Origin of the sequence: Faecalibacterium sp. Marseille-Q0746, assembly GCF_017377595.1 — a bacterium.
Taxonomy (GTDB): domain Bacteria; phylum Bacillota; class Clostridia; order Oscillospirales; family Ruminococcaceae; genus Faecalibacterium; species Faecalibacterium duncaniae.
Genome location: NZ_JAFREI010000014.1, coordinates 1 through 53705, shown reverse-complemented (window position 1 = coordinate 53705; position 53705 = coordinate 1). Strand labels below are relative to the sequence as shown.

The window sequence follows — 53705 nt, the reverse complement described above, 5'->3', positions numbered from 1 at the left end:
CAGCTCCGGGCGGCGGCAGACATTGGTCCGGACAAAATCCTGACAGATCGTTTCATCGGAAGCCCCCAGTGCCAGCAGGATGAGCATGGCCGCCACGCCGGTGCGGTCTTTCCCGCCGGAGCAGTGGAACAGGATCGGCGTTTCGCCCGCCTCCAGCGCCCGGAACAGCTCCTTGTAGGCCTTATTGCGGAAGAGCATCTGCTCATACATGGCATCGGCGAGGTTATGTTCCTCGTCCTTCTTGCCCTTGAGCAGCTTTTCAATGTCCCCGGGAGAGAAGGAGATCTCGCTTCCGTCCGGGTGGCAAAGCCCGCAGATGCGCACCAGCCGCGCGCCATCGGGCACATAGTCAGGCTGCTCCGCTGCCTCGGACTCGCTGCGCAGGTCAAGGATGAGCCGCAGGCCCAGGCTGTCCAGCAGCTTACGGTCAGCCGCCCCGGTCAGCAGTCCGGTGGGAATGCCGCGGTAGATCTGCCCCCACTTGACATGCTTGCCCTCGTCGGCCTCGTAGCCGCCCAGCTCCCGGAAGTTGTTTCCGCCTGCAAAGGGCAGCTGGGTGCCCGGAACCGGGTGCTGCGGTGCCGCCTTGGGGGCGGCGCTGGACAGCACCGGGAAGTTGTAGAAGGGCTTTGCCGGGCGGCCCCGCCGGGGCGGCAGGGATGCCGCTCCCCCGATGACCTCCATCAGGTAGCCCCGCAGCAGGTCAAGATAGGCCGAGTTGTGGTCGCGCCGCTGCACCATCGAGACGCAGAGGGGCGGCAGATCTTCCAGCAGCACGTCCCGCACCCGGTCCAGCTCCCGCCGTGCCCCCGGCTCGTAGCGGGTCAGGCAGGTGCAGAGCTGCTCCTGAACCAGATAATACGCCTGATAGAAGCTGGGGCCGATCTCCGCGTTGGGTGCAAAGCCCTCCCGGGCGCAGGCATCCCACAGGGGGCTGAACAGATCCTGCCGCAGGCTGGGCAACAGCACCCGCTGGCCCCGCAGGGCCGAAAGCGGCACCCGCTCCTTCTCCCAGAAGGGATGGCCGCGCGGCACCAGCAGGCAGGCCGGGTCGGCCCGCAGGGTGGTGCGGGCCAGCACCGGAGCCGCCGTGCCCAGATCCATCACAAGGCCCGCGTCCAGCTCGCCCTGCTCCACACCATCGGCCACGGCATCGTTTTCCAGCAGGCGGAACCGCATCTCAATGTGGGGGTACTGCTGGCGGAACTTGTCCAGCTGGGTCTCCAGCCCGGGCAGGTAGTCCGGCACCAGCGAGACACTGATGCCGATGCGCACCGGCTGGGCCGACTGGATCTCCGCATGGAGGGCCGCCTGCATCTGCTGGAACTGCTCCACCACCGGAGCCGCATGGCGCTGCAAACTCAGCCCCCGCTCGGTGAGCGAGAGCTTGTGGTGGGCGCTGACGAACAGCGGGCCGCAGAGCTCGGCTTCCAGCGCCGTGATGCTCTGCCGCAGGGCCTGCCGCGACAGAAACAGCCGCTGTGACGCGCGGGTGTAGTTCATTTCTTCGCACAAAACCAGAAAATAGTGCAGCTGGCGGATATCCATGGGTTCCTCCTGAAGGGTTGTGTATCAGTAGATTAAGGATACCGCCTTTTTGCCCGCTTGTAAAGGCCGCGCGGGCAAAAAGTCCCTCCCGGATTGACACATCCCGCCGCATGGTGTAGACTTCAAACAGCAGATTTTTTCTCCCCGAAGAGAAAAGTTCCATCAAACACACAGAAAGAAGGTATTTTCCATGAAAGTCATCGCTACTGAAAAGGCTCCCGGCGCGATCGGCCCCTACTCCCAGGGCTTCATCGCCGGAGGTTTTGTCTACACCTCCGGCCAGATCCCTGTGAACCCTGCGGACGGCACTGTGCCCGAAGGCATCGCCGCCCAGACCGAGCAGAGCTGCAAGAACGTGGGTGCGATCCTGGAAGCCGCCGGTTCCGGCTACGACAAGGTCATCAAGACCACCTGCTTCCTGGCCGATATCGCCGACTTTGCCGCCTTCAACGAGGTCTACGCAAAGTACTTCACCTCCAAGCCCGCCCGCAGCTGCGTTGCTGTCAAGGATCTGCCCAAGGGTGTCCTGTGCGAGATCGAGGCTGTGGCAGAGGCGTAAGCTCCCGAATTGCACCAGCTTTGCGTTCTCCCCTTTACAACGCTCTGGAATTGTGCCATAATTTACTGTATTAAAGGGAAAGCCGTTCCGGTGCCGCAATTCGGCGGCGGAGAACGGAAAGAGAGGGGTAAACTGTTATGAGCAAAACGATGATCCCGCAGAACTACACACCCGCGCTGAACCTGTACGACACCCAGCGTGCCATCGGCACCGTGAAGCGGCTGTTCGCCGACACCCTGTGTGCCACGCTGAACCTCTACCGCGTGTCGGCTCCGCTGTTTCTGGAGGCTTCCACCGGCCTGAACGACGACCTGAACGGCGTGGAACGCAAGGTCACCTTTGACATCCGGGACAGCGGCATTGAGGCACAGGTGGTGCAGTCGCTGGCAAAGTGGAAGCGTAAGGCCCTGAAGGACTACGGCTTCCGCGTGGGCAAGGGCCTGTACTGCGACATGAACGCCATCCGCCGGGACGAGGAGCTGGACAACCTCCACTCCGTTTATGTGGACCAGTGGGACTGGGAGAAGGTCATCCGTGAGGAGGACCGCAGCGAGGCCTACCTGAAGAATGTGGTGCGCTCCATCGTGTCGGCTGTCTGCGCCACCGAGATGAACCTGCACGCCATGTTCCCCCAGCTGCAGGATCTGCCCCTTCACACCCCCAACGTGACCTTTATCACCACCCAGGAGCTGGAGGACAAGTACCCTGACCTGACCCCGAAGGAGCGCGAGAACGCCTTTGTAAAGGAAAACGGCACCACCTTCCTGATGAAGATCGGTGCTCCCCTGAAGAGCGGCAAGCCCCACGACGGCCGCGCCCCCGACTACGACGACTGGGACCTGAACGGCGACCTGCTGTTCTGGAACGAGCCCCTGCAGTGCAGCTACGAGTTGAGCAGCATGGGTATCCGCGTCAGCCCCGAGAGCATGGACCGGCAGCTGACCATGGCAGGCTGTGACGACCGCCGCACCCTGCCCTTCCACAAGGCAGTGCTGAACGGTGAGCTGCCCTACACCATCGGCGGCGGCATCGGCCAGAGCCGTCTGTGCATGCTGCTGCTGGGCAGCGCCCACATCGGCGAGGTACAGGCAAGCGTCTGGGACGAAGCCACCCGCGCGGCCTGCGCAAAGGCCGGGATCCCCCTGCTGTAAGCAAAACACGAGAAAAGGCTCTCTGCCAAAACCGGCAGAGAGCCTTTTTTGCAGCTCAGCTTCTGAAAAGCAAGCCCACATTTCTCTTTTTGCGGCGGTTCCCGCCCAGCCGCCAGACAAGCCAGGCATAGAGCAGGTTCATGGCCAGGATGGCCGCGCACCACAGCACCGTCTGCCGGGTGGTCTGCTGATAGACCAGCAGGAACGGGTAAGGCCCGGTGATGAGCCGCTGGTAATTGGCCCAGAGGGCCACAGAGCCATAGAGCATCGTGGGAACCAGCGCCAGCGGAACGCACCGCGCGGGCAGCTTTGGCTCCCGTTCCAGCAGGACAAAGGAGATAAAGGCACACAGCGGGTTGAGCAGGTGGTGGTAGAGCATGGAGCTCTCGGTCAGCAGAAACACCACGCCGCCCTGGTCGGCACAGTAGGGCCCCAGCACGAACACCACGGTCAGGAAGGTCATGGTCAGGCAGCAGGTGGCAATGTACTTGAGCGTCTTGACCCAGCGGGGCAGCTGCCGCCCCGTGAACAGGCAGATCACCTGACACACCGCCACCAGCAGGCAGACGAAGAACGCAAAGACATTGGAGTTCTCGGTGTAAAAGGTGAAGGTCTGGCTGCCCACCGCTTCCCAGGTCATCCGGATGGCCACCGGCTCCCACCGCACGATGCAGAGGTTCAGGAAAATGGAACAGAGAATGGCGATCTTCTTGATCATTTTGCGGTATTGATGAAGCTGCGGTTGTCCCACAGGTACTTGATGCCGGAGATGGCGGTGGCAATGGCCACCAGCCAGCACAGCCAGTAAGAGAGGAACACGCAGTCAGCGCCTATCATAATGAAATTGCCCCAGGTCAATGCGGTGCCGAAATAGTAGAAGATGATGGTCAGCATCTGCAGCACAGTCTTTACCTTGCCCCACATATTGGCGGCGATGACCTTGCCGTCCTTGGCACCGGCGGCCACCATCCGCAGACCGGACACCGCAAACTCACGGGCCAGGATGATGCAGAGCACCACCGGGCTGCACACGCCGTCCCGCAGCATGTAAATGAAGGCCACGGTGGTCAGCAGTTTGTCGGCCAGCGGGTCGGCAAACTTGCCAAAGTCGGTGACCATGTTCCACTTGCGGGCCAGATGGCCGTCCAGAAAATCGGTAAAGCTGGCCGCGGCAAAGATGATGCCCGCCACCAGATACCAGGTGGGGTTGAAATCTTCCGTGCCGATCTGGGTCAGGGAAACGAAGACCATGAACACCGGCACCAGAATGATGCGGGTCAGGGTAAGCTTATTGGGCAGATTCATACAGATTCCTCCAATTTGTTATTTTGCAACCGTGCCGTACAGATCGTAAAGGTCGCTGTCCTCCACCAGCACATCATAGAACTGGCCGGGATAGAGCGGCTCCTCGCTGGAAACGCAGACATTGCCGTCCACCTCGGGGGCATCGCCGGTGGTGCGGCAGAGGTACAGGCCGCTCTCCTCGTCGATGCCGTCACAGAGCACACGGACGGTCTGGCCCACCTTTTCGGCCTGTTTCTGGGCCATGATGCCGGTCTGGATCTGCATCACCAGCTCTGCGCGCCGGTCCTTGGTCTCCTGATCGATCTGGCCGTCCATCTTTGCGGCCACGGTGTTCTCCTCGGCAGAATAGGCAAAGCAGCCCAGACGGTCAAATCTGACCTCCTTGACGAAGTTGCACAGGTCCTCGAACTGCTCCTCGGTCTCGCCGGGGAAGCCTGCGATCAGGGTGGTGCGCAGGGTGATGCCGGGAATCTCCCGGCGCAGTTTGCCGATGACCTCCAGCAGCTCCGCACGGGTGGAGCGGCGGTTCATGTTTTTGAGGATGGTATCATTGCAGTGCTGGATGGGCAGGTCGAGGTAAGGCACCACCTTCTCGTTCCGCTTCATGGCGGCAATAAAGTCATCGGTGATGCGCTCCGGGTAGGCGTACATGATGCGGATCCACTCAAGGCCCGGCACCTTGTTCAGCTTGTCCAGCAGCTCACAGATGCTGCCGGGCTTGCCCCAGTCCTCGCCATAGGCGGTGGGGTCCTGGGCCACCACGATCAGCTCCTTCACGCCCTCACCGGCCAGCCAGCGGGCCTCGGCCACGCAGTCGGCCAGATCGCGGCTGTGCAGCGGGCCACGGATGCCCGGGATGGCGCAGTAGTGGCAGCGGTTGTTGCAGCCCTCTGCGATCTTTAAGTACGCATAGTGGGCAGGCGTGCCGATGACGCGCTTGCCGCCCAGCGGGAAGTCCTTTTTGGCACCGTAGCTTTCCAGATGGTTCTCACCGTGGAACAGGCGGGCCACGATGGTGTCAATGGCCTTGTTGGAGGCACAGCCCACCACAGCATCCACCTCGGGGATCTCCTCCTCGATCTGGCTGCGGTAACGCTCGGCCAGGCAGCCGGTGACGATGACCTTCAGCTCCGGGTTCTGCTGCTTGTAGGCGCAGGCCTCCAGAATGTTCTCAATGGCCTCTGTCTTGGCGCTCTCGATAAAGCCGCAGGTGTTGACCAGAATGACATCGGCTTCACCCAGGTCGGCCACCGTCTCGTGACCAGCCGAAAGCAGGATGTGCACCATCACGTCCAGATCGACCTGGTTCTTGGGGCAGCCAAGGGAAATACATGCAATTTTCATAAAAAGGGATACTCTCTTTCCTGTTTGTCAAATCTCCGTTGTATAACCTCTCCGTCATTGCTTCGCAATGCCACCTCTCCTAGTAGGAGAGGCCTTGGCAGTAAGGGAGAAGTTTCCCGTTTTGCCAAGGGCTCCCCTACTAGGGGAGCTGTCGAGCGGATGCGAGACTGAGAGGTTGTACCAAGGATCACTTATTCCTCTTCGATTCGCCGAATGGCTTCCTTAATGACGGAATACGAAAATCCCCGCCGCTGCAGGGCCGCAATGACCAGATCCCTGCGGCCCGCTTCCAGCTTTTTGCGGTAATGCCCTTCCACCAGAGCGGCGGCGGCTTCCAGCTCCGGGTCTTCGCCGGAAACATCGGGGGTGTAAACAGCATCCAGCGCCTGCTGGATCTCGCCTGCGGCCAGCCCCTTCTGCCGTAGATTCTGGGCAGCGGCGCGACGGCTCTTTTTTGCCGCCAGCAGGGCGTGGGCACGGGTCTCGGCATAGCGGGCATCGTTGATATACTCCCGCTGCACCATCTCTGCCACCACGGCGGCACTGGTCTGCTGGGTATAGCGGCGGTTCAGCCGCTCATACAGCTGGCCCGAAGAAAGCTCCTGCCCGGCCAACAGCTCCATGGCCCGGGTGCGGGCCTTGGCGGCATCGGTAGATTTTTCCTCTTCGGCCAGCGGGCGGCGGCCACGGCTGTAAAAGGCCATTTACTCTTCCACCATGATATCCAGCTCACTCTCGCTGCTGCGGGCGGGAGCCTTGACCACCGGCTCCTTTGCTGTGGCAGGAGCTGCCGGTTCCCCCTCTGCAGGGGCAGCGGCAGCCTTGCCCCCCGGGCGACGGGTGGCATAGAGCTTGTCGGCATTGGCGCGCACCTGACCCTCGATATCGTTGGCGATCTCGGGGTTATCGCGCAGGAACTGCTTGGCATTGTCGCGGCCCTGACCCAGGCGGATATCACCGTAGTTGAACCATGCACCGCTCTTCTGAACGATGCCCAGCTTGACACCCAGATCGATGAGCTCACTCATCTTGGAGATGCCCTCGCCGAACATGATGTCGAACTCCGCCTCACGGAACGGAGGAGCCACCTTGTTCTTGACGATCTTGGCGCGGGTGTGGTTGCCGATGAACTGACCGGAAGAATCCTTCAGGCCCTCCACGCGGCGGATATCGATGCGGACAGAGGAATAATACTTCAGGGCGCGGCCGCCGGTGGTGACCTCGGGGTTGCCGTAGACCACGCCGACCTTTTCACGCAGCTGGTTGATGAAGATGCAGACGGTGTTGGTCTTGCCGATGACGCTGGTCAGCTTGCGCATGGCCTGGCTCATCAGGCGGGCCTGCAGGCCCACATGGCTGTCGCCCATCTCGCCCTCGATCTCAGCGCGGGGCACCATGGCGGCAACAGAGTCCACAACGATGGCATCAATGGCACCGGAGCGCACCAGCGCCTCGCAGATCTCCATGGCCTGCTCACCGGTATCGGGCTGGCTGACCAGCAGGTTGTTGATGTCCACACCCAGCGCCTCGGCATACACAGGGTCCAGCGCGTGCTCCACGTCGATGAAGGCAACATCGCCGCCCTTCTTCTGGGCTTCGGCCAGAACATGCAGGGCCAGCGTGGTCTTACCACTGGATTCAGGGCCGTACACCTCAATGATGCGGCCCCGGGGCACGCCGCCCACGCCCAGTGCCAGATCCAGGCCGATGCTGCCGGTTGAGATGGCATCCACCTGCATGGCGGCGTTGTCGCCCAGCTTCATCACAGCGCCCTTGCCGAATTGCTTCTCGATCTGGGCCAGTGCCGTGGCCAGCGCATCCTTCTTGGCACCGGGATCGGTCTTCTGGGTCGCCGGGGCAACGTTGTTGTTCTGATTTTTTGCCATAGTGTCATGCTCCTTTGTCATCTGTTCCCGGCGCGGTGCGGCCAAACGCAGGCGCGGGCATTCCAATTCTTTCGGTACTAGTATAACACATTTTACAGATATTACAACAGGAAGTTGTAGATATTTTTATTGTTTTCTCGCCATCACACAGCGGTCATTGCCGCCAAAGTCTTTTCTGCACACGATCTCCGTCCACCCGTTGGCGGCAAGCATGGCCGTTACAGCTTCCCGCTGCTGCCAGCCGATCTCCAGGGCAAGGGCACCGCCGGGGCGCAGAGCTTTCTGGTAGTGTTCCGCAATGGCGCGGTAAAATACCAGCCCATCCTCCCCCGCTTCCAGCGCCATGGCAGGCTCCTGCGCCACCTCGGGCTGCAGTGCGTCCATCTCGGCGGAGGTCAGGTAAGGCGGGTTCGACACAATGAGGTCGAGCTGCCCCTCCGGCAGGGTCTTCCAGTAGGTGAACAGATCTCCCTGCACCGGGGTGATGGTCAGTACCGGGGAGAGATGGGCGTTCTGCTCCAGATAGCGGTATGCCGCAGGGCTCTTCTCCAGACTGGTGACCTGTGCCGCCGGGCAGAAGCGCTTCACGCCCAGCCCCAAACAGCCTGTGCCGGCGCAGAGGTCGAGCACCCGGGGTGCCTCCACCCCAGCCAGCATTCCGGCGGCGGCTTCGGCCACCACCTCAGTATCGGCCCGGGGGCAGAGCACGCCGGGGCCGACAGCCAGCTCAAAATCAAGGAAGGGCCAGCTGCCGCAGAGGTACTGCAAAGGCTCCCGGGCCGCGCGGCGGGCCGTCAGGGATTCCAGCCGCTCTGCCTGCTCTGCACCCAGCGGAGCATCGGCAAGGCGGGCATCCCCGCCCGCTGCCAGCCGGAAGAGCTCGGCCGCGTCAAAATCTGAGTCAGGGCAGCCTGCGGCGCGCAGGCGTGCCTCCACCTCCCGGACTGCTGCCCGGGGCAGCATCCCTGCGGTTACCATCTGCCGTCCTCCGGGTCCTCGGGCAGGACCGGTGTGACGGCGGCAATGGCCACCTCAATCATGCTGTCGTCCGGCTCAAACACGGTCAGATGCTGCACCCAGATGCCGGGCTGCCGGATGATGCGGGTGGCAATATTGTCCGACCGGCCGCACCACTTGAGCAGCTCGTAGCTGATGCCCATGACCAGCGGCAGGAGCAGCAGTTTGAACACCACCCGCAGGCTGGTGCTGGACCAGGGCAGCACGCTGTACAGGAACACGCTGACGATGACCACCAAAATCAAAAAGCTGGTGCCGCACCGGGGGTGGAAGCGGGTATATTTGCGGACATTCTCCACCGTGAGGGGGTCTCCAGCCTCGTAGCAGGCAATGGTCTTGTGCTCTGCTCCGTGGTACTCGAACACCCGGTGGATCTCCTTCATCCGGGAGATGGCGGCCATGTAGGTCAGGAAGATGGCGACCTTGAGCACCGCCTCCAGCACCACCTTGGCCCAGCGGCCCAGCGGCACCAGATGGTTCAGGCCGCCCACCAGCACCGTGGGCAGAACGGTGAAGAGCAGGATGGCAAACAGCCCGCCGATCACGGCAGCTGCCGCCAGCATAATATCTTCGGCCTTTTTCCCCAGATGGTCGCCCACCCATTTTTCAAAGGCAGTCTCCTCTTCGGCGGGGTCGTAGTCGTCCCCCATGCTCACCTGTGCCGAGTACATCATGTACTTGTATCCCATGATCAGGCTTTCGATCATCGAGATGGCTCCCCGCACCAGCGGGATCTTTGTCCACACGCCGTGGGTGGGGGTGGGCTCGACCTTGGTCTCAATGGTTCCATCAGGCTTGCGGACAGCACAGCAGATGTTTTTTGGGCCCCGCATCATAATGCCCTCCATCAGGGCCTGCCCGCCCACACTCGTCTTGAAGCGTTCCTTGTTCGGTTGATTCATTGGCTCTCCTATGGGGCGCTGCGGCCCCTCTCTATCGTAAAAACTGCCTCTCTATCTTACCAGATAAATATGGACAATCTCTTATCGTTTGTAGATCGGCAGGCCCAGGGTGACCACCGTGCCCCGGCCCAGCGTGCTCTTGAGGTCCATGGTGCCGTCCAGTGCGGTCATAATGGAATCCACCAGCGCAAGGCCGATGCCGCTGCCCCGCACCGAGTTGCTGCCCTTGTAAAACTTGGTCTTGACGTTTTCCAGGTCCTCCGGCGGGATGCCGCGGCCCTGATCGATGATCTCGATGAAGGCTTTGTACTCGCCCTGCCAGATCTTGACCGTGATGCGTCCGCCGGGGGCCGAATACTTGATGGCATTGTCCAGAATGTTGATGAACACCTGCCGCAGGCGGTCGGGGTCAGCGTAGACCGGGATCATCTCCTCCGGCTCCGCATAGGCCAGCAGAAGCCCCTCCCGCTGGATGCGCGCTTCACAGAAAAGGACAGCGTCCGTCAGCTCGGCCACAAGGTCCAGGGGGCGGCACTCCATTTTCAGGCGGCCATTCTGCAGGCGGCTGAAATCCAGCAGCTCCTCCACCATGTTGTACAGGCGGGCGGTCTCGTTGTTGATGATCTCCAGCCCCTTGCGGTAGTTCTCATCGGTGGGGTCATCCAGGGTGCGCAGGGTCTCCACCCAGCCCCGGATGGAGGTGAGCGGCGTGCGCAGTTCATGGGAGACCGAGCTGATGAATTCGTTCTTCATCTTTTCCGTCTCTTCCAGCCCCTCGGCCATCTGATTGATGGTTCCGCGCAGGCGGTCCACCTCGTCCCGCTCGTCACCGGTCACAGGCAGGCGGACATCCAGTTCTCCCCGGGCGATGCTGGCGGCGATCCGCTCCACCTGCCCCAGCGGCACCACGATGCCCCGCACGAAGTACAGGCCGGAGGCCACTGTGAAGCCCAGAATGGCAGCCACCACGATCAGGCTGACGATGAAAACGCTCTTCAGCTGCGCCTGCACCAGCGTCAGACTGGTGACAAGGCGCATGGCAGCCACGTCCTCGGCCGCATAGGGCACCAGACTGCACACAGCCATGACCGTTTCCCCGCTGGCGGTGCGGTAGATGGCCACACCCACGCCGTCCGGTGCATCCTGCGCCTTGTTAAAATCGTCCTGCACCACGATGCCGTCCGCACCTGTGCCGCTGGAGGAGGCAATCACGCCGCCGTAGCCGTCCAGCAACATGAACTCATATTTGTCTTTATCCGCAAACTGTTCCACCATCCGGCGCAGGGCCACACTGCGGTTGGCCGCGGTCTTCTGGGCCGTGTCGCCGGTGTACATTTTCAGCTGACCGTTGATGGAGGAAAAACGCCGCATCATGGTCTGCTGGACGCTGTTGTAGTAGCTGCGGCCGAAGTTGTACACGAACATGCTCTCCACCAGCAGCACCAGCAGCACCGTCAGGAACAGGCTTCCCCGCAGCCAGCGGTTGGTAATACCACTGCGCATTGCTTTTCCTCCTTTCTGTCAGTAATCCTGGCTCTCCTATTGGGAGAGCTATCGAGCACAGCGCAACTGAGAGGTTTTTCTTTACTCCTCCCACCGGTAGCCGTAGCCCCACACTGTCATAATGTGGGTGGGGTGGCTGGGCTCATCTTCCACCTTCATCCGCAGGCGGCGGATGTTCACATCCACGATCTTCACATCGCCGAAGTAGTTCTCACCCCACACGCCCTTCAGGATCTTTTCCCGCACCAGCGCGATGCCGGGGTTGTGGAAGAACAGCTCCATGATCTGGAACTCCACCTGGGTCAGCTCGATCTGCCGCCCGGCCTTGAGGAGAACACGGCGGTTCTCATCCAGCACAAATTCCCCGCTGACCAGTGTGGTGGGGGCGCTTTCGTCTGCAGCGGAGCCGCCGCCCGAGCGGCCCACCCGGCGGCAGAGGGCCTCCACACGGGCCAGCAGTTCACTGACGCTGAAGGGCTTGGTCATATAGTCATCCGCGCCGATGGACAGGCCGCGGATCTTGTCCTGCTCCTGCCCCTTGGCACTCAGGATGATGATGCCGATCTTCTGGTCGGTGCGGCGGATGGTCTCGCAGAGCGAGAACCCATTCATGCCGGGCAGCATCACATCCAGAATGGCAGCATCACAGCCGGGCTTCTGCTCCAGCAGAGGCAGGGCGGCTTCGGCGCTGTCGGCCTCCACCGCCTCCATCCCCGCCAGCCGCAGGTTCAGCGCGATCATCTCGCGGATGCTGGCTTCATCCTCTACCACAAGTACCTTGACCATCTAAGACCTCCATATTTTTCTGCCTTCTCCCTCTGCCCAAGAGCACACGAAGAAGCATTTCACCTCAGAACACCCAGCCTGCATCCGGTAAACTTCTGCAAAACTGAGCGGCATCATCAATTCAACCGGTACAACGACCGGGACAGTCGATAGCTCTGATCCTTCAGCACCACGTCCGGCCCGAACCTGGCCTGCATCTGGCGGGATGCCACCACGCCCAGGCGGGTCCAGCCCGCCGCGCTCTCGCTGGAAGGAACCAGGCGCATGGTCAGCACCAGCTTGCCCTCGTCCACGGTGCGCAGCTCCACGGCCTCCTCTCCCTCAGCGCTGTCGGTGAGCATCAGGTTGCCCTCCCACTCGGCAGGCAGCTCAATATAGCAGCTGCTCTCCTCGTCCAGCAGACCGAAACTCTTTTCCGGCTCCGGGCTGGTGTAGTCCATCCAGACGATAAAATCCATTCGTCGGCTCTGGCTCAGGTTCAGCAGGCCCGCTTCGTCAGGCTGGGTGGGAATCTCCACGATGCCGTCGCCATCCAGATCCCGGCTGACCAGCGTGGAGACATTGCGCAGGGACGCATTGTACAGCTCACTGGTGCTGATCTGCTCCGCGGGCAGCATCTGCTGGCTTTCCTCATCGAAGTAGAGCAGCACCGTGGCCAGATTGTTGCCCGAGAGGCCGGTCCAGCCGTCCAGCACCAGATAGCGCTTTCCGTCCGCTCCCAAGCCCGCCGCCACAGCGGCGCAGCCCGAGAACTTATCTGCCGAAAGGCCCATGACAGCCACCTGCTGGAACATCCCGTCCCGGTCAACGGTCAGCAGCTCGATCTGCACCCCGCCGTCCTCCAGCGTGGACATCAGGATCAGATCCTCGTTGCCGCCGCCGGTGATATCCTCCACCAGATACTGCTCATAGGACTGTTCCAGAATGGCATTGACCGTGCCGTTCTCGTAGGAGTACACCGCCAGATAGCTGTCGCCCTGCGCGGCGAGGTACCCCACCACCAGCTGGGTTGCGGCACCATCCTGCAGCTGTGCCAGCCGGACATTGTCCACTGTATCCGCCAGACCCTCGATGCTCTGGCGGACCTGCCACAGGCCTGCGGCATCCTTCTGCAAAAATGCAATGCAGACGTTGGAGCTCTGGGCCGTGGTGTAGAGAACAGCGGCATCCTGCTGGCCGTCGCCATCCAGATCCTGCAAAAGGAACGGCGAGAGCAGCTCCCCCTGCATCGGGTATTTCAGCTGGGCGCTCTCCCCCAGCCATTCGTTCAGGGCATTTTGCAGTGCACCGTAATCGCCCGGAAGGCGCGGGGCACGCAGCAGCTCCTCCACCTGCACATTTTCCGATATCGAGAGGCCGCACGCCGAGAGCAGGCCCATCATGCAGCCTGCACTCAGCACCAGAAACCGTCGTCTTTTCAACCGCCGCCCCTCCCTTCTGTGGAAAATTCGCAAAGTCGTGCAGAAATACAGTATAATTATAGCATTCTTGCCCCGCCATCACAAGCCCCAGCTGCTAACGCCCAACCGGGCAGCGGGGTGTTCCCAAAGCAAGTGTCCGCTGGGGTGGGACCCTGCTGCCGCAGGCAGTAGGGCGGGCGATGGAATGGCCCGTTTCACTTGCGTGGGAATGCCGCGCTGCCCGGCCCACACGATGCAAAAAAGGCCCTTTCCCCGAAGGGAAAGAGCCTTTGTTACACTGTTTGAACAGTCAGAGTCGATCAGACGAGCTCCAGAACTGCCATCTCAGCAGCGTCGCCGCGGCGAGCGCCGATCTTGATGATGCGGGTGTAGCCGCCGTTGCGGTCAGCGTACTTGGGGCTGATCTCATCAAACAGCTTCTTTGCAACATCTTCCTTGGTGATGTAGGCGTAGACCTGACGCTTGGTGTGCAGGTCGCTGGCCTTACCCAGGGTGATCATCTTCTCGGCCATGGAACGAACGTCCTTAGCGCGAGTGACAGTGGTCTCAATCTTGCCATTCTCTAACAGGTAGGTGACCATAGCGCGCATCATAGCGTTGCGGCTGTCGCTGGTTCTACCGAGCTTTCTGGTACCGGGCATCCCGTTTCACTCCTTATTATTTTAGTTACTCATCGTCTGTGTTCAGCTTGAAGCCCAGGGAGTCCAGCTTTGCCATGACTTCTTCCAGGCTCTTGCGGCCGAGGTTACGGACTTTCATCATCTCGTCCTCGCTCTTGCTGACCAGATCCTCCACCGTGTTGATACCGGCGCGCTTCAGGCAGTTGAAGGAACGGACGCTCAGATCCAGCTCTTCGATGGTCATCTCCAGAGCCTTTTCCTTATCGTCGTTGGTCTTCTCCACCATGATCTCCGTACCGGCAGCCTCATCGGACAGGTTGACGAAAAGGTTCAGGTGCTCGGTCAGCACACGGGCAGCCAGAGAAACGGCTTCCTGTGCATTGATCGTGCCATCCGTCCAAACCTCGATGGTCAGCTTGTCGTAATCGATGGCCTGTCCAACGCGGGTGCTCTCAACGTTATAATTCACCTTGAGCACGGGGGTGTAAATGCTATCGACGGGAAGAGTGTTGATATCGTTCTTCTCGACGATGGCCTGCTTGTTGCGCTCTGCAGGCACATAACCGCGGCCCTTATCGAAGGTGAGCTCCATGACGAGCTTGCCGCCCTCGCCCAGGGTTGCAATGTGCCATTCAGGGTTCAGGATCTCAATATCGTCGCCCTGCTTGATGTTGTCCGCAGTAACCTCACAAGGGCCGACTGCCTCAACACGCACTGTCTTCGGCCCGTCGGTGTACAGCTTTGCAGCAATACCCTTCAGGTTCAGGACAATTTCGGTAACGTCTTCCTTGACGCCCTCAATGGTGGAGAACTCGTGAACCACGCCGTCGATCTTGACGCTGGTCACGGCGACACCGGGCAGAGAGGAAAGAAGCACACGACGCAGGCTGTTGCCCAGTGTGATGCCAAAGCCACGCTCCAGAGGCTCCGCCACGAATCTGCCGTAGCGGCCGTCCGGGGACAGGCTTGCCGTTTCGATTTTGGGACGTTCAATCTCCATCATATCTATGCCCTCCTTGTCAAACCGATGTTGCCATCGGCCCATTATTAAATTCTTTTAAAAAGAATGCGAAAGGTCGCCATCCAGAAGGAAGGCCTCCCCTTCTTAATGGATTACTTGGAGTACAGCTCGACGATGAGGTGCTCTGCAACTTCGTAGTCGATGTCGCTGCGCTCGGGGAGCTTGGTCACAACACCCTTCAGGGTGCCGGCCTCACGGTTCAGCCAGGAAGGCAGAGCCACAACGGGAGCCTCGGGGCCAACGAGCTTTGCGAACTTAGCAGAAGAACGGCTGGACTCACGGACCTCGATCACGTCACCGGCCTTGACCTGGTAGGAAGGAATGTTGACCTTCTTGCCATTGACGGTGAAGTGAGCGTGGCTCACCAGCTGACGAGCGTCGCGGCGGGTCTGAGCAAAGCCCAGGCGGAACACGACGTTGTCCAGACGGCACTCCATGATCTGGAGCAGGTTCTCACCGGTCTTGCCGGGGCGAGCCTCAGCACGCAGGTAAGCATTGTGGAACTGCTTCTCCAGAACGCCGTAGATAAACTTGACCTTCTGCTTCTCCTTCAGCTGAGATGCGTACTCAGACTGCTTCTTGCGGACATTGCCGTTGGAGTTGCGGGTGGTATTCTTCTTTGCATAGCCCATGACCGCAGGAGAAATGCCCAGGGCCTTGCAACGCTTTGCGATAGGCTGCGTATTCTTTGCCATAATTCAATTTCCTCCTTCGATCAGACACGACGGCGCTTCGGGGGACGGCAGCCGTTGTGGGGGATGGGAGTCACGTCCTTGATCAGGGTGACTTCCAGGCCGGTAGCCTGCAGCGCACGGATAGCGGACTCACGGCCAGCGCCGGGGCCCTTGACGTAGACTTCAACAGTCTTCATGCCATGCTCGATTGCAACCTTGGCTGCGGTCTCGGCAGCAGACTGGGCTGCGAACGGGGTGCTCTTACGGCTGCCACGGAAGTTCAGGGAGCCAGAGGAGCACCAGGACACTGCATTACCCTGCAGGTCGGTGATGGTAACGACAGTATTGTTGAAGGTAGACTGGATATGAGCCTGACCAGCAGCAATGTTCTTGCGCTCTTTCCGCTTCATGCGGACATTTGCGCCCTTCTTGGCGTTATTTGCACTTGCCATTTCTCAAATCCTCCTTACTTCTTCTTGTTAGCGACAGTGCGCTTGGGACCCTTGCAGGTACGTGCATTGGTCTTGGTGCGCTGGCCGCGGCAGGGCAGATTCTTGCGATGGCGGGTGCCACGGAAGGACTGGATCTCAACCAGGCGCTTGATGTCCAGAGCAACGTTGCGGCGCAGGTCGCCCTCAACGATGATGTTAGCCTGATCGATGTAGTCACGGATCTTAGCCTCTTCTTCCAGAGTCAGGTCCTTGACGCGGGTATCGGGGTTGATGCCAGTTGCTTCCAGGATCTTGTTAGCAGTGGTCTGACCGATACCGTAAACGTAGGTGAGACCCACCTGAACGCGCTTCTCGCGGGGCAGGTCAACGCCGGCAATACGTGCCATAGTAGTATCCTCCAAAATCATCCCATGTCAGTGTCGGGGTCTGCGCCGGGACTCTACGCACTTGACCCCCAGGCGCCCGAATTAGCCCTGGCGCTGCTTATGCTTGGGGTTCTGGCAGATGACCATCACGCGGCCTTTGCGGCGGATGACCTTGCACTTTTCGCAGATGGGTTTCACGGAAGGCTTGACCTTCATGATGTTGAACCTCCTTTTGGTTGATGCCCTGGCACTTATTTGGAGCGCCAGGTGATGCGGCCCTTTGACAAGTCATAGGGCGACATTTCTACGGTAACCTTGTCCCCGGGCAGGATACGGATGAAATTGGTCCGCAGCTTGCCGGAGATGTGCGCTAAGAGGATGTGCCCGCTGGGAGTGAGCTTCCCGGTGTTCTTATCCTCGCTCAACATTTCCACCTTAAAGATGGCGTTGGGCATGGCTTCACGCACGATGCCTTCGATCTCGATAACGTCTTCTTTAGACAAGCTATTTGCCTCCTCATTGGATCTGCTCAGTTTGCCATGAATTGACGGACAGGCGGCGATAACCGCCACATACTTCTTCTCCTGCGGCACAAAATCCGCAAAGTGGGCAGAAAATCCCTGTCCACCGAGAAAGCATCTGGCTGTCACGGCCATTTATAGATTATACACCTTTTGCAATGGATTTGCAAGTGTTTTTTCCGTATTTCCGATAAAAAATTCTCGCATTTTCAAACCGGCCGTTTCCCCGCCCGGTTTTGCGCTTCTCCACCGGGAAGATGAAAATTTTTCACCAAAACTTGTCAGAATTGCACAAAGGACGTGCTCCGGATGCAAAAAGACCTCCCGTTTCCGGGAGGTCTTGGGGGATGCTGTACCGGTTTGCTTACTTCAGGCAGAAGGTCTCGGGATCAAAATCGGGATCATCCCAGAAGCGGGTCATGATCTCGGTATGATCCTTCAGGATCGCGTTCGAGTGCTCGAAGTGCGCTGCCAGACCGCCGTCCTTGGTCTTGACCGTCCAGCCGTCCTTGGCCTGGGTGATCTTACAGTCGTACTGGCAGATCATAGGCTCAATGGCAATGGTCATGCCGGGCACAAGGCGGGGGCCGCGGCCCTGATGGCCGTAGTTGGGCACCTCGGGGTCCTCGTGCAGTTCACGGCCGGTGCCGTGGCCCACGAACTCCCGGACCACGGAGAAGCCTGCGTCCTCGCAGTAGCTCTGCACCGCATAGCCGATATCACCGATGCGGTTGCCGGCCTTTGCCTGCTCGATGCCCTTGTACAGAGCTGCCTTGGTCACATCCAGCAGGCGCTGTGCTTCCAGGTCGATCTTGCCCACCGCATAGGTGCAGGCGTTGTCGCCGTTGAAGCCATCGACCTTTGCACCGGTGTCGATGCTGACGATGTCGCCCGGGCGGATGACGATATCATGCGACGGGATGCCATGGATGATGGTATCATTCAGGCTGATGCAGGCCGTTCCCGGGAAACCGTACAGTCCCTTGAAGTTGGGGGTACCGCCGTGCTTCACGATGAAATCGTAGATCAGCTTATCCAGTTCCCAGGTGGTCATGCCAGCCTCAATGTGCTGGCCGCCGTACTTCAGGGCAGCTGCGCTCAGGGCATTGGCCCTGCGCATTCCGTCCAGTTCTTTCGCATTCTTAATCTGGATCACGATTATGCCTCCAGTGCCTTCATCACTTCAGCGGTCGTCTCCTCGATGGAGGGGCAGAAGGGGATCACGGCCAGCTTGCCGCGCTCACGGTAGAACGCCACCAGCGGCTCGGTCTGCTCGTGGTAAGCCTTCAGGCGATCCAGAACGGTAGCGGGCTGGTCGTCCTTGCGGATGACGGTCTTGCCGCCGCACAGGTCGCACACGCCCTCGACCTTGCTCTTCTTGTTGATGATGTGGTAGCTTGCGCCGCACTTCTCGCAGACGCGGCGGCCGCTCATCCGCTCCACGATGACATCGTCCGCCACAGACAGCTCCAGCACCTTGTCGATGCGGATGCCCATGGTCTCGATGGCCTCGGCCTGAGCGATGGTGCGGGGCACGCCGTCCAGGATGAAACCGTTGGCGCAGTCGTCCTGTGCCAGGCGTTCCTTCAGGATGCCGATGATGACCTCATCGGGCACCAGAGCGCCAGCGTCCATGAAGCTCTTTGCCTTCAGGCCCATCTCGGTGCCTTCCTTGACAGCAGCGCGCAGGATGTTGCCGGTGCTGATGGAGGGGATGTTCAGCTTTGCGCAGATGATCTCGGCCTGGGTGCCTTTGCCCGCGCCGGGTGCGCCTAACAGAATCAGATTCATAGGTATTCTTCCTTTCCTCTATCAAAGGAGCCTTTTTTGATGTTTGAAGGAACTAACGCCCCTTCAAAGCAAAAAAGCACTGAAAAGTACGAGCATGCTCCCCTTTCCAGTGCTTTCTCACATCAGTGCTTTTGTTTTAGATCAGCCAAGGAAACCCTTGTGGTTGCGCATCGTCATAAAGCTGTCAAGGCTGCGGGTGGTATCAAGTGCCACACCAACCACGATCAGCAGGCTGGTACCGCCCAGCTGGATGCTCATACCGGTCAGGTTGCCCAGAATGATCGGCAGTACAGCCACCGCAGCCAGGAAGATGGCACCCATGAGGGTGATCTTATTCAGGGTGCGGGTCAGGAAATCGCTGGTCGGCTTGCCGGGACGGAAGCCGGGGATCGAGCCGTTGTTGCGGCGCAGATTGTTGGCGATCTCAACGGGGTTGTACTGGATGGCCACATAGAAGTAGTTGAAGGCCAGGATCAGCAGCAGGTAGATCACGATATAGAGCAGCGACGTGTAGTTGAAGGTATGGAAGAAAGCATACCAGAACGGATGTGCTGCCTGATCGATCTGCAGGAAGCTGCCGATGGTGCCGGGGATCGAAACCATCGCGGAAGCGAAGATGATGGGCATCACGCCGCTCATGTTCAGCTTCAGGGGCAGGTAGCTGTTCTGCCCGCCCATCTGCTTGCGGCCCACCACACGCTTGGCATACTGGATGGTGATGCGGCGCTCAGCGTTGGTCATAACAACGATGAACACGATCACCACCAGTGCCAGCACCAGCAGCAGGGGCAGCAGGATATAGAACCGGGTCTCGCCTGCAGCGGCGCGGGTCAACAGACCCGTGACGGTGGTGTAGACACCGGACCAGTTGGAAACGATCGAGGAGAAGATCAACAGAGAGATACCGTTGCCGATACCCTTGTCGTCGATCTGCTCACCACACCAGGTGATCAGCTGCGCACCTGCGGTAAAGGTGGCAATGATGACAACGGCGGTAAAGATACCGGCCGCGCCGCTGGTGTACTTCAGTGCGCCCATATTGCGGATCACGAAGTAGTAGCCGAGGCTCATCACCAGAGCGATGACACCGCCGACATACCGGGTGATCTGCTGCATCTTCTGCTGGCCGTCGGCTTCCTTCGCCATGTTTTCCAGGGCGGGGATCGCAACGGTGAGCAGCTGCACAATGATGGAAGCGTTGATATAAGGCGTCACACCTAACGCGAAGAGTGTGCACCGGGACAGGGCACCACCGCTCATCATATCGAGATACGAGAGCATATTGCCGTTGGAGAACATCTGGTTCAGTGCAGAACCGGTGATGAACGGAACGGGGATGGCGCTGCCCAGACGATACACCACGAGGATCGCCAGCGTGAACAGGAGACGATTTTTAAGCTCGGGAATCTTCCATGCGTTACGGAATGTCTGGAACACCTTACATCACCTCAGCCTTTCCGCCTGCCTTCTCGATTTTCTCTTTGGCAGAAGCGGAATAGGCTGCGGCCTTGACGGTCAGAGCCTTGGTCAGCTCGCCGTTGCCCAGGACCTTAACACCGTCCAGAGTCTTCTTGACCAGACCCTTTGCCTTCAGAGCCTCGGTGTCAACGACATCGCCAGCGTTGAAAGCTGCTTCCAGGTCAGCCACGTTAACAATGGCGTACTGGGTAGCAAAGATGTTGTTAAAGCCAACCTTCGGCAGGCGGCGTGCCAGAGGCATCTGGCCGCCCTCGAAACCAGCGTGCTTCACGCCGGAACGGGCCTTCTGGCCCTTGCTGCCGAAACCGGCAGTCTTGCCATTGCCGGAGCCAATGCCGCGGCCCTTGCGGGTCACAGCCTTGTTTGCACCGGGAATAGCGTGCAGTTCATGAAGTTTCATTATGCGTATACCCCCTGCTATTAGGCTTCGGTGACGCTGAGCATAAAGCCGATCTTTGCGATCTTGCCCTGCGTAGCGGCATTGTCAGGCTGAACGGTAACGTCGCCCGGCTTCTTCAGGCCCAGGGCCTCAGCGGTAGCGATCTGCTTAGCGCCGCGGCCGATCAGGCTCTTCTTCAGCTCGATCTTGAGCATCTTATCTGCCATGGTTTGTTACCTCCTTAACCCAGAATTTCACTCACGGTCTTGCCGCGCTTCTCAGCGACGGACTCCGCGCTGACCAGGCCGCACAGACCTGCGAAGGTAGCAGAAACAACGTTGATGGGGTTGTTGGAACGCATAGACTTCGCACGGACGTCCTTGATGCCAGCAGCCTCAATGACGGCACGCACAGGGCCGCCGGCGATCATACCGGTACCGGGTGCAGCCGGCTTGAGCAGAACGGCACCTGCGCCGTACTTGCCGACGATCTCGTGGGGGATGGTGGTGCCCTTCAGGGCAACCTTGTGCATGTTCTTCTTTGCAGCAGCCTCGCCCTTGCGGATTGCCTCAGGCACTTCGCCAGACTTGCCGATGCCATAACCGATGGTGCCCTTGCCGTCGCCCACGACAACCAGAGCGGCAAACTTCATGATGCGGCCGCCCTTGACAGTCTTGGAAACGCGGTTGATGGAGACAACCTTGGTGATCATGCCGTCGTCTTCACGGTTTCTCATAGCCATAATGTGTTTCCTCCTCTCATTACAGCTTCAGGCCGCCCTCACGGGCGCCATCAGCCAGGGCCTTAACACGGCCATGATAAACGTAGCCACCACGGTCGAACACGACCTCGGTGATGCCCTTTTCCAGAGCCTTTGCTGCGACCTTCTTACCGATCTCAGCTGCGGCCTCGACGTTGCCGCCGAAACCATTGAAGTCCTTGTCCATAGTGGATGCAGACACCAGGGTCACGCCCTGCTCATCATCGATGATCTGAGCGTAAATGTGCTTGGCGGAGCGGAAAACATCCAGACGGGGACGTGCTGCGGTGCCGCTGATCTTGTTACGAACGCGGCGATGACGACGAAGACGAGCTTCGTTCTTGTCGATCTGCTTAACCATTGTCTTTCACTCCTTACCTTATTTCTTGCCCTTGCCGGCCTTGCCTTCTTTGTGCTTGACAACCTCGCCTGCGTAGCGGATGCCCTTGCCCTTGTAGGGTTCGGGCGGCTTCTTGGCGCGGATCTCGGCGGCGTACTGGCCCACCTTCTGCTTGTCAATACCGGTAACAGAGAAGTGGTTGGGGTCCTGCCACACGATGGTGCAGTCCTCGGTATCGGGGACATTCACCTGGTGGGAGAAGCCCAGGTTCATAACAAGGTTGGAGCCCTGCTTCTGGCAGCGCAGGCCAACGCCCACGATCTCCAGCTTCTTCTCGTAGCCGTTCACAACACCGTTGACCATGTTAGCGATGTTGGTACGGGTCAGGCCGTGCAGGCTGCGGGCCTTGGGATCGTCATTGGGGCGGGTAACCAGAACTTCATTGCCCTCGACCTTAACGGTCATCAGGGGGTGGAAGTTGGAATTCAGGCTGCCCTTGGGGCCCTTGACAGCGACAGTGTGTGCTGCTTCATCAACAGTAACAGTGACGCCGGCAGGAATGACGATGGGTTTTCTTCCAATTCTCGACATTGTCTTTTACCCCTTTCTTACCACACAAAGGCCAGGACCTCGCCGCCAACGTGCGCAGCACGAGCAGCCTTATCGGTCATGATGCCCTTAGAGGTGGAAATGATTGCGGTGCCCAGGCCCTTCATGACCTTCGGCATATCCTCGCAGTTGGTGTAGATGCGCAGGCCGGGCTTGGACACGCGGCGCAGGCCAGAGATAACGGGCTCGCCGTTAGCCTGGTACTTCAGGGTGACAACGATGGTGCCCTGAACGGTGTCGTTCTTCACCTGCATGCCCTTGATGTAGCCCTCGTCAACCAGAATCTGGCAGATAGCCTTCTTCATGTTGGAAGCGGGGATCTCCACAGAAGGGTGTTTGGCAGTGCTAGCGTTGCGGATGCGAGTCAGCAGGTCCGCGATAGGATCAGTAATCTGCATGTGCCACTAACCTCCTTAGATTAGCTCTCATTTGTTTTATAATGATACCGCCCCGAAACATGCTTGCCCCGGGGCGGATATCCGACATTCTATCCAGCCCTCTGGCTTGATTACCAGGAAGCCTTCTTCACGCCCGGGATCTCGCCCTTGTAGGCCAGCTCACGGAAGCACACACGGCACACGCCGTACTTGCGCAGCACGGAGTGGGGGCGGCCGCAGATGCGGCAGCGGGTGTATGCACGGGTAGAGAACTTAGCAGGACGAGACTGCTTCAGCTTCATAGACAGTTTAGCCATTGTACCAATCTCCTCCTTAGTTATTCTCGGTAGCGAACGGAGCGCCCAGAGCCTTCAGCAGCTCCTTGCCCTCTTCGTCGGTCTTAGCGGTGGTAACAAAGCAGACATCCATGCCGCGGACTGCATCGACCTTATCAAAGTCAATCTCGGGGAAGATGATCTGCTCCTTGATGCCGCATGCAAAGTTGCCGCGGCCGTCAAAGCCGTTGCCGTTGATGCCGCGGAAGTCGCGGACACGGGGCAGAGCGACGTTGAAGAAACGATCGACAAACTCGTACATACGCTCACCACGCAGGGTGACCTTGCAGCCGATGGGAGTGCCCTGGCGCAGCTTGAAGTTAGCAACGCTCTTCTTGGCACGGCAGACGACTGCCTTCTGGCCAGTGATCTGGCCCAGATCCTTCATAACAGCTTCCAGGATCTTCTCGTTGTCCTTGGCTTCGCCGCAGGCAACATTGATGACGACCTTGTCCAGCTTGGGGATCTGCATAACGCTCTTGTAACCGAACTTAGAGTTCAGAGCAGGAGCAATTTCATTGACATACTGTTCTTTCAAACGAGCCATTGTTCCTTACTCCTTTCCTTACAGCTCAGCGCCGCACTTCTTGCAGACGCGGACCATCTTACCGTCCTTCTCGACGTGGCCCACGCGCACGGCCTTGCCGCACTTGGGGCAGATGGGCATGACCTTGGATGCGTACATAGCACCCTCAGCCTTCACGATGCCGCCCTGCTCGCCCTGACGACGAGGCTTGACGTGCTTGGTAACCATGTTCTGGCCCTCAACGATGACCTTGTTCTCAGAGGGGCTGACCTGCAGGACCTTACCAGTGTGGCCCTTGTCCTTGCCGCTGATGATCATAACGTTGTCGCCGGTTTTAACATGAAGATTATTCATTTTTAAAACCTCCTTACAGCGATTCCGGAGCCAGGCTCAGGATCTTGGTGTAGCCGGCATCACGCAGCTCGCGAGCAACAGGTCCAAAGATACGAGTACCCTTGGGGTTCTTGTCGGCCATAACGATAACGGCGGCGTTCTCATCAAAACGGATGTAGGAACCGTCGTCGCGGCGCACGCCATGCTTGCTGCGCACGATGACAGCCTTGACGACGTCGCCCTTCTTAACGGAGCCGCCGGGGGCTGCCTTCTTGACAGAGCAGACCACGACGTCACCAATGTTTGCGTATCTCTTGCGGGTGCCGCCCAGCACACGGAAGCACATCAGCTCCTTGGCACCGGTGTTGTCGGCAACTTTGAGATAAGTTTGCATCTGAACCATTTCAGATATCTCCTTTCAAACTGTTCAAAGCAGCGGGCAAAGATTACTTTGCCTTCTCAACGATACGGACCAGGCGCCAGCGCACATCCTTGCTCAGGGGGCGGCACTCCATGATCTCAACACGGTCACCGATACCGCACTCGTTCTGCTCGTCACGAGCCTTGAACTTCACGGTACGCTTCAGGATCTTCTTGTACAGGGGGTGCTGCACGCTATCCTTAACGGCAACCACGATGGTCTTATCCATCTTGTCGGACACGACAACGCCGACGCGGGTCTTTCTCAGATTACGTTCTTCCATCGTTTAACCTCCTTACTGCTTCTCAGCCAGAACGGTCATCACGCGGGCGATGTCCTTCTTGACTGCGTCGATGCGGCCGGGGTTCTCCAGCTGGTTGATGGCATGCTGGAAGCGCAGGTTAAACAGCTCAGCCTTCAGGTCGACCAGCTTGCTGGTCAGCTCTGCGGTCTGCATTTCGCGGAGTTCATTAGCCTTCATTGGTGCCATCCTCCTTCACGGAGTCCTCACGGACTGCAAATTTGCACTTGATGGGCAGCTTGTGCATAGCCAGGCGCAGAGCCTCGCGAGCAGTTGCCTCATCGACATCTGCCAGCTCGAACAGAACGCGGCCGGGCTTAACGACAGCAACCCAGTACTCGGGAGAGCCTTTACCGGAACCCATGCGGGTCTCAGCGGGCTTCTCAGTAACGGGCTTATCGGGGAAGATCTTGATCCACACCTTGCCGCCACGCTTGATGTAACGAGTCATGGCAACACGAGCAGCCTCGATCTGGGTGGAAGAGATCCATGCCGGCTCCAGAGCAACAAGGCCGTACTGGCCCTGGCACACCACGTTGCCGCGGGTAGCCTTGCCGGTCATGCGGCCGCGCTGAACGCGGCGGTACTTAACACGCTTAGGCAGTAACATTACTTGTTGCCTCCTTCCTTCTTCTGAGCGGTCTTAGCGCTCTTCAGGACCTCGCCCTTGTAGACCCACACCTTAACGCCGATGCGGCCGTAGGTGGTAGCAGCCTCAGCAAAGCCGTAGTCAATGTCGGCACGCAGGGTCTGCAGGGGGATGGTGCCCTCGTGATAGCTCTCAGTACGAGCGATATCAGCGCCGCCCAGACGGCCGGAGCACATAGCCTTGATGCCCTTAGCGGGAACGGTGGAACGATCGCGGGGGCTCATAGCATTGCGCATGCACTGCTTCATGGCACGGCGGAAGGTCACACGGTTCTCCAGCTGACGAGCGATGTCCTCAGCAACCAGCTGTGCGTTGGTGGAAGCGCTCTTGACCTCGATGACATTGACGATCACAGTCTTGCCATACTCCTTGGTCAGCTTGTTCTGCAGAGCAACGCGCTCCTCACCGCCCTTGCCGATGACCATGCCCGGCTTAGCGCAGTAGATGTTAACAGTCACGCGAGGAGCGGAAGTGGAAGGATCCACAGTACGCTCGATCTCGATCTTGGGGACACCAGCGTCCTTCAGCTGAGCCTTCAGCTCAGTGCGGATCTTGTGATCCTCGACGAGGTTATCGCTGAAATCCTTCTTGGAGGCAAACCAGCGGCTGTCCCAGTCTTTAATAACGCCGACACGAATGCCGTGCGGATTTACTTTCTGGCCCATTGTTTTCCCTCCTTACTCTTTCTCTTTCAGAACAACGGTCATGTGGCTGGTGCGCTTCAGGATGCGGTAGCCGCGGCCCTGTGCACGAGGCATCATGCGCTTCAGCGTGGGGCCGGGGCACACGTAGCACTCAGCAACGTACAGATTGTTCTTGTCCATATTAAAGTTGTTTTCCGCATTAGCGGCTGCAGACTTCACCAGCTTCAGAAGGGGCTCACAAGCGGCCTTCGGGGTGTACTGCAGGATTGCCAGCGCTTCGTCCAGGGGCTTGTTACGGATCAGGTCCATAACGATAGACACCTTACGGGGACTAATGCGGGCATAACGAAGAATTGCCCGAGCTTCCATGTTGTGTTCCTCCCTCTATTATTTAGAATTACCGGTGTGGCCCTTGAAGGTACGGGTGGGAACGAACTCACCCAGCTTGTGGCCAACCATGTCCTCAGTCACATACACAGGCACATGCTTGCGGCCGTCGTGAACGGCAAAGGTGTGACCAACGAATTCGGGGAAGATCGTGGAGGCGCGGCTCCAGGTCTTGATGACCTGCTTCTTGCCGGAAGCGTTCATTGCTTCAACGTGCTTCAGAAGAGCAGCCTGGACGAAAGGTCCTTTTTTAATGCTTCTACCCATTGTCTTAAACTCCTCTCTTACTTACCTGCACGCTTCACGATGAGCTTATCGGAGCGCTTATGATGCTTGCGAGTCTTGAGACCCAGAGCGGGCTTGCCCCAGGGAGTCATAGGACCGGAGTGACCAACAGGTGCGCGGCCCTCGCCACCGCCGTGGGGGTGGTCGCAGGGGTTCATAACGGTACCACGGCTGCCGGGACGAACGCCCATGTGGCGCTTACGGCCGGCCTTGCCCAGGTTGACGTTCTCGTGGTCGATGTTAGAAACCTGGCCCACAACTGCGGTGCAGTTCACGGCCACGTTGCGCATCTCACCGGAGGGCAGACGAACCAGAGCGTAGCCATTCTCCTTAGCCATCAGCTGAGCCATGTTGCCAGCGGAACGAACCAGCTGAGCGCCGCGGCCGGGATACAGCTCGATGTTGTGGATGATGGTACCAACGGGGATGTTCTCGAAGGGCAGGCAGTTGCCGGGCTTGATGTCGGCAGACTTGCTGCTGATGACCACATCGCCCACCTTCAGGCCATCGGGAGCAATGATGTAGCTCTTAACGCCATCGGTGTACTCGACCAGAGCGATGAATGCGCTGCGGTTCGGATCATACTCGAGAGTCTTGACGGTAGCGGGGATATCGGTCTTCTGACGCTTGAAGTCGATGACACGATACTTGGTGCGGTTGCCGCCGCCCTGGTGGCGGACGGTGATACGACCGGTGTTGTTGCGGCCGCTGTGCTTCTTCATGGGCTCCAGCAGGCTGCGCTCGGGAGCGACCTTGCTCAGGACGCTGTAATCCGTGACGGTCATGCCGCGGCGGCCCGGAGTAGTGGGGCCATACTTCTTGATAGCCATTGTGCTATTCTCCTTTGTTTATCTTATGAATTATTATCGGGGTCATATCCCCATAGAAGAACCCTCGGCGGGTTCGGTTTAGACCATGCTGTTGAAGAACTCGATTTCCTTGGAGTCCTTGGTCAGGGTCACGATTGCCTTCTTGGAAGCGGCAGTGTAACCAGCATGCATGCCCTGGCGGCGGAAGCGGCCACGCACGGAAATGGTGTTGACCTTAGCGACCTTAGCGCCGGGGAACAGGGTCTCGACAGCCTGAGCGATCTCGACCTTGGTGGCATCAGTAGCAACCTTGAAGGTGTACTTCTTATCAGCGATGCCAGCCATGGAGTTCTCGGTAATGACCGGCTTCAGGATGATATCATGTGCGGTTTTCATTAGCCAAGCACCTCCTCGAGCTTCTTAGCTGCGTCGACGCTGATGATCAGCTTGTCGGCGTTCAGCACATCGTAGGTGTTCACGCTGCCTGCAAAGGTGGTCTTGACACCGGCAATGTTGCCAGCGCTCTTGACGAACTTTGCATCGACGGTCTCGTTGACCAGCAGGTTCTTCTTGCCAGCGCCAACAGCGTTCAGCATTGCAACCACAGCCTTGGTCTTGTACTCGTCGCAGGTGAACTTATCAACAACGACCATGTTGCCATTGGCAGCCTTGTCAGACAGAACGCTCAGCAGAGCCAGGCGCTTGACCTTGTTGTTGATGTGGTAGTTGTAGCTGCGGGGCTTGGGGCCCAGAGCAACGCCGCCGTGAGTCCACTGGGGAGCACGGATGGAGCCCTGACGAGCGTGGCCGGTGCCCTTCTGACGCCAGGGCTTCTTGCCGCCGCCGGAAACTTCCATGCGGATCTTGGTGTTCTGGGTGCCCTGACGCTGGTTGGCCAGGAAGTTCACCACAGCAATGTGGACAGCCTTCTCGTTCGGGGTGATACCGAACACGGCGTCGGAAAGCTCGATCTCGCTAACGTGCTGACCGTTCATATCGACTACATTAAACTTTGCCATTGTAGCTTTCCTCCTTACGCCTTCACGCTGTTGGCCAGAGTGACGATGGTGCCCTTGGAGCCGGGAACCGCACCCTTGACAGCGATCAGATTGTTCTCGGTGTCAACCTTGACAACGGTCAGGTTCTGCACGGTGACCCGCACAAAGCCCATGTGACCGGGCAGGCGCTTGCCGGGGAACACACGAGAGGGGTTGGAAATAGCGCCCATAGAACCTGCATGACGAGCAACAGGGCCGGTGCCGTGGCTCTCACGCAGACGGTGCTGGCCAAAGCGCTTGATAACGCCCTGGTAGCCCTTGCCCTTGGAAACGCCTGCAACGTCAACCTTGTCGCCTGCTGCGAAGACATCAGCCTTCAGCACGTCGCCAACGTTCATTGCGGAAACATCTTCCAGACGGAACTCGCGCAGGGTCTTCTTGGGGGCAACGTTTGCCTTCTTGAAGTGACCTGCAGCTGCCTTGTTGACCTTCTTGGCGGAAACCTCGCCGAAGCCCAGCTGGACAGCCTGGTAACCATCGCTCTCGACGGTCTTCTTCTGCACCACGGTGCAGGGACCAGCCTCGATGACAGTTACGGGAATAACCTTGCCGCTCTCATCGAACAGCTGGGTCATACCGACTTTCTTGCCGATAATGCCTTTAACCATTTTCTTTTCCTCCTGTAAAGGTTATTGGTTGGCGGCGCACGTCACCGCCAACATGACCCCTCGGGAAACGAGGAGCATCGCTTGGATCAGCTGTTACAGCTTGATCTCGATGTCCACGCCAGCGGGGAGCTGGAGGCTCATCAGAGCCTCGACCGTCTTGTTGGACGGCTTCAGAATGTCGATCAGACGCTTATGAGTGCGGCTCTCGAACTGCTCGCGGCTATCCTTGTACTTGTGGGTAGCGCGCAGAACGGTAACGATCTCACGATCGGTGGGCAGGGGGATGGGGCCGGACACGCGGGCACCAGTGTGCTTTGCGGTCTCCACGATCTTCTCTGCTGCGGCATCGATCAGCTGAGCATCATAGCTCTGCAGACGGATTCTGATTTTCTCTTTGACTGCCATTGCTTACGCCTCCTGAAAAAATTGATTTTGCCCTAGGCGAGCCGATAAATTGCTCTACACAGTTCCGGGTGTTCCTCGATTTGGCACTAGAAAAACCGGTGAACCGCTTGGCAGTTCTCCCGGAAATATATTAGCAAATCAAATCCGAACATTGGTTCCGCCCGTTTCGCAGGTCACCCCGCCGAGGGAACGTATTCCATCGCTGTCAGTAATTTTTTCGCCCGGTTCTAAGATCGGACATACTCCGCGGAAATAACCCATCACGACTATTGCCGGATGACAACCTCCCGCATCTACGCATATCGCTGGCCTGCACGACTTGTATCGCACAAGCCCTTTGCAGCCGAGAGATATTTTATCACATCTGCGTGCATTTGGCAAGTGTTTTTTCAAAAAAATCGTATTTTTCTTTTTTATTTTCTCTGCACGGTCTTTTGGCGCATTTTTTGTGCATTTTGCATACCGCGTTCCACGTTTTTGCGTGGAAAACTCCCCTGCCTCTCAGGATGCACCGGAATGGGGCGCTTTATACAAAAAGACCCTCTCCGTCAGGGCCCGCAGGCTTTGACAAAGAGGGTCGATCTTTACTTTTTCTGTTTCAGCTGTTCTTCCAGCCCATCCCGGGGAGTGATGTAGACGGTGGTGTACACCTCATACAGAACCATGCCGGGCTTTGCGCCGTTGGCTTTCCAGATGTTCTTCACCTCGGTGGTGTCCACGGCCACCTTGGCACCGGTACCGGCCTTGTAGGCGCTGGAATAGATCACGGCCAGCTCGGCGGCCTCCTGCCGGGTGGTGTCCGGGATATCCTCGCCCCGGCTCATCACGACCACATGGCTGCCGGGAGCTTTTTGGACGTGGAACCAGAGATCCTTGCCCCGGGCGGTGTGGAGGGTCAGCTTGTCGTTCTGGGCGTTGTTGCGGCCCACAAGAATTTCAAAGCCATCGCTGGAGGTAAAGCGCAGGAAGTCGGCAGGCTTCTGGCGCTTGTCGCGCTGCTTGTAGTATTTCAGGTAGCCCTGACTCTTGAGCTCGGCCCGGATCTCGTTCAGTGCCGCCTCACCGGCGGCAGTCTCCACTTCGTAGAGCACCGTTTCCAGATAGGCGATCTCCTTTTCCCCCTCTGCCAGCAGGTCTACCAGCATCCGGGCGGCGGTCTGCTTCTTCTTGTAGTTCTTGAAGAAGTTCTGGGCGTTCTGGCTGGGGCTGAACCGCAGGTCCAGCGGGATGGTCACTTCCTTGCCCTCATCGTACCAGTTGGGCACGGTGATGCTCTTCATTCCCTTCTGGGCCATGTAGAGGTTGGCCGAGAGCAGCTCCCCGTAGAGCCGCAGCTTCTCGCTCTTGCCGCTGGCGGCCAGCTCCTCCTGCCGTGCGGCCTGCTTGCGGACCGCACGCTCGTACATATTGTGCACGGCCTTGTGCAGTTCCTTGCTCTTGGTGCGCAGGCGCTCGGCGCGGTCCTTCTCGGCATAGTAGCCCTCGAGCAGGGCGTTGAAGGACGGCCATTCCTTTATAATATAGGTATCGCCGTACTGCAGGGGCCGGAAGAAGGTGAACTCCACCGGCTTGCCGTCCGGGGCAGTCACGCTGCAGGGACAGCCGCCGTTGTGGTGGAGCTCCTTCAGCTCATCAATGGCGGCCATCAGCTTCCGCTTCTGCGCATCGTCCAGCTCGTTGGCCAGCAGGTGTTCCCCGTCGAAGGCGCGCCAGGCGGCTTCCCGGCAGACCACCGGGCCGACACCGGCCACGGTCTTGTTCAGGGCATCGGCCACAGGCAGATCCCGCTCACAGGCTGCCGCCACGATAGACGCGGCGCTCACCTGCAAAAAGTCGGGGCGGGCCGGTTTGGGCGGGATGGTGTAGGGCAGGCCCGGCAGCAGCTGCCGGACATCGCTGTCCTCAAAATCCACCCGCTTGAGGGCATCAATGATTTTGCCGTTCTGCACCAGCACCAGATTGGAGTAGCGGCCCATCAGCTCGGCGCAGAGGATGTTCTGCACCAGATCCCCCATCTCGTTGGTGCACTGGAAGGTAAAGTACACGATGCGGTCACCCGGCTCCATCCGCACATCCAGCAGCCTGCCGCCGGTCAGATGCTTGCGCATCAGCATACAGAAGGAGGGCGGTGTCTCGGGGTTCTCGAAGCTCTCTTCGGTCAGGCAGACCCGGGCCGAGCCGCTGCGTGCCGAGAGCAGCAACGCATAGGTCTCGGTGCGGGTGCGCAGAGTCAGCACCAGTTCATCGCGGGTAGGTTCAAATATTTTTGCGATCTTCGCATCGGTCAGGGTCTGTTTCAGCTCCCCAGCCGTCAGCGCCAGCGTCGCGGCATCAAGTGCCATCTTATAATCACCTGTTTCTCTGATAGAATCTCTTATTCGTTTACGCAAAACGCTCCGGTTTTGCCAAGGGCTCCCCTACTAGGCAACGACGACGACCGCCGCCAGTGGCGGATGAAGGGAGGAGTTGTTGGGGCCGCGGCCAGCAGGACACGAGTGCAATCCTTTGCACGAAGTGGATGCTGGGAGCCGCAACCCGTATGCTGGCGCAAAGCGCCTGAGAGGTTTAATCCGTCTCCTTTATATATAAGTAAACGGATCTCTGTTCTCTCCGCTCACCCGCACCTCCAGCTCCGGGAACGCAGTGCGCAGGCGGTCAGCGATGGCGGCACACACCGGGAACTCGGTGGCGTAGTGCCCCGCCGCCACCAGCGACAGCCCCAGACGCACGGCATCCATGGCCGCGTGGTGGTTGGCCTCGCCGGTCAGCAGACAGTCCGCCCCCACGGCAAGGGCATCCTCGAACATGCTTCCGCCCGCGCCGCTGATGACCGCCAGCCGCCTTACGGTCCTGCCGGTATCTGCAAACTTGACCTGCACCGCAGGGCCGCTCCGGGGCCGGTTGCACCGCCCGCCCAGCACAGCCTGCGCCTTGCGGGCCAGCTCCGGCACCGTGATGGGGTCAACCTCGCCCACCCGGCCGCAGCCATCGGCAAACACTTCCCAGTCCCGCATCCCGAAGATGCCCGCCAGTACCTCGTTCACGCCGCCCTCGGCGGCATCCAGATTGGTGTGCATACAGATGGCAGAGATACCCTTTTGCACCAGCTGGAACGATACATCCCGGGGGGTCAGCTTTTTCAGCGGGCTGAAGATGACCGGGTGGTGGGACACGATGAGCTCGCAGCCCCCGGCCGCAGCTTCCTCCACCACCTCGGGGGTGATGTCCAGCGTTACCAGCACCCGGGACACCTTACGGCCGCAGTCCACCAGCAGGCCGGGGTTATCCCAGCTCTCTGCCAGTTCCAGCGGCGCATAGCGCTGCATCTCAGCGTAAATATCATTGGTTGTAGCCATAAAGCTGTACCTCCAATTTCAGCAGCCTCACCCTCTCCGTCATTGCTGCGCAATGCCACCTCTCCCGAAGGGCGAGGTTTTGACAATCCCCACAAAGTTTCCGGTTTTGTCAAGGGCTCCCCCTTTGGGGGAGCTGGCGAGCGTCAGCGAGTCTGAGAGGGCGAGCCATCTAACAATTTATCGATCTCCTCTGCCAGCTCCGTCCCATCCGGCACGCCCAGCCGGAAACGGGGGAGCTTGGCCTTCTGCCAGGCGGCATATCCTGCCCCCTCGGGCCATTCGGCTGTTCTGCCGAACAGGCACTCGGTAAAGGTGGGGGTGCGCACCTCGCCGGTGTATTCAGCGGCCATCACGGCGTACCAGCGGCCCGCCGCCTGCACGGGGCGGTCTGCCGCCAGCGCAAAGCCGTGTTCCCACAGCCAGCGGCGCAGCTCGCTGTGGCGGGTGGCCGGCACCATCACCAGCCGGGGCCCGCCGACCTGCGACACCCACGGGGCCTGTTCGATGATTTCCCAGGTGGTCTGTGCCGAAACGCCCGCCAGCACAATGGTTCCCACCTCGCCTGCAGACAACACAGAAAGACCGTCGCCGAGCCGAAGCTCAACGCGGTCTTTGCATCCTGCATGTTCCAGCGTCTGTTCTGCCTTTGCCAGCGGGCCGGGGCGCAGATCGGCCCCGATGACCCGGGGGTATTTCCCCGAGGCCGCCAACACCGCTGTCAGCTTGCCGTGGTCACAGCCGATGTCGGCCACCGGCTTGCCCGGCAGCACCAGCTCGGCGGCGGCGGTCAGACGCGCATCCAGTGTGGGGAGCACTCAGGCCTTCTTGGAAGCCAGATGGGCGTTCAGCTTCTCCAGCAGCTCGTCGCAGTCCACACCGTGGACCTCACAGGCCTCGGCAATGGTCTCCCCGCGGGAAGCGGGGCAGCCCAGGCAGTGCATACCGATCTCCATGAAATAGGGAGCGGTGGTCTGATCCATATCCAGAATATCGCCGATGATGGTCTCGCGGGTCACCTGCATCGTCTTGTTCTCCTCGTTCTTCTTGAGCATATTAAAAATATCAAACATGATGGGATTCCTTTCTGTTGTGGGTGTTTTCGTGGTCAAACAGACCATTCATATATACTATACCCTATTACTAGGTATTTTTGCAAGACTTCTTACAAATTTTAAGCCTCATCTTTGTACAACCTCTCAGTCGAGCTTACGCTCGCCAGCTCCCCTGGCAGGGGAGCCTCTGGCGAAACCGGAAACTTTGCGTGGAATGCCAAGGCCTCCCCTCGTTAGGGGAGGTGGCATTGCGAAGCAATGACGGAGAGGTTTTGCGTCCTCCTTTTATACAAAAAGCCCCCGCCATCTTGCGACAGCGGGGGCCAAGCTTCAGATTTTAAAATCAGCGCTTAGTTCTGCTTCATACGAGCGAAGCAGTCGGAGCAGTAGACCGGACGGTCCTCACGGGGCTGGAAGGGAACCTTGCAAGCCTTGCCGCAAGCTGCGCAGACAGCATCGAACATCTGGCGCTCACCGCTGTTGCTGCGTGCGCCGCCGTTCTTGCGAGCGTCACGGCAGGGCTTGCAGCGCTGGGGCTGGTTCTCAAAGCCGCGAGATGCGTAGAACTCCTGCTCACCAGCAGTCCAAACAAACTCCTTGCCGCAGTCTTTGCAAACTAAAGTCTTGTCTTCGAACATAGTAGTATCTCCTCTTTGTTTAGTTCTTGCCCGCGGAAGGATTGTAACCATACCTTTGGTTTTTAGGGACCATCGCGCTGATCGTAAGCTACCAGGGGCTTGAATGATAGAACATCCTCTGGTTGAGGACTTCTCTATTGTACCGTTCTTTTTTTGATTTGTCAACCAAAAAACAAACCTTCGGCTTCATTTTTGTGCATTCGGCCCAATTAGACAGGGTTTGCGCCCCGGAAAACAGCAAAAGGGAACGCGCCCCATCCAGAAGCGCGTTCCCCTTTTTATTGCATTGTAAAAACCGCGTAAAATACGAACGGCTTACTTCTCGACAACTTCCTTGGTGTCGCGGGCGATCATCAGCTCCTCATCGGTAGCAATGACCAGCGTGCGGACCTTTGCGCCCCAGGCAGTGATCTCGCAGACATCGCCCTGGATATGCTTGTTCTTGTCGGTATCGATGCGGATTCCCAGCCAATCCATGTGGTGGCAGATCTTTGCACGGGCAGCAGCATCATGCTCGCCGATGCCGCCGGTAAAGACGATGGCATCCACGCCGCCCATGGCGGCAATGTAGCTGCCGATGGTCTTCTTGATCTGGTAGTTCAGCATGTCAGAAGCCAGCTGTGCGCGCTTGTTGCCTGCAGCAGCTGCCTCCTCCACATCGCGCTTGTCGCTGGAGACACCGGAGATGCCCAGCAGGCCGGACTTCTTGTTCAGGATCTCGTCCAGCTCGTGGCCGGTGATGTTCAGGGTGTACTTCAGGTAGTTGACTACAGAGGGGTCCAGGTCACCGCAGCGGGTGCCCATCATCAGGCCTGCCAGCGGGGTCATGCCCATGGAGGTATCCACGACCTTGCCCTGGTCCACAGCAGCAATGGAAGAACCGTTGCCAAGGTGGCAGGTGATCAGCTTCAGGCGCTCAATGGGCTCCTCCAGGTACTCAGCAGCCTTGTATGCAACATACTTGTGGCTGGTGCCGTGGAAGCCGTAACGGCGGACACCGTACTTCTCATAGTACTCGTAGGGGATGGCGTACATATAAGCCTTCGGGGGCATGGTGCTGTGGAAAGCGGTATCGAACACAGCGACCATGGGGATGTTGCCGAACACCTTGCGTGCAGCCTCAATGCCCAGAATGCCTGCGGGGTTGTGCAGGGGGGCCAGGGGGCTCAGCTCCCGGAGGGTATTGATGACTTCATCGGTGATCAGGCAGCTGGCCTTGAACTTCTCGCCGCCGTGGACAACGCGGTGGCCGATGGCGTTGATCTCGCTGACATCGTTGATGCACTTGCCCTCGCCGGTGGTCATCTTCTTCACGACCTCAGCAAAAGCCTCGGTGTGGGTGGGGAAGATCGCCGGGGTGGTGGCCTTGTGGCCGTTGGCCTCGTGGGTGATCATGCTGCTTTCCATGCCAATGCGCTCGCACAGGCCCTTGCACAGCACCTTCTCGCCGTCCATATCGATCAGCTGATACTTCAGGGAAGAAGAGCCGCAGTTAATAACCAGAACTTTCATCTTCTTGTGCCTCCATATTCTTTTCGGTTCGCAGATGCGGACAGAATTTTACAGATTCCTAGAAATATTATATAATAGGTTCCAAGGGTTTTCAAGCCGCAACCGGGCAAAGGGTTCCACAAAGTATCCATGCTTTTTTGTACACCCTGCCCACAAATGGAAAGAGACACAGGTTATTTCTGTATGAACGATATAAATTTCACAATGTATAAGCTTGCCGGGATCATTGCCGAATACGATCCCTTCCACAACGGCCACGCCTGGCAGCTGCAGCAGGCAAAGGCACTGGGTGCTCAGCGGGTGGCGGTGGCCATGAGCTGCGGGCTGACCCAGCGGGGCGCGCTGCCCCTGCTGCCCGAAAGCGTGCGGGTGCAGGCCGCGCTGACCTGCGGGGCCGACCTCGTGTTCGCCCTGCCCGCTCCTTATGCCTGTTCCGGGGCGGAATGCTTTGCCCGGGCCGGGGTGCAGCTGCTGGCCGCCGCCGGGTGCGACGCTCTGGTGTTCGGAGCCGAGACCCCGGATGCGGCGCTTCTGATGGAAGCCGCCCGGGTGCTCTCCGGCGCGGAATACCGCACCGCCCTCAAGGCCCGGCTTGCTGCCGGGGCCCGCAGCTTTGCGGCAGCCCGGCAGGCAGCAGTGGAAGCAGTCTGCCCGGGCACCGGCCTTGCCGCCCTGCTGGACAAGCCCAACAACAATCTGGCCGTGGAATACTGCAAGGCTATTCTGGAGCTGGGGGCTTCTCTGGTGCCGATCCCCCTGCCCCGGCAGGGTGCCGGTCACGGGCAGGCCCTGACCGAAACAGGGGGGCAGTTTGCCAGTGCCAGCGCCCTGCGCACGCTCTGGCAGAACGGCGGAGCTAATGCCGCTGCCCCCTATGTTCCGGCGGAAGTCCTGCCGCTCTACCGGGAAGCCTTTGCCGCCGGGCAGTACACCGATCTTGCGGCCGCCCAGCGCTGTCAGCTGGCGCTTCTGCGCAGCCGGTGCACAGGAACCGCGCCGTTTGCCCAGGTGCGGGGCATTTCGGAAGGTCTGGAGCACCGGCTGGAAGCCGCCGTGCGTTCCAGCACCACCCATGCGGAGCTGCTGGATAGCCTGACCACCGTGCGCTATCCACGGGCACGGATGCGCCGCCTGGCCATGGATGCCGCTCTGGACTATTCTGCCGATGCCTTCCCCGCCCTGCCGCCCTATCTCCACCTGCTGGGGGCGCAGAAGGATGCCCTTCCCTTCCTGAAGGCTGCCGCACTGCCGGTGTCCCACTCCCTTGCACGGCTGGCCGAGCAGAACACCCCCTGCCGGGCGGTGGTGGATGCTCAGCTGCGGGCCTGTGATTTTGGCGCGCTGTGTCGTAAAAAGCCGGAGCCGATGGGGGGCGCACTTCGTCAAAAAATTATCTTTTTGACGAAATAGCAAAATTTTCTCCTGAAATTTTTACATTTCCACACTTGTATCCCGGCAGCGGTTCGGTGTATCATAATGACAGTATTGGATACAACGAAGCGTCCCCAGCCTGTGGGACAAGAGGAGGAACTCCATGGCATTACACGTTCTGGACGAAGCCAACCGCTGCCTCGGCTGCAAAAAGCCGATGTGCCAGCAGGGCTGTCCCATCCACACCAACATCCCCGAGGTCATCCGTCTGCTCAAGGCAAACGAGCTGGATGCCGCAGGCCGGATGCTGTTTGAGAACAACCCCCTGACCACGGTCTGCTCTCTGGTCTGCAACCACGAGAACCAGTGTGAGGGCCACTGCATCCGCAACCGGATGCCCAGCCACGATCCTGTCCACTTTTCCATCATCGAGGACTATATCTCCACCACCTATGCCAACAAGATGACCAAGGGCCCCGCCCCCAAGAACGGCATGAAGGCCGCTGTGGTGGGTGCAGGCCCTGCCGGCCTGACCATTGCCGTGCTGCTGGCGCGCTGGGGCTATGATATCACCATTTTTGATGCCCGGGATAAGATCGGCGGCGTGATGCGGTACGGCATCCCCAACTACCGCCTGCCCGACAGCGTGCTGGACGATTTCCAGTACCGCCACCTTGAGCTCAAGGGCATCCATGTCCGGCCCAACACCACCATCGGCAAGACCATCACCATCGACGACCTGTTCCGCGACGGCTACAAGAGCGTGTTCATCGGTGCCGGTCTGTGGAAGGCCAACGCCATGCACATCAAGGGTGAGGCTCTGGGCAACGTGGCCTTCGGCATCGACTATCTGGCCAACTCCAAGGCCTTCCGGCTGGGGGATGACATCGCCGTGATCGGCGTGGGCAACTCGGCCATGGACTGCGCCCGCACCGCCATCCGCAACGGTGCCCGCCATGTCACCTGCTATGCCCGCCGGGACGAGAGCTGCATCAGCGCCTCTGCGTACGAGGTCAGCTATGCCAAGCTCGAGGGCGTGGGCTTCCGCTTCTGCAAGGCCCCGGTGGAGATCCGGGAAAACGGCCTGATCTGCCGCGACACGGTCAAGAACGAAGAGGGCAAGTTCGTGCAGGTGGAGGGCAGCGAGACCTTCTACCCCCACACCGGTGTCATCGTCTCGGTGAGCCAGGGCTCGGAGAGCAACCTCGTCAAGACCACCACCGGCATCGAGACCAACCAGAAGGGCCTGCTGACCGTCAGCGAGGACGGCAGCACCACCCGCGAGGGCGTGTTTGCCGGCGGCGATGCCGTCATGGGTGCCCGTACCGTGGTCGAGGCCGTGGCCATTGCCAAGCAGGTGGCCGAATCCATGGACAAGTACATGAAGAGCCTGCCTGCAGATACGACCCCCGATCCCTACGCCGACATCCCCACCTTCCAGACCCCCACCTCAGACGTTCTGGGCAAACAGGAAGTCAAATAATGCTTTTCCCGCCCGGCTGGTCTGTCCCGCCGGGCGTTTTATTTCTCATCGTTTTCCATTTGATTTCCAATTTGTAAATTTTGCGCCCATTTATCCATCTTTACCGTTTCTTAGTTGACCCCTTTTTCCGCTTTTCGGTATACTATTCATATATCCGCATGTGTTTTGTACACTGCGGAAATATTTTCTCGAAAGGTCGGTGGACATTATTCTCAAGGCATCCATCCCCAAACTGCGGGAAAAATTATTGGAAGCGCTTCAGGCGGTGCTGCCCATCGTGGCCATTGTGCTGGTGCTCTGCTTCTCCATTGCTCCCGTCTCCCCCAGCATCCTGCTCTGCTTCCTGCTGGGCGCGGCTATGATCATTGTGGGCATCATGTTCTTTACGCTGGGCGCGGAGATGAGCATGAGCCCCATGGGCGAGCGGGTGGGCGCAATGCTCACCAAAAGCCGGAGCGTGCCGCTCATCATCGGTGTCGGCTTTCTGCTGGGCTTCCTCATCACCATCTCGGAGCCCGACTTACAGGTATTGGCCAATCAGGTGCCCTCCATCCCCAACATGACCCTCATCCTCTCGGTGGCGGCAGGCGTGGGGCTGTTCCTCGTGGTCGCCTTCCTGCGTATGCTGCTGGGCATTGCCCTGCCCAAGCTGCTGGTGGTGTTCTACGGGCTCATCTTTGTGCTGGCCGCCTTTGTGCCAAAGGAATTTCTTTCCGTGGCCTTTGATTCCGGCGGCGTGACCACCGGCCCCATCACCGTTCCTTTCATCATGGCGCTGGGTGTCGGCGTGGCCGCCATCCGTTCCGACCGCCATGCCGCGGACGACAGCTTTGGTCTGGTGGCGCTCTGCTCCATCGGCCCCATTCTGGCGGTACTCATTCTGGGCATTGCGTTCCATGCCAGCGACAGCATCTACGTTCCACCCATCCCGCCCAACGTCAGCGATTCCGTGGAGCTGTGGCAGCTCTTCCACGAGGGCCTGCCCACCTACATCAAGGAGATCGCCACCTCCCTGCTGCCCATCATCGCCATGTTCGGCGTGTTCCAGCTGGCGGCCCTCAGGCTCGACCGGCGGACGCTGGGCCGCATCGGCGTGGGCCTTGCCTATACCTATATCGGTCTTGTGCTATTCCTCGCAGGCGCAAACATCGGCTTTATGCCTGCCGGTAATTATCTGGGTCAGGTGCTGGCAGGCCAGAGCTTCCGCTGGCTGCTGGTGCCCATCGGGATGCTCATCGGCTACTTCATCGTCAAGGCTGAGCCCGCCGTCTATGTGCTGAACAAGCAGGTCGAGGAAGTGACCGACGGTGCCATCTCTGCCAGCACCATGGGCGCAGCCCTCTCGGCAGGCGTTTCCCTCTCGGTGGGTCTTGCCATGTTGCGGGTGCTCACCGGCATCTCCATCCTGTGGTTCCTCATCCCGGGCTACGCCTTTGCCATTGGCATCTCCTTCGTGGTGCCCAAGCTCTACACCGCCATCGCCTTTGACGCGGGCGGCGTTGCTTCCGGCCCCATGACGGCCACCTTCCTGCTGCCGCTGGCGCAGGGTGCCTGTGTGGCCGTGGGCGGCAATATCGTCACCGATGCCTTCGGCGTGGTGGCCATGGTCGCCATGACCCCCCTCATCACGGTGCAGCTCATGGGTCTGATGGCCCAGCTCAAGCAGCGCCGGGCCCGGCAGGCACAGCCTGTGCCCGCCGCCGCGCTGGCCTTTGCCGACCTGCCGGATGATGCCATCATCGAGCTGTAAGGAGGTCCTGCTGTGAATACTTTATACTGGCTCGTCACCATCACCGACCGCCACTCCACCGATGCCTTTCTGGCCCTTTACGAGGAGCACGGCATCACGGTCAGCCTGCGCACGGTGGGTGCAGGCACGGCGGTGCGGGAGACCCTTTCCACCCTGGGGCTGGAGCAAACCGAAAAGGCCGTGCTCTTTGCCATGATCACCGCCGAGACCTGGCCCGGCCTGCAAAAAGACCTGCGCCGTAAAATGCGCATCGATGTGCCGGGCACCGGCATTGCGTTCATCATCCCGGTCAGCAGCATCGGCGGCAAGCGGGCGCTGCAATTCCTGACCGAACACCAGACCTTTGCACTGAAGGAGGAAAGCACCTTGAAGGATACCCGCTATGAGCTGCTGCTCGTCATTGCCAATCAGGGCCACACCGGCTCCATCATGGACGCGGCCCGCGCCGCCGGAGCTGGCGGCGGCACCGTCATCCACGCAAAGGGCACCGGCATGGAGGGTGCCGCCCACTTTATGGGGGTGGATCTGGTCAACGAGAAGGAGCTGGTGCTCATCGTGTCCCGCACCACCCTGAAAAACCAGATCATGCAGGCCATCATGCAGGGGGCAGGCCCCAAGGCGGGAGCCATCGTGTTCTCCCTGCCCGTGACCGATACGGCGGGTCTGCGGCTGCTGGACGAGGAGTAACGGTCTCGCCCTCTCAGGCGCTTCGCGCCAGCTCCCCCCAAAGGGGGAGCCCTTGGCAGCCACATCAATTCCGCTGTTCTGATGGGAAGCAACAGCATCGGGTGGATTTTCTTGAAGTTTTCCTGTATTATAAGATTGTATGGGAGGTACTGCTATGAAATCTACTCGTCGCTGGCAGCAGCTTTTGCTGAACAGTCTGGCTATCATCCTGGGCAACGCACTGTATTCGCTGGCGGTGGCCCTGTTTCTGGAGCCCGCCGGGCTCATCACGGGCGGTGCCACCGGCATCGCGCTGGCCTTCGGGCGGCTGACGGGGCTCTCCGTCTCCGGTTTCCTCTTCCTCTTCAACATGTCCATGCTGGTGTGGGGCTGGGCGGTGCTGGGCAAGAAGTTCGCACTGAACACCCTTGCCAGCAGCGTGCTGAGCCCCGCCTTTCTGGCACTGTTTGAGCGGCTGCTGGACGGCCGGGTGCTGACTGAGGACATCTTCCTCTGCACCATCTTCTCGGGTCTGGGCATCGGCGTTGCGCTGGGCATGGTCATCCGGGCGGGCGCTTCCACCGGCGGCATGGATATCCCTCCGCTGGTGCTGCAGAAATGGTTTCGCTGGCCGGTGTCCATCACCATGATGCTCTTTGATATCGCCATCCTGCTGGTGCAGGCGGCGTTCAGCCAGCCGGAGCAGGTGCTCTACGGCATCGTGCTGGTCATCACCCACACCATCGTCATGGACAAGATGCTGATGCTGGGCGACAGCCGCACCGAGGTCAAGATCATCAGCACCCGGTCGGATGAGATCCGCACCGCCATTCTGGCTGAGATCGACCGTGGTGTGACCGTGCTCCACGGCGAGGGCGGCTACACCGGCGAGCCCAGCGAGGTGCTGCTCAGCGTCATCTCCAACCGGGAGCTGCCCCGGCTGGAAAAGCTGGTCCATTCCATCGACCCCGCCTGTTTCCTCATCGTCAGCCGCGTGACCGAAGTCAGCGGCCGGGGCTTCTCGATGGAAAAGGAATACCAGTAAATCTTCTTGACAGTGTTTCTGCTATCTGCTATATTGATATCAGAATAACAAAGTCGATTTTGGGCTTTCGCACAGGGACCCCCCTGCCTTTTGGGGTTATCTGTACGAAGGCCCGTTTTATTACAGGAAAAAGGAGCCAACTATGAAAATCACTCAGATCCCCATGGGGACCCACAATGCCCAGCTGACCTGCTACCTGCAGGATCCCTGCACCGAAATGCCTGCTCTGGACCGCTGCCCTGCGATCCTGATCTTTCCGGGCGGAGCCTATGCTTTCTGCTCAGACCGGGAAGCCGATCCTGTAGCGCTGGCCTTCCTGAACGCAGGCTACAATGCCTTTGTGCTGCGGTACAGTGTCTCCCAGAACTGTCCGGTGGAGGAGGTCTATACCAATGCCTTTGCCGAGGCGCAGGAGGCCATGGACTACCTGCACCAGAACGCAGGCGACCTGCACATCGACCCGGAGCAGATCGCCGTGGTAGGCTTCTCTGCCGGCGGGCATCTTGCCGCCTCGGTGGGCACCATGGGCCGGGTCCGTCCCGCGGCCATGCTGCTGGGCTACGCTGTGTTCAGCATCCCGGGCAAGGCGTTGGGCATGGAGCTGCCGGACCTGCTGCAGCAGGTGGATGACCAGACTCCCCCTACCTTTCTTTTTGCCACTCAGGGCGACCATCTGGTGCCCGCAACACAGTCCCTGCAGTTTGCCACCCTGCTGGCAGAGCGGAAGATCCCCTATGAGATGCATATCTTTGCTTACGGCGACCACGGCTTCTCCACCGGCAGCCGCCACATTGCCAATCCCAACAACCCGGAAAACCCGGAATCCGCAGTGTGGCAGGGCATGGCACTCGGCTTCCTGAACCACATTTTCAACCACGACGTGCTGGTGCCCGCCCCGGAGGAAGTCAGGGAATTCTGTCTTGATATGAAGATCGGCACCCTGCTGGACACTCCTCAGTCCGCTGCCCTGATCCAGCAGCTGCTGCCGGAGCTGGCCCAATATGTGCAGCAGGAGCCCGGCTCCCGGGGCATTTCGGTGAACGATCTGCAATTCTACAGCAACAAAATGTTCGATGAAGAAAAGCTGGCCGCACTGAACGAAGCTCTGGTAAAGCTGAACTGAACCACACACAGAAGCAGCCCCCTCGGGTCATAATAGCCTGAGGGGGCTGTTGCTCTGTAATTCAGCTGTTACAGCAGCGGTGCAATGACCTTGAGCAGCATTCCGGTGGCACGGAGCAGATAATGCTTCTGCCAGATGCTGGCCGAGGTATTTTCCACCGTGCGGCACTGTTCCAGCGTGTGCTGGAAATCCTGCTCAATATCCCGGATACAGGGAGCATCCACCATCCAGACGGCATCCTCAAAGTGATGGTACAGGCTGCGGTAGTCCAGATTGATGGTGCCCACCACCGCTTCCCTGCCGTCCACCACGAACACCTTTGCATGGACAAAACCAGGGCTCCACTCGCTGATCTTCACGCCCGAATCCAGCAGGGCCGAATAGTGGCTCTTTGCCAGTGCATAGGGGAACTGCTTGTCCGGCTTTCCGGGCAGGATAAGGTGGACATCCACGCCCCGTTCAGCGGCAAATTTCAGGGCAGTCTCCAGCTCACCGTCCAGAATAAGGTAGGGGGTCATAATGTGGATGTAATCCCTGGCCCGGTTGAGCAGGTCGATATAGACCATCTCGCCCACCCGCTCGCCGTCCAGCGGACAGTCCCCGTAGGGAGCCGCCACGCCCTTTGCATTTTCCGGCACCGGAATGGGCCGGGTCAGGAACTGCTCATATTCCGGCTCCTTCAGGATGCCCCACATCTGCAGAAACTGAGCCGTCAGCGAACGGACTGCTTCGCCCTCCAGCATCACGGCGGCATCCTTCCAGCGGCCATGCTTCTGGATGTGGTTGATGTACTCATCGGCAAGATTCACGCCGCCGGTAAAACCGACCCGCCCGTCAATGACAAGAATTTTCCGGTGGTCGCGGTAATTGTAATGGGTAGAGACGAATGGCTGCACCGGGCTGAACACCTTGCACTGGATGTTCAGCTTCTCCAGCAGCCGGGGGTAGTTGCGGGGCAGGGTGGAGAACTCACAGGTACCGTCGTACATCACCCGGACATCCACGCCCTGCAGCGCCTTGCGGGCCAGCACTTCCAGGATCTTGCCCCACATCAGGCCCTCGTCGATGATGAAATACTCCACAAAGATATATTCTTCTGCCGTTTCCAGCTGGCGCAGCAGTTCCTCAAACTTTGCCTCGCCGCCGGGGAAGTAGGTCATGGCGGTGTTCTGGTACACCGGAAAGCCGCCGCCCCGCCCATACAGGTACTTTGCCAGCGAAGCCGCACCGGGTTCAAGCGCTTTCAGCTGCTCCACTGCCTTTTGGCTCTGCGGCAGCCAGCCGCGCAGCTGGTCCTCCAGCTCCAGCAGCCGCTTGCGCAGGATGTTGTGCCCGAAATTGCTCTTGACATAGAAGAACATCGGAATGCCCACCACCGGTGCGATGGCAACCACCACCATCCAGGTGATCTTGGCGCTGTTGTCCATCTTGCTGTTGAGCAGGTAGATGACCATGGCCGATGTAACGACCACGCTGCCGCCAAAGTAATGGGGCCACAGGTTGCCGAACCACCGGAAGATGCTGAACAGCAGTCCCACCTGCAGCAGCAGGAGGATCAGCACCAGGCCAAAGCGGCTGAAGATGGCGTGGATCACACCCTTCTGCCCCTTTCTCAGCAGCCGCAGGCCGCCGTCCTCAAACTGATGAACATAGCCCTTGACGTTCTGTTTCAGTTTCTCTGTTTTCATGTTCCGCCTTTCTTATTTCCGCCGCAGGGTCACCGCATAGGAGTCCTGTGCCGCGTGGCAGCGCTCCACCAGCTCCTTGGGCTGGGCGCAGACCCCGTGGTCATGCCACGGGTCATTGAACCAGTAGTTTTCCTCATCGTAGCCCACCAGCAGCAGGCAGTGCTCGTGGCACTTCCAGGCAAAGTCGGTGCCATCAGCCAGCAGCCAGTGGTCCCGCTCCTCGGGCACCGGGGTGAAATCCAGCGTTGCCCAGAACACCACCGGCATTCCCTCGTCAATGAACCGGCACAGCTGCGCTGCGGTCTCGCCGCTCACGTCCAGCACCTCGAACCGGTCCGCCGCGCCTTCATGCTTCAACGCGCTCTGCAAGGCCTGCACGATGCAGGGGGCATAGCAGCCGTACCCGGTGTGGTCGTGGGGGTCGCCGGGGTAGACGAACATCGGGTCAGGCCCGTAGAGCCTGCCCTCCTGTTCCCAGTAGGGGGCGTGGGGCAGGTCGCGCTCAATGAACACATCCGGGTCAATGGGGATGCCCACAGCCTGCAGCAGCATCACGCTGCTGATGCTCTCGCAGCCGTTCACCCAGCGGGCAGTCTGGTCGATATACGGGGCCGAAACAATCTTTTTCATCAATTTTCCTCTTACTCTGTCAAAAACAGTGGATTTGTGATATCATAAGCAGTGAGAAACAGGGGTGTTCCCCAACAATATACCTATTATAGCTTATTCTGACCGGTTTTTCCACCGGAATCGGCAGGCAGGAGGATTTTGGGACATGAACAATCTGATCATCGGCATCGCAGGCGGCTCGGGCAGCGGCAAGACTACGCTGGCTTACCGGCTCAAGGAGCGGTTCGGGGAGGACGAGGTGCGTCTGATCTCCCACGACAGTTACTACAAGCGCCACGATGAACTGCCTTTTGCAGAGCGCTGCAAGCTGAACTATGACCACCCGGACGCGTTCGACAACGACCTGCTCATCCAGCACCTGAAGGAGCTGAAGGCGGGCCGCGCCATCGACTGCCCCGTGTACGATTACGCCAACCACAACCGCAGCAGCGAGGTGCAGCACATCGAGCCTGCCCCCGTCCTCATCGTGGAGGGCATTCTGCCCCTGGCTGAGCCGGAGCTGTGCAGCCTGTTCGATTACAAAATCTATGTAGACACCGACGCTGACGAGCGGATCCTCCGCCGCATCCTGCGGGATGTCAAGGAGCGGGGCCGCTCTCTGGACAGCGTCATCGCCCAGTACCGCGCCACCGTCAAGCCCATGCACGAGGCTTTTGTGGAGCCCAGCAAGCGCAACGCCGATATCATCATCCCCAATGGCGGGGAAAACGGCCCTGCCATCGAGATGCTGGCCCACCATATCCGCAGCCTGATCCAGAAGGCGAATCTGCGCTGAACTTTCACCGCAGTTCCGTATGATATCAAAAAGGGGTGGTTCCCGACCGGGAACCACCCCTTTTTATGATTCTGCGGATCCTGCTCAGACCTTGCAGCTCTCACCGCTGCAATGGTCGCAATCCTCTTCGATCTTGCCCACGATGGGTTCCGGATCGATGCCCTGACGGCGGTAGTAATCGGACAGAGCGGCCTTCACGGCCTGCTCTGCCAGAACGGAGCAGTGTACTTTGATGGGGGGCAGACCCTCCAGAGCTTCCACAACGGCCTTGTTGGTCAGCTTCAGGGCCTCGTCAATGGTCTTGCCCTTGATGAGGTCGGTGGCCATGCTGCTGGTGGCAATGGCGGCACCGCAGCCAAAGGTCAGGAACTTGACATCAACGATCACGTTGTTCTCGATCTTCAGGTACATGCGCATGATATCGCCGCACTTGGGGTTGCCGACCTCACCCACGCCGTTTGCATCGGGGATCTCACCAACATTGTGCGGGTTTGCGAAATGCTCCATGACCTTTGCGCTATACATACTTGCCATCTTAGTTTTCTCCCTTCAGGCTGAACTGGCGGGCGGTGTTCTGGCCCTGCAGCCACATACAACTCATAGCACGGCGGCGGGGAATGACCTCCTCCAGCACGTCGCACAGATATTTTGCTTCCTCCATGGTATTCTGCGGGCCAAAGGTGAACCGCATGGAACCGTGGCCGATCTCCTCCGGCACGCCGATGCTCAGCAGCACATGGCTGGGGTCCAGGCTGTCGGAGTTGCAGGCCGAACCAGTGGATGCGCAGATGTGGTGCATATCCAGGTCCAGCAGAATGGTCTCGCCCTCCAGGCCGGGGAAGCTGATGTTCGCATTGCCGGGCAGGCGGTGCTCCAGGCCGCCGTTCAGGCGGGCCTCGGGGATGTTCTTCAGGATGCGATCGATGACGTAGTCACGCAGCTCTTTCTCGTGGGCCATCCGCTCGTCCAGATGGGAGACGGCCATTTCCAGGGCCTTGCCCATACCGGCGATACCGGCCACGTTCTCGGTGCCGGCGCGGTGGCGGGCCTCCTGGCTGCCGCCGTCGATCAGGTTCTGGGGCCAGATGCCCTTGCGGCAGTACAGTGCGCCCATGCCCTTGGGGCCATTGAACTTATGGGCGCTCATGGACAGCATATCCACGCCCAGCTCCTTGACATCCACGGGAATGGTGCCAACGGCCTGCACCGCATCGGTGTGCATCCACACGCCGTGCTTGTGGGCGATCTCCGCAATTTCCTTGATGGGCTGGATGGTGCCGATCTCGTTGTTGGCCATCATAATGCTGACCAGCGCGGTATCGGGACGGATGGCCGCCTCCACATCCTCCGGGCGGATATAACCTTCCGGGGTGGGCTTGATATAAGTGACCTCAAAGCCCATGCGCTCCAGAGCCGCCATGCTGTGCATGATGGCGTGGTGCTCAAAGGCGCTGGTGATGAGGTGCTTCTTGTTCTGGCGGGCCTTGGTGAAGGCAGTGCCCTTCACGGCCCAGTTGTCGGCCTCAGAGCCGCAGCCGGTGAAGAAGATCTCCGCCGGAGACGCGTTGATGGCCTTGGCCACCTGTGCGCGGCCGGTGTCCACAAACTCTTTGGCCTCATAGCCAACGCTGTAATGGCTGCTGGGGTTGCCGCAGGCACCGCTCAGGGCCTGGGTCATCACTGCCAGCACCTCCGGGGCACAGGCAGTCGTGGCAGCATTGTCGAGATAAACCACTTTCTCCATAGTTTCCATGGGATTGATCCTTTCTGGCAAACGACAAATCGTTTTTGCATTTCCGGACCGAACGTCCGGGCCTATGATACCTTTTAACGGGAATGTTATACCATATCATTCCCTAGCATGTCAATAGGAATACTGGAAATTCATCAATCCGTAACAATCCGGGCAAATTCAGCGGCCTTTTCCGGCCAGCTTTCCCAGAACCACCTTCCATTTGGGGTAGCCCCAGCGTTTGTCCTCGGCAAAATCGTCGGCCAGCTTCCAGGGGAAGGTGCCGCCATCGAAGTACAGATTGCCCACTTCGTCCACCCGGTCCAGCTTTTTGGGCAGGTATTCCTCATCATAATAGCTCTTGCGCTTATCCGGCAGGGCCCAGTGGAGGGTGCCGTCGGCATCCATGCCGGAAGCCCACACGCCGAACACAAAGGTCGCCGCCTCGCCGTAGCAGTGCTGCTCAAAGCGGATGGCACCATCATAATAGAATTTGATGACCTCCAGCGTACCGGATTCCTTTTTGCCGTCCCGGCCCAGCGTGGGGCGGTAGTCCTGCTGATACCGGCAGCCGCAATGGGCTCCGGCAAACTTTTTCGGGTCGAATGCCATAAGTGCACATCCTTTCTTTTGCACAAAACTCCCCCCGGCAGCGCACGGATAGGCCCCATCTCAGAGGGGGCTGTCTGCGAAGCAGACTGGGGGAGTTTCCTTTAAAAATGCCCCTCAAAATCGCCCTCGATCTCATACGGCCAGCTCAGGATGCCGCCGAGATCACGCAGGCCGGTGTAGCCCTGCGCTTCCAGCTTCTGTGCGGCATCGGCACTGCGGCGGCCGGTGCGGCAGTAGATCAGCCACTGGGCATTTTTGTCCGGCATGACCTCCTCCGCGCGGGTCAGCACGTCCCCTAGGGGCAGCAGCTTTGCGCCGGGGATATGCCCCACGGCAAATTCGTCCGGCTCCCGGACATCCACGGCCTGCGCCTTGCCTGCATCCAGCAGGCGGATGGCTTCGGCCGGAGTGATCTTCTCTACCATTGTCTCATCTCCAAGTTCCGATATTTTCTCTATTATATGATAACAGACGTTTTTTGTTTCGGCAAGAGAAACCGGCGTTTTCGCTTTGCAAAACCTGCACCGCGTGGTATACTAAGGGGAGAAACAAGGAGAGTAGACCATGAAATTTTCCACAAAGAGCCGCTACGCCCTGCGGCTGATGGCCGAGCTGGCCCGCTACGCACCGGGCACCACCGTCTCCCTGAAAGAGATCAGCGAGCGGCAGAACCTGAGCCTGAAATATCTGGAACAGATCGTCACCCCGCTGGCCCGGGTGGGGCTTGTGAAAAGTGAGCGCGGCAGCCAGGGCGGCTACCGGCTGACCAAGGCCCCCGCCGACTACACCGCCGGCGAGATCCTGCGCGCCATTGAGGGCAGCGTGGCCCCCATCCCCTGCCTTGGCAGCGAGACCAACGAGTGCCCCATGTCCGAGCAGTGCTTCACCCTGCCGTTCTGGGCCGGGCTGGACGAGGTCATCAACCAGTACATCGACAGCGTCACTCTGGAGCAGCTGGCCCAGAGCCTGCCCGCCGCCACGGACGGCTGCTGCGGCTGCAATACCAAGACCTGAAAATTTATGCTTGACATTTTGCGCCGAATCTTATATAATAAGCAGGCATTCAGCGAATGCAGCATAGATTTAGGGGTATAGCTCAGTTGGTAGAGCAGCGGTCTCCAAAACCGCGTGCCGTGAGTTCGAGACTTACTACCCCTGCCACAAACCTCCGGAGCAGCCGTTCCGGAGGTTTTGTTTTTGCGCAAACATACTCCCCCAGTCATCGCTGCGCGATGCCAGCCCCCTCTGGGATGGGGCCTTTGTGCCCCTGCAAAGAGGCTCCCTCATGGAAGGAGCTGGCTGCGAATGCAGTGAGCAGACTGAGGAAGTCCGCCTTTTTCATCTTTTTTGCGGCTTTTTTGTTTTTTTCGCTTGACAAGCCGCCCATCTTCCGGTATAATAAGGCACGTTCCGGCGGTAAACGCCGCACGAACTTGAGCGATCATGGCCCGGTAGCTCAGTTGGTTAGAGCACCAGCCTGTCACGCTGGGGGTCGTCGGTTCGAGCCCGATCCGGGTCGCCATTTGCTGCTATAGCTCAGTTGGTAGAGCGCATCCTTGGTAAGGATGAGGTCTCCAGTTCGAATCTGGATAGCAGCTCCATTGAAAAACCACTTGAAGTCTTAGAGCTTCAGGTGGTTTTTTGTTTGCCATTTTCCCGGTTTCTCCGGCCGGGAAGCCTTCCCTTTCCAGCGAAATGCCCAAAATTGGGTCTGATTTTTCCACATTCCGGCAATTGAACTTTTGGATGGTTTGCAGTACACTTTGTGTAAGAGAGTTGGTTATTTTTGTGTCAAACATCCACAGACCAGAGAGTTTTGATTGAATCGGAGGTATTTCCTATGGCTCGTTTTACTCTTCCCCGCGATCTGTACCACGGCAAGGGTGCTCTGGAAGCCCTGAAGTCCTTTACCGGCAAAAAGGCCATGATCTGTGTCGGCGGCGGCTCCATGAAGCGGTTCGGCTTCCTTGACCGCGCTGTTGGCTACCTGAAGGAAGCCGGCATGGAAGTGGAGCTGTTTGAGGGCATCGAGCCCGATCCCTCTGTTGAGACCGTCATGCGCGGCGCAGAGGCCATGCTGAAGTTTGAGCCCGACTGGATCATTGCCATGGGCGGCGGCTCCCCCATTGATGCCGCAAAGGCCATGTGGATCAAGTACGAGTACCCTGAGATCACCTTTGAGGAGATGTGCAAGGTGTTCGGCATTCCGCCGCTCCGCCGCAAGGCCCACTTCTGCGCCATCTCTTCCACCTCCGGCACCGCCACTGAGGTGACCGCTTTCTCCATCATCACCGATTATCAGAAGGGCATCAAGTACCCCATCGCTGACTTTGAGATCACCCCCGATGTCGCCATCGTCGATCCCGATCTGGCCGAGACCATGCCCAAGAAGCTGGTTGCCCACACCGGTATGGATGCAATGACCCACGCCATCGAGGCTTATGTTTCCACCGCCCACTGCGACTACACCGACCCGCTGGCCATCTTCGCCATCCGGATGATCCAGGGCGATCTGGTGGACAGCTACAACGGCGATATGTCCAAGCGTGATTCCATGCACAACGCACAGTGCCTGGCCGGTATGGCATTCTCCAATGCTCTGCTGGGCATCGTCCACTCCATGGCACACAAGACCGGCGCTGCCTTTGCCGACTACGGCGCACACATCATCCACGGTGCTGCCAACGCCATGTATCTGCCCAAGGTCATCGCTTTCAACGCCAAGGACCCCGAGGCCAAGAAGCGCTATGGTGTCATCGCTGACGAGATGAAGCTGGGCGGTTCCAACGACGACGAAAAGGTCAAGCTGCTCATCGAGTACCTGCGCGGCATGAACGATGCGCTGAACATCCCCCACTGCATCAAGAACTACGGCCCCGATTCCTACCCCACCGAGCAGGGCTTTGTTCCCGAGGAAGTGTTCCTGGAGCGCCTGCCCGAGATCGCAAAGAACGCCATCGGCGATGCCTGCACCGGCTCCAATCCCCGCCAGCCCAGCCAGGAGGAGATGGAGAAGCTGCTCAAGTGCTGCTACTACGACACTGAGGTCGACTTCTAATTAAAACCGACATTTTACAGACACTTTTACCTCTTTCCCATAACAGCAAAGCCGCAAGCCCTCAACAGGCCTGCGGCTTTGTTGTTTGATGGACCTCTCAGGCGCTCCGCGCCAGCTCCCCTGACTGGGGCTGCCAGGTTTGCGCTGCTGCAGACGGCAGAGCGACGGATGCAAAAAACCGCCCTGACGGTTTCCCATCAAGGCGGTTTGAGCTGGAGCTGCTATCCAGATTCGAACTGGAGACCTCATCCTTACCAAGGATGCGCTCTACCAACTGAGCTATAGCAGCACAATCACAGCTCAATTATTTTACCACAAGAATTCCTTCTTTGCAAGTGTTTTTTGCAAAAAATCTGATTTTTCTGTTCCAAAGCAAAAAAGCCCAGAGCGATACCGCTCCAGGCTCCTTTGTCTGTATGTACATATCATGTGTATAATGTCCGGGGCGGTCCGGAGCGGATATTGTCAAGGGAAGTGAACGGGTTTCATCTCTAGGTGCCCACCGATTCATCTTGTTTGGTGTTTTGCATCCACCGCACCAGCGCTTCGGCGTCCTGTTTGCCTTTGGCGTACATTTTTTCAAGGCCGGCGCGGTTCTTGGTCAGGGTGGACATCCCCTCTGTGCTGTCCGGGGCGATGATGCAGACAAGGCCCTGCCGCTCCAGCTCCCGTGCCCGCTGGACAGCCGTGTTGTACCGCCATGCCCGGCGGCGCAGCCCCTCGGCTGCAGCGGGGTAATGCGACTGCAGCAGGTGCGCCAGATGCTCGTCCAGGGCATCACTCCTCACCAGCCCGATGGGCTTGGTCAGGATGAGAGCCACCCGGTCGCAGCCGTGGGCAAAGGCCCATTCCAGCGGGACGGGGTCGGCCAGGCCGCCATCAAAATAAGGCACGCCGTCGATGACGCAGGGCTGGTCGATGACCGGGATGCAGCAGGATGCCATGAGGATGCGGTAGTCGTCCGGGTGGAGGTCTGCCTTGGTGAAATACTGCGCCTCGCCGTTCTGTGCATTGGCGGCCACCACGCAGAGCTCTGCCGGGCTGCGGGCAAGCGCCGCGTAATCCAGCGGATTCTCGCCGCCTGCATTGCTGAGGGTGCCGTAGACATAGCCCAGATCGAGATAGGAGTGCTTGTGGATGAGGTTGTGCACGCTCATGTACTCCCTGCGGAAGGAGTATTCATCGTAAAAGGGCTTGTTCCGCCCATGCTGGCCTGCCAGATAGGACGCCATATTGGCGCTGCCCGCCGAAACGCCGATGCAGAGATCGAAGCGGAGGTCCTCCTCCAGGCAGCGGTCCAGCACGCCAGCGCCGTAAATGCCCCGCAGGCCGCCACCCACATCGATGACACCGTATTTCATGGTCTGTTCCTCCATCGTTTCATTCCATTTCCCTCCCAGTATAACGGGACGGCGGGAAATACTCATTGAGCAAACGGCGGGATCTGATGCAATTTGCGGCAGAAAGCAGGATCTGCCGCAAAAGAAAAGCACGAGACCGAAATCTCGTGCTTTTTTGGTGGAGCATTGTCAGCAGCAGTCGAACCTTTAGGCAGGCATATCGTTGCTGCGGTCAGAGCGCTTCAAACCGAGAAACGGAGGCACTTCGGAACGCTTCAGCCCTTGCTCGTGTGCTTTTTTCAG

General features: G+C 59.2%; 66 protein-coding genes and 4 tRNA genes (1 of these 70 running past the window's edge). 14 read left to right on the top strand and 56 right to left on the bottom strand.

Features of this window, described 5'->3' with window-relative positions:
- Positions 1–1548 carry the 5' portion of a tyrosine-protein phosphatase gene (locus J3351_RS09250; protein WP_207697581.1) on the bottom strand. The gene continues 213 nt to the left of window position 1, outside the view, so only the first 1548 of its 1761 coding nucleotides appear in the window; its start codon is at positions 1546–1548; its stop codon lies off the left edge, out of view.
- Positions 1549–1738: 190 nt separating this feature from the next.
- Here J3351_RS09250 and J3351_RS09245 point away from each other — a divergent pair, with 190 nt between their 5' ends.
- Both J3351_RS09245 and asnA read left to right on the top strand, forming a co-directional pair.
- Positions 1739–2107 (top strand): RidA family protein, encoded by a 369-nt coding sequence (locus tag J3351_RS09245; protein ID WP_097773256.1) that lies wholly within the window; start codon positions 1739–1741, stop codon positions 2105–2107.
- 137 nt (positions 2108–2244) lie between these two features.
- The gene (asnA, locus tag J3351_RS09240; protein WP_156062204.1) at positions 2245–3258 is read left to right on the top strand and encodes an aspartate--ammonia ligase; all 1014 of its coding nucleotides are present in this window, start codon (positions 2245–2247) and stop codon (positions 3256–3258) included.
- A gap of 55 nt (positions 3259–3313) precedes the next feature.
- Here the strand turns inward: asnA and J3351_RS09235 are convergent, their stop codons facing one another.
- The 47 genes from J3351_RS09235 to J3351_RS09005 form a co-directional block, all read right to left on the bottom strand.
- The gene (locus J3351_RS09235) at positions 3314–3976 is read right to left on the bottom strand and encodes a hypothetical protein (RefSeq protein WP_207697580.1); all 663 of its coding nucleotides are present in this window, start codon (positions 3974–3976) and stop codon (positions 3314–3316) included.
- A complete protein-coding gene (gene pgsA, locus J3351_RS09230; protein ID WP_156067059.1) occupies positions 3973–4563 on the bottom strand; it encodes a CDP-diacylglycerol--glycerol-3-phosphate 3-phosphatidyltransferase in 591 nt (196 codons plus the stop codon). Before pgsA ends, J3351_RS09235 begins: the two co-directional genes overlap by 4 nt.
- An 18-nt stretch (positions 4564–4581) precedes the next feature.
- A complete protein-coding gene (gene rimO / locus J3351_RS09225) occupies positions 4582–5907 on the bottom strand; it encodes a 30S ribosomal protein S12 methylthiotransferase RimO (protein WP_005934883.1) in 1326 nt (441 codons plus the stop codon).
- A 191-nt stretch (positions 5908–6098) separates the two neighbouring features.
- A complete protein-coding gene (locus tag J3351_RS09220) occupies positions 6099–6611 on the bottom strand; it encodes a regulatory protein RecX (protein ID WP_207697579.1) in 513 nt (170 codons plus the stop codon).
- Positions 6612–7793 carry a recombinase RecA gene (gene recA, locus J3351_RS09215; RefSeq protein WP_082210798.1) on the bottom strand — a complete coding sequence of 394 codons (1182 nt, stop codon included), beginning with the start codon at positions 7791–7793 and terminating at the stop codon, positions 6612–6614.
- 126 nt (positions 7794–7919) lie between these two features.
- The gene (gene prmC / locus J3351_RS09210; RefSeq protein WP_207697578.1) at positions 7920–8771 is read right to left on the bottom strand and encodes a peptide chain release factor N(5)-glutamine methyltransferase; all 852 of its coding nucleotides are present in this window, start codon (positions 8769–8771) and stop codon (positions 7920–7922) included.
- Positions 8765–9712, bottom strand: a complete 948-nt coding sequence (locus J3351_RS09205) for a DUF1385 domain-containing protein (RefSeq protein ID WP_097771298.1) — start codon at positions 9710–9712, stop codon at positions 8765–8767. Before J3351_RS09205 ends, prmC begins: the two co-directional genes overlap by 7 nt.
- 81 nt (positions 9713–9793) lie before the next feature.
- Complete coding sequence (locus J3351_RS09200; RefSeq protein WP_098924248.1) at positions 9794–11215, bottom strand: HAMP domain-containing sensor histidine kinase; 1422 nt, start codon at positions 11213–11215, stop codon at positions 9794–9796.
- Positions 11216–11296: 81 nt separating this feature from the next.
- Positions 11297–12001, bottom strand: a complete 705-nt coding sequence (locus J3351_RS09195; RefSeq protein ID WP_117505831.1) for a response regulator transcription factor — start codon at positions 11999–12001, stop codon at positions 11297–11299.
- Between the two features lie 116 nt (positions 12002–12117).
- Complete coding sequence (locus tag J3351_RS09190; RefSeq protein WP_242699362.1) at positions 12118–13422, bottom strand: hypothetical protein; 1305 nt, start codon at positions 13420–13422, stop codon at positions 12118–12120.
- A 299-nt stretch (positions 13423–13721) separates the two neighbouring features.
- Complete coding sequence (gene rplQ, locus J3351_RS09185) at positions 13722–14063, bottom strand: 50S ribosomal protein L17 (protein ID WP_005934891.1); 342 nt, start codon at positions 14061–14063, stop codon at positions 13722–13724.
- Positions 14064–14088: 25 nt separating this feature from the next.
- Positions 14089–15045: a DNA-directed RNA polymerase subunit alpha gene (locus J3351_RS09180; protein ID WP_035394747.1), complete on the bottom strand. Its 957-nt coding sequence runs from the start codon at positions 15043–15045 to the stop codon at positions 14089–14091.
- 110 nt (positions 15046–15155) lie between these two features.
- Positions 15156–15758, bottom strand: a complete 603-nt coding sequence (gene rpsD / locus J3351_RS09175) for a 30S ribosomal protein S4 (protein WP_005934893.1) — start codon at positions 15756–15758, stop codon at positions 15156–15158.
- Between the two features lie 20 nt (positions 15759–15778).
- Positions 15779–16189 carry a 30S ribosomal protein S11 gene (rpsK, locus tag J3351_RS09170; protein WP_005934894.1) on the bottom strand — a complete coding sequence of 137 codons (411 nt, stop codon included), beginning with the start codon at positions 16187–16189 and terminating at the stop codon, positions 15779–15781.
- A 14-nt stretch (positions 16190–16203) separates the two neighbouring features.
- Complete coding sequence (rpsM, locus tag J3351_RS09165; RefSeq protein WP_005937976.1) at positions 16204–16575, bottom strand: 30S ribosomal protein S13; 372 nt, start codon at positions 16573–16575, stop codon at positions 16204–16206.
- Positions 16576–16656: 81 nt separating this feature from the next.
- The gene (gene rpmJ / locus J3351_RS09160; RefSeq protein WP_005921832.1) at positions 16657–16770 is read right to left on the bottom strand and encodes a 50S ribosomal protein L36; all 114 of its coding nucleotides are present in this window, start codon (positions 16768–16770) and stop codon (positions 16657–16659) included.
- Positions 16771–16805: 35 nt separating this feature from the next.
- Positions 16806–17057 (bottom strand): translation initiation factor IF-1, encoded by a 252-nt coding sequence (gene infA / locus J3351_RS09155; RefSeq protein WP_005937979.1) that lies wholly within the window; start codon positions 17055–17057, stop codon positions 16806–16808.
- 382 nt (positions 17058–17439) lie between these two features.
- On the bottom strand, positions 17440–18231 hold the full coding sequence (map, locus tag J3351_RS09150; protein ID WP_005934899.1) for a type I methionyl aminopeptidase: 792 nt from the start codon (positions 18229–18231) through the stop codon (positions 17440–17442).
- A gap of 2 nt (positions 18232–18233) precedes the next feature.
- Positions 18234–18866 (bottom strand): adenylate kinase, encoded by a 633-nt coding sequence (locus J3351_RS09145; protein WP_005934900.1) that lies wholly within the window; start codon positions 18864–18866, stop codon positions 18234–18236.
- 141 nt (positions 18867–19007) lie between these two features.
- Positions 19008–20303, bottom strand: coding sequence for a preprotein translocase subunit SecY (gene secY / locus J3351_RS09140; protein WP_097771299.1), 1296 nt, complete (start codon positions 20301–20303; stop codon positions 19008–19010).
- A 1-nt stretch (position 20304) separates the two neighbouring features.
- A complete protein-coding gene (gene rplO, locus J3351_RS09135; RefSeq protein ID WP_005934902.1) occupies positions 20305–20745 on the bottom strand; it encodes a 50S ribosomal protein L15 in 441 nt (146 codons plus the stop codon).
- Positions 20746–20765: 20 nt separating this feature from the next.
- A complete protein-coding gene (gene rpmD, locus J3351_RS09130) occupies positions 20766–20951 on the bottom strand; it encodes a 50S ribosomal protein L30 (protein ID WP_005934904.1) in 186 nt (61 codons plus the stop codon).
- A 14-nt stretch (positions 20952–20965) separates the two neighbouring features.
- On the bottom strand, positions 20966–21466 hold the full coding sequence (rpsE, locus tag J3351_RS09125; RefSeq protein ID WP_005934905.1) for a 30S ribosomal protein S5: 501 nt from the start codon (positions 21464–21466) through the stop codon (positions 20966–20968).
- 19 nt (positions 21467–21485) lie between these two features.
- A complete protein-coding gene (gene rplR / locus J3351_RS09120) occupies positions 21486–21845 on the bottom strand; it encodes a 50S ribosomal protein L18 (RefSeq protein ID WP_005934906.1) in 360 nt (119 codons plus the stop codon).
- Between the two features lie 18 nt (positions 21846–21863).
- Positions 21864–22415: a 50S ribosomal protein L6 gene (gene rplF / locus J3351_RS09115; RefSeq protein ID WP_097771301.1), complete on the bottom strand. Its 552-nt coding sequence runs from the start codon at positions 22413–22415 to the stop codon at positions 21864–21866.
- A gap of 17 nt (positions 22416–22432) precedes the next feature.
- Positions 22433–22831: a 30S ribosomal protein S8 gene (gene rpsH / locus J3351_RS09110; protein ID WP_097773249.1), complete on the bottom strand. Its 399-nt coding sequence runs from the start codon at positions 22829–22831 to the stop codon at positions 22433–22435.
- A 110-nt stretch (positions 22832–22941) separates the two neighbouring features.
- A complete protein-coding gene (locus tag J3351_RS09105) occupies positions 22942–23127 on the bottom strand; it encodes a type Z 30S ribosomal protein S14 (protein WP_005921866.1) in 186 nt (61 codons plus the stop codon).
- 16 nt (positions 23128–23143) lie between these two features.
- The gene (gene rplE, locus J3351_RS09100) at positions 23144–23692 is read right to left on the bottom strand and encodes a 50S ribosomal protein L5 (protein WP_005934909.1); all 549 of its coding nucleotides are present in this window, start codon (positions 23690–23692) and stop codon (positions 23144–23146) included.
- 18 nt (positions 23693–23710) lie between these two features.
- Positions 23711–24025 (bottom strand): 50S ribosomal protein L24, encoded by a 315-nt coding sequence (gene rplX, locus J3351_RS09095; protein ID WP_005934911.1) that lies wholly within the window; start codon positions 24023–24025, stop codon positions 23711–23713.
- 13 nt (positions 24026–24038) lie between these two features.
- Entirely contained in the window at positions 24039–24407 is a 369-nt protein-coding gene (rplN, locus tag J3351_RS09090; RefSeq protein WP_005921875.1) for a 50S ribosomal protein L14, read from the bottom strand.
- A gap of 43 nt (positions 24408–24450) precedes the next feature.
- Positions 24451–24708 (bottom strand): 30S ribosomal protein S17, encoded by a 258-nt coding sequence (gene rpsQ / locus J3351_RS09085; RefSeq protein ID WP_005921877.1) that lies wholly within the window; start codon positions 24706–24708, stop codon positions 24451–24453.
- A 12-nt stretch (positions 24709–24720) separates the two neighbouring features.
- A complete protein-coding gene (rpmC, locus tag J3351_RS09080; RefSeq protein WP_005934912.1) occupies positions 24721–24906 on the bottom strand; it encodes a 50S ribosomal protein L29 in 186 nt (61 codons plus the stop codon).
- The gene (gene rplP / locus J3351_RS09075; RefSeq protein WP_005934913.1) at positions 24896–25336 is read right to left on the bottom strand and encodes a 50S ribosomal protein L16; all 441 of its coding nucleotides are present in this window, start codon (positions 25334–25336) and stop codon (positions 24896–24898) included. Before rplP ends, rpmC begins: the two co-directional genes overlap by 11 nt.
- Complete coding sequence (gene rpsC, locus J3351_RS09070; protein WP_005934914.1) at positions 25336–26040, bottom strand: 30S ribosomal protein S3; 705 nt, start codon at positions 26038–26040, stop codon at positions 25336–25338. The genes rplP and rpsC overlap by 1 nt, the downstream gene beginning before the upstream one ends.
- A gap of 12 nt (positions 26041–26052) precedes the next feature.
- Positions 26053–26388: a 50S ribosomal protein L22 gene (gene rplV / locus J3351_RS09065; protein WP_005921882.1), complete on the bottom strand. Its 336-nt coding sequence runs from the start codon at positions 26386–26388 to the stop codon at positions 26053–26055.
- An 18-nt stretch (positions 26389–26406) separates the two neighbouring features.
- Positions 26407–26673, bottom strand: coding sequence for a 30S ribosomal protein S19 (gene rpsS, locus J3351_RS09060; RefSeq protein ID WP_005934915.1), 267 nt, complete (start codon positions 26671–26673; stop codon positions 26407–26409).
- Positions 26674–26690: 17 nt separating this feature from the next.
- Complete coding sequence (gene rplB / locus J3351_RS09055) at positions 26691–27521, bottom strand: 50S ribosomal protein L2 (RefSeq protein ID WP_005934917.1); 831 nt, start codon at positions 27519–27521, stop codon at positions 26691–26693.
- 78 nt (positions 27522–27599) lie between these two features.
- Entirely contained in the window at positions 27600–27896 is a 297-nt protein-coding gene (rplW, locus tag J3351_RS09050) for a 50S ribosomal protein L23 (protein WP_005934919.1), read from the bottom strand.
- Positions 27896–28519: a 50S ribosomal protein L4 gene (rplD, locus tag J3351_RS09045; protein ID WP_005934920.1), complete on the bottom strand. Its 624-nt coding sequence runs from the start codon at positions 28517–28519 to the stop codon at positions 27896–27898. The genes rplW and rplD overlap by 1 nt, the downstream gene beginning before the upstream one ends.
- Positions 28520–28533: 14 nt before the next feature.
- Positions 28534–29166 carry a 50S ribosomal protein L3 gene (gene rplC / locus J3351_RS09040; protein ID WP_005934921.1) on the bottom strand — a complete coding sequence of 211 codons (633 nt, stop codon included), beginning with the start codon at positions 29164–29166 and terminating at the stop codon, positions 28534–28536.
- 93 nt (positions 29167–29259) lie between these two features.
- Entirely contained in the window at positions 29260–29571 is a 312-nt protein-coding gene (gene rpsJ / locus J3351_RS09035; RefSeq protein ID WP_005934923.1) for a 30S ribosomal protein S10, read from the bottom strand.
- 584 nt (positions 29572–30155) lie between these two features.
- On the bottom strand, positions 30156–31913 hold the full coding sequence (locus J3351_RS09030; protein WP_117535949.1) for an NFACT family protein: 1758 nt from the start codon (positions 31911–31913) through the stop codon (positions 30156–30158).
- 237 nt (positions 31914–32150) lie between these two features.
- Positions 32151–32927, bottom strand: a complete 777-nt coding sequence (locus J3351_RS09025; RefSeq protein ID WP_207697577.1) for a Nif3-like dinuclear metal center hexameric protein — start codon at positions 32925–32927, stop codon at positions 32151–32153.
- Positions 32928–33070: 143 nt separating this feature from the next.
- Positions 33071–33742 (bottom strand): class I SAM-dependent methyltransferase, encoded by a 672-nt coding sequence (locus tag J3351_RS09020; RefSeq protein ID WP_097773246.1) that lies wholly within the window; start codon positions 33740–33742, stop codon positions 33071–33073.
- Positions 33743–33997, bottom strand: a complete 255-nt coding sequence (locus J3351_RS09015) for a DUF1858 domain-containing protein (RefSeq protein ID WP_005934504.1) — start codon at positions 33995–33997, stop codon at positions 33743–33745.
- A 332-nt stretch (positions 33998–34329) separates the two neighbouring features.
- Positions 34330–34617 (bottom strand): zinc-ribbon domain containing protein, encoded by a 288-nt coding sequence (locus tag J3351_RS09010; protein ID WP_005921120.1) that lies wholly within the window; start codon positions 34615–34617, stop codon positions 34330–34332.
- Positions 34618–34932: 315 nt separating this feature from the next.
- On the bottom strand, positions 34933–36129 hold the full coding sequence (locus J3351_RS09005; protein ID WP_005934505.1) for an acetate/propionate family kinase: 1197 nt from the start codon (positions 36127–36129) through the stop codon (positions 34933–34935).
- A 183-nt stretch (positions 36130–36312) separates the two neighbouring features.
- On the opposite strand from J3351_RS09005, the gene J3351_RS09000 reads away from it, so the two are divergent.
- From J3351_RS09000 to J3351_RS08975, 6 genes are all read left to right on the top strand, one after another.
- Entirely contained in the window at positions 36313–37539 is a 1227-nt protein-coding gene (locus J3351_RS09000) for a nucleotidyltransferase family protein (RefSeq protein ID WP_227622262.1), read from the top strand.
- A 124-nt stretch (positions 37540–37663) separates the two neighbouring features.
- Complete coding sequence (locus tag J3351_RS08995; protein WP_005934508.1) at positions 37664–38983, top strand: NAD(P)-dependent oxidoreductase; 1320 nt, start codon at positions 37664–37666, stop codon at positions 38981–38983.
- Between the two features lie 199 nt (positions 38984–39182).
- Positions 39183–40733 carry a DUF1538 domain-containing protein gene (locus J3351_RS08990; protein ID WP_207697575.1) on the top strand — a complete coding sequence of 517 codons (1551 nt, stop codon included), beginning with the start codon at positions 39183–39185 and terminating at the stop codon, positions 40731–40733.
- Positions 40734–40745: 12 nt separating this feature from the next.
- Positions 40746–41420, top strand: a complete 675-nt coding sequence (locus tag J3351_RS08985; RefSeq protein ID WP_097786494.1) for a P-II family nitrogen regulator — start codon at positions 40746–40748, stop codon at positions 41418–41420.
- 154 nt (positions 41421–41574) lie between these two features.
- Positions 41575–42444, top strand: coding sequence for a YitT family protein (locus J3351_RS08980; RefSeq protein ID WP_198403110.1), 870 nt, complete (start codon positions 41575–41577; stop codon positions 42442–42444).
- A 142-nt stretch (positions 42445–42586) separates the two neighbouring features.
- Positions 42587–43567 carry an alpha/beta hydrolase gene (locus J3351_RS08975; RefSeq protein WP_207697574.1) on the top strand — a complete coding sequence of 327 codons (981 nt, stop codon included), beginning with the start codon at positions 42587–42589 and terminating at the stop codon, positions 43565–43567.
- Between the two features lie 68 nt (positions 43568–43635).
- Here J3351_RS08975 and J3351_RS08970 read toward each other — a convergent pair whose 3' ends face one another.
- Both J3351_RS08970 and J3351_RS08965 read right to left on the bottom strand, forming a co-directional pair.
- Positions 43636–45255, bottom strand: a complete 1620-nt coding sequence (locus tag J3351_RS08970; RefSeq protein ID WP_154277437.1) for a phospholipase D-like domain-containing protein — start codon at positions 45253–45255, stop codon at positions 43636–43638.
- Between the two features lie 12 nt (positions 45256–45267).
- Positions 45268–45885, bottom strand: a complete 618-nt coding sequence (locus J3351_RS08965; protein WP_117535941.1) for a C39 family peptidase — start codon at positions 45883–45885, stop codon at positions 45268–45270.
- Positions 45886–46030: 145 nt separating this feature from the next.
- Here J3351_RS08965 and udk point away from each other — a divergent pair, with 145 nt between their 5' ends.
- Positions 46031–46660, top strand: a complete 630-nt coding sequence (gene udk / locus J3351_RS08960) for a uridine kinase (protein WP_005934518.1) — start codon at positions 46031–46033, stop codon at positions 46658–46660.
- 84 nt (positions 46661–46744) lie between these two features.
- On the opposite strand, the gene nifU is transcribed toward udk, so the two are convergent.
- The 4 genes from nifU to J3351_RS08940 form a co-directional block, all read right to left on the bottom strand.
- Positions 46745–47194, bottom strand: coding sequence for a Fe-S cluster assembly scaffold protein NifU (nifU, locus tag J3351_RS08955; RefSeq protein ID WP_207697573.1), 450 nt, complete (start codon positions 47192–47194; stop codon positions 46745–46747).
- 1 nt (position 47195) lies between these two features.
- A complete protein-coding gene (locus J3351_RS08950) occupies positions 47196–48413 on the bottom strand; it encodes a cysteine desulfurase family protein (RefSeq protein WP_207697572.1) in 1218 nt (405 codons plus the stop codon).
- A 159-nt stretch (positions 48414–48572) separates the two neighbouring features.
- Positions 48573–49004: a hypothetical protein gene (locus tag J3351_RS08945; protein WP_207697571.1), complete on the bottom strand. Its 432-nt coding sequence runs from the start codon at positions 49002–49004 to the stop codon at positions 48573–48575.
- A gap of 101 nt (positions 49005–49105) precedes the next feature.
- The gene (locus J3351_RS08940; protein ID WP_005934523.1) at positions 49106–49429 is read right to left on the bottom strand and encodes a rhodanese-like domain-containing protein; all 324 of its coding nucleotides are present in this window, start codon (positions 49427–49429) and stop codon (positions 49106–49108) included.
- 139 nt (positions 49430–49568) lie between these two features.
- On the opposite strand from J3351_RS08940, the gene J3351_RS08935 reads away from it, so the two are divergent.
- From J3351_RS08935 to J3351_RS08915, 5 genes are all read left to right on the top strand, one after another.
- Positions 49569–50018 carry an Rrf2 family transcriptional regulator gene (locus J3351_RS08935; RefSeq protein WP_207697570.1) on the top strand — a complete coding sequence of 150 codons (450 nt, stop codon included), beginning with the start codon at positions 49569–49571 and terminating at the stop codon, positions 50016–50018.
- 71 nt (positions 50019–50089) lie between these two features.
- Positions 50090–50165, top strand: a tRNA-Trp gene (locus J3351_RS08930).
- Between the two features lie 284 nt (positions 50166–50449).
- A tRNA-Asp gene (locus tag J3351_RS08925) sits at positions 50450–50526 on the top strand.
- 3 nt (positions 50527–50529) lie between these two features.
- Positions 50530–50605: transfer RNA gene (locus J3351_RS08920), tRNA-Thr, on the top strand.
- Positions 50606–50844: 239 nt separating this feature from the next.
- Complete coding sequence (locus J3351_RS08915; RefSeq protein WP_097771321.1) at positions 50845–52062, top strand: iron-containing alcohol dehydrogenase; 1218 nt, start codon at positions 50845–50847, stop codon at positions 52060–52062.
- Positions 52063–52275: 213 nt separating this feature from the next.
- On the opposite strand, the gene J3351_RS08910 is transcribed toward J3351_RS08915, so the two are convergent.
- Both J3351_RS08910 and J3351_RS08905 read right to left on the bottom strand, forming a co-directional pair.
- A tRNA-Thr gene (locus tag J3351_RS08910) sits at positions 52276–52351 on the bottom strand.
- Between the two features lie 202 nt (positions 52352–52553).
- Positions 52554–53423: a patatin family protein gene (locus tag J3351_RS08905; RefSeq protein WP_374222242.1), complete on the bottom strand. Its 870-nt coding sequence runs from the start codon at positions 53421–53423 to the stop codon at positions 52554–52556.
- Positions 53424–53705 lie beyond the last annotated feature (282 nt).

Bases quoted from the DNA above. Each gene is read 5' to 3' on its own strand.
- J3351_RS08980 (WP_198403110.1), top strand. From the start codon at position 41,575: ATGAAATCTACTCGTCGCTGGCAGCAGCTTTTGCTGAACAGTCTGGCT.
- J3351_RS09180 (WP_035394747.1), bottom strand. From the start codon at position 15,045: ATGATGGAGATTGAACGTCCCAAAATCGAAACGGCAAGCCTGTCCCCG.
- J3351_RS08945 (WP_207697571.1), bottom strand. From the start codon at position 49,004: ATGGCATTCGACCCGAAAAAGTTTGCCGGAGCCCATTGCGGCTGCCGG.
- rpsE (WP_005934905.1), bottom strand. From the start codon at position 21,466: ATGGCTATGAGAAACCGTGAAGACGACGGCATGATCACCAAGGTTGTC.
- rplO (WP_005934902.1), bottom strand. From the start codon at position 20,745: ATGAAACTTCATGAACTGCACGCTATTCCCGGTGCAAACAAGGCTGTG.
- rplN (WP_005921875.1), bottom strand. From the start codon at position 24,407: ATGGTTCAGATGCAAACTTATCTCAAAGTTGCCGACAACACCGGTGCC.
- rpmD (WP_005934904.1), bottom strand. From the start codon at position 20,951: ATGGCAGATAAGATGCTCAAGATCGAGCTGAAGAAGAGCCTGATCGGC.
- rplX (WP_005934911.1), bottom strand. From the start codon at position 24,025: ATGAATAATCTTCATGTTAAAACCGGCGACAACGTTATGATCATCAGC.
- recA (WP_082210798.1), bottom strand. From the start codon at position 7,793: ATGGCAAAAAATCAGAACAACAACGTTGCCCCGGCGACCCAGAAGACC.
- udk (WP_005934518.1), top strand. From the start codon at position 46,031: ATGAACAATCTGATCATCGGCATCGCAGGCGGCTCGGGCAGCGGCAAG.
- J3351_RS09000 (WP_227622262.1), top strand. From the start codon at position 36,313: ATGAACGATATAAATTTCACAATGTATAAGCTTGCCGGGATCATTGCC.
- J3351_RS09015 (WP_005934504.1), bottom strand. From the start codon at position 33,997: ATGTTTGATATTTTTAATATGCTCAAGAAGAACGAGGAGAACAAGACG.
- asnA (WP_156062204.1), top strand. From the start codon at position 2,245: ATGAGCAAAACGATGATCCCGCAGAACTACACACCCGCGCTGAACCTG.
- J3351_RS09205 (WP_097771298.1), bottom strand. From the start codon at position 9,712: ATGAATCAACCGAACAAGGAACGCTTCAAGACGAGTGTGGGCGGGCAG.
- rplD (WP_005934920.1), bottom strand. From the start codon at position 28,519: ATGGCAAAGTTTAATGTAGTCGATATGAACGGTCAGCACGTTAGCGAG.
- J3351_RS08995 (WP_005934508.1), top strand. From the start codon at position 37,664: ATGGCATTACACGTTCTGGACGAAGCCAACCGCTGCCTCGGCTGCAAA.
- J3351_RS09220 (WP_207697579.1), bottom strand. From the start codon at position 6,611: ATGGCCTTTTACAGCCGTGGCCGCCGCCCGCTGGCCGAAGAGGAAAAA.
- J3351_RS09200 (WP_098924248.1), bottom strand. From the start codon at position 11,215: ATGCGCAGTGGTATTACCAACCGCTGGCTGCGGGGAAGCCTGTTCCTG.
- J3351_RS09025 (WP_207697577.1), bottom strand. From the start codon at position 32,927: ATGGCTACAACCAATGATATTTACGCTGAGATGCAGCGCTATGCGCCG.
- J3351_RS09105 (WP_005921866.1), bottom strand. From the start codon at position 23,127: ATGGCTAAACTGTCTATGAAGCTGAAGCAGTCTCGTCCTGCTAAGTTC.
- rplB (WP_005934917.1), bottom strand. From the start codon at position 27,521: ATGGCTATCAAGAAGTATGGCCCCACTACTCCGGGCCGCCGCGGCATG.
- rplF (WP_097771301.1), bottom strand. From the start codon at position 22,415: ATGTCGAGAATTGGAAGAAAACCCATCGTCATTCCTGCCGGCGTCACT.
- J3351_RS08935 (WP_207697570.1), top strand. From the start codon at position 49,569: ATGAAATTTTCCACAAAGAGCCGCTACGCCCTGCGGCTGATGGCCGAG.
- nifU (WP_207697573.1), bottom strand. From the start codon at position 47,194: ATGGCAAGTATGTATAGCGCAAAGGTCATGGAGCATTTCGCAAACCCG.
- J3351_RS09245 (WP_097773256.1), top strand. From the start codon at position 1,739: ATGAAAGTCATCGCTACTGAAAAGGCTCCCGGCGCGATCGGCCCCTAC.
- rplV (WP_005921882.1), bottom strand. From the start codon at position 26,388: ATGGAAGCTCGGGCAATTCTTCGTTATGCCCGCATTAGTCCCCGTAAG.
- J3351_RS09005 (WP_005934505.1), bottom strand. From the start codon at position 36,129: ATGAAAGTTCTGGTTATTAACTGCGGCTCTTCTTCCCTGAAGTATCAG.
- rpmC (WP_005934912.1), bottom strand. From the start codon at position 24,906: ATGAAGGCTAATGAACTCCGCGAAATGCAGACCGCAGAGCTGACCAGC.
- rpsK (WP_005934894.1), bottom strand. From the start codon at position 16,189: ATGGCAAGTGCAAATAACGCCAAGAAGGGCGCAAATGTCCGCATGAAG.
- J3351_RS08905 (WP_374222242.1), bottom strand. From the start codon at position 53,423: ATGAAATACGGTGTCATCGATGTGGGTGGCGGCCTGCGGGGCATTTAC.
- prmC (WP_207697578.1), bottom strand. From the start codon at position 8,771: ATGGTAACCGCAGGGATGCTGCCCCGGGCAGCAGTCCGGGAGGTGGAG.
- rpsQ (WP_005921877.1), bottom strand. From the start codon at position 24,708: ATGGAAGAACGTAATCTGAGAAAGACCCGCGTCGGCGTTGTCGTGTCC.
- rpsM (WP_005937976.1), bottom strand. From the start codon at position 16,575: ATGGCACGTATTGCCGGCGTTGACCTGCCCCGCGAGAAGCGCGTTCAG.
- rpsC (WP_005934914.1), bottom strand. From the start codon at position 26,040: ATGGGCCAGAAAGTAAATCCGCACGGCATTCGTGTCGGCGTTATTAAA.
- rimO (WP_005934883.1), bottom strand. From the start codon at position 5,907: ATGAAAATTGCATGTATTTCCCTTGGCTGCCCCAAGAACCAGGTCGAT.
- J3351_RS09010 (WP_005921120.1), bottom strand. From the start codon at position 34,617: ATGTTCGAAGACAAGACTTTAGTTTGCAAAGACTGCGGCAAGGAGTTT.
- J3351_RS08975 (WP_207697574.1), top strand. From the start codon at position 42,587: ATGAAAATCACTCAGATCCCCATGGGGACCCACAATGCCCAGCTGACC.
- J3351_RS09235 (WP_207697580.1), bottom strand. From the start codon at position 3,976: ATGATCAAGAAGATCGCCATTCTCTGTTCCATTTTCCTGAACCTCTGC.
- J3351_RS08915 (WP_097771321.1), top strand. From the start codon at position 50,845: ATGGCTCGTTTTACTCTTCCCCGCGATCTGTACCACGGCAAGGGTGCT.
- rpmJ (WP_005921832.1), bottom strand. From the start codon at position 16,770: ATGAAGGTCAAGCCTTCCGTGAAACCCATCTGCGAAAAGTGCAAGGTC.
- rpsS (WP_005934915.1), bottom strand. From the start codon at position 26,673: ATGGGTAGAAGCATTAAAAAAGGACCTTTCGTCCAGGCTGCTCTTCTG.
- J3351_RS08950 (WP_207697572.1), bottom strand. From the start codon at position 48,413: ATGGAAACTATGGAGAAAGTGGTTTATCTCGACAATGCTGCCACGACT.
- rpsH (WP_097773249.1), bottom strand. From the start codon at position 22,831: ATGCAGATTACTGATCCTATCGCGGACCTGCTGACTCGCATCCGCAAC.
- rplP (WP_005934913.1), bottom strand. From the start codon at position 25,336: ATGTTACTGCCTAAGCGTGTTAAGTACCGCCGCGTTCAGCGCGGCCGC.
- rplW (WP_005934919.1), bottom strand. From the start codon at position 27,896: ATGAAAACCGCACATGATATCATCCTGAAGCCGGTCATTACCGAGAAC.
- J3351_RS08940 (WP_005934523.1), bottom strand. From the start codon at position 49,429: ATGGTAGAGAAGATCACTCCGGCCGAAGCCATCCGCCTGCTGGATGCA.
- J3351_RS08970 (WP_154277437.1), bottom strand. From the start codon at position 45,255: ATGAAAACAGAGAAACTGAAACAGAACGTCAAGGGCTATGTTCATCAG.
- J3351_RS08965 (WP_117535941.1), bottom strand. From the start codon at position 45,885: ATGAAAAAGATTGTTTCGGCCCCGTATATCGACCAGACTGCCCGCTGG.
- rplC (WP_005934921.1), bottom strand. From the start codon at position 29,166: ATGGTTAAAGGCATTATCGGCAAGAAAGTCGGTATGACCCAGCTGTTC.
- rpsJ (WP_005934923.1), bottom strand. From the start codon at position 29,571: ATGGCAGTCAAAGAGAAAATCAGAATCCGTCTGCAGAGCTATGATGCT.
- rplR (WP_005934906.1), bottom strand. From the start codon at position 21,845: ATGGTTAAGCAGATCGACAAGAACGAAGCTCGTCTTCGTCGTCATCGC.
- rplE (WP_005934909.1), bottom strand. From the start codon at position 23,692: ATGGCTCGTTTGAAAGAACAGTATGTCAATGAAATTGCTCCTGCTCTG.
- rpsD (WP_005934893.1), bottom strand. From the start codon at position 15,758: ATGGCAAAGAATACGCAGCCTATCGCAAAGCGTTGCAAGGCCCTGGGC.
- J3351_RS09195 (WP_117505831.1), bottom strand. From the start codon at position 12,001: ATGGTCAAGGTACTTGTGGTAGAGGATGAAGCCAGCATCCGCGAGATG.
- rplQ (WP_005934891.1), bottom strand. From the start codon at position 14,063: ATGCCCGGTACCAGAAAGCTCGGTAGAACCAGCGACAGCCGCAACGCT.
- J3351_RS09030 (WP_117535949.1), bottom strand. From the start codon at position 31,913: ATGGCACTTGATGCCGCGACGCTGGCGCTGACGGCTGGGGAGCTGAAA.
- pgsA (WP_156067059.1), bottom strand. From the start codon at position 4,563: ATGAATCTGCCCAATAAGCTTACCCTGACCCGCATCATTCTGGTGCCG.
- J3351_RS09145 (WP_005934900.1), bottom strand. From the start codon at position 18,866: ATGAATCTGATTCTGTTAGGCGCACCCGGCGCGGGCAAAGGCACCCAG.